This window comes from Paenirhizobium selenitireducens ATCC BAA-1503 (genome assembly GCF_000518785.1).
Lineage (GTDB): Bacteria > Pseudomonadota > Alphaproteobacteria > Rhizobiales > Rhizobiaceae > Allorhizobium > Allorhizobium selenitireducens.
Genome location: NZ_JAEG01000007.1, coordinates 112103 through 168573, shown reverse-complemented (window position 1 = coordinate 168573; position 56471 = coordinate 112103). Strand labels below are relative to the sequence as shown.

Here is a 56471-nt window from a genome sequence, read left to right as displayed (position 1 = left end):
CGAGAAGAACGCGGCACGATATGCGCGACCGATTCAGATCTTCGAGGGGCTGGTTGCCGAGTTCCAGCGCGGCATCATGTCGACGGTGCTCGAACTGACCGATGAACTGAACGTCATCGAGGATATCGTCTACGACAGCGAGCTGCGCGATGAGCGGCGGCGACTGGCGCCGGTGCGGCGGGTCGTCGTCAGGCTGCACCGGCACCTGCGCACCATGCTCGCCCTGATGCGCCGGGCGGCGGCGGCCGACGACGAGGACAAGCCCGCCGGCTTCGACGAGATCGTCGACCGCCTCGCCAATCGGTTGGAGGCGGCCGACAACGACGTCTATGCGCTGCAGGAACGGGCCCGCCTGCTGCATGAGGAAATCGACTCGAAACTGTCGTCGGAGACTAACCGCCACCTCTACATCCTGTCGCTGATGACGGCCTTCCTGCTGCCGCCCTCGCTGGTGACCGGCTTCTTCGGCATGAACACCTCGTCGCTGCCCTTCGCCGAAGGCATTGGCGGCACGGCCTATGCGCTCACCGCAATCGTGCTGTCGATCCTGGCGGCATGGTGGCTGCTGCGGCGGGCGGGCATTCTGTGAGCCCGCTACCCAAACAAAAATGCCCGGCTTTGCGCCGGGCATCCTTGATGTGAGTGGGCCTCAGCCGATCAGTAGTACGGCGAGTAGCAACGCTGACGCGGGCCGTTATACGGCTGGAACGTGTTGCTGTAGCCGTCGTAAGACCGGTAGCGATTGGCGCACCACTGGTAGTGCCTCGGATTGATGCCACCGGCGCGCGGCGGGGGCGACGAGACGATCGCGCCTCCAATGATCGCACCGGCGGCGAAGGCAGCCAGCGGGAACCAGTAGCCGTTGTGGTAGCGATAGCCCGAACGGCGGTGGTCGTAGCCACGGTATCCACGGTAGTAGTAAGGCGAACGACGGCGGTGATCGACATTGGTCACGTCGGACGGCGCGGTGATCACCGTGGTCGGCAGCGGCATCGCCTGCGACGGCACGAAGCTCGTCAGGACGACTGCGGAGGCCAAGGCAAGCGCGGCCCAGCGCTTCATCGAGGTTATCATTTCAGTTCTCCATTCCCTGCGTTTCTGTGCAAGTGTTCTGCCGAAATGCGCTTCGCACCATCGTCGCGACCGTCGGCCGACAAGCGATAGGATACGCGAAAGCTCAAACCTTCAGTAGATAAATCTGCCTGAACCGGGCATTAACGATATCGAAATGCAATCTGGCGCGGGCGTCTGTTTTTCGCCGCGCTGACTTCACGGCGAACAACGCGCCAACGCGCGTTAGGTTCCATTTCGCACCGTTTGGCGATTGTCAGGCGAGCAGCAGAAACGTTCGCTGTCAGTTACCTTGCGGAACGACCAGGCGGCCATTGCGGATGACCTCGCGCGGATACCAGCAGCCATTGTAGAGAACATAGCCGGTCTTACGGGTCTGCGAACAGGGATAGCCCTGGTAGGTGGCGCCGCGCGGCGCGGATTTGCGATAGACGGGTTTGGGCTTCGTCGTATCATTGACCAACTGCACGGCCGAGGCCGGTGCATCCACGGGCATGGTCGGCATAGCCGCCTGCGCGTGCGGCGACAGAAGCGTCATCGCCAACAGAGATGTAAGCACCCACCTGATATTCATCGCATGCTCCCGACACGTCCCGACCGGTCCACGACCAGTCCCGTTACAATCGCCGGTGGGTTTGTCAGCATGATGGCAGCGCGGCGCTCGCGCTGCCCTTTGTTTGTGTCAGGCTTCGATCTCGACATCGCCCTTCGGCCGCGAACAGCAGGCGAGGATGTAACCCTCGTCGATCTCGTCGTCGAGGATGCCGCCATTGTGGTCCATCTCGACCTCGCCGGAGAGCTTCATCACCTTGCAGGTGCCGCACAGGCCGGATTCGCAGGCAGCCCCGATGCGCACGCCGGAGGCCCGCGCCGCCTGCAGGATCGTATGGCCGGGTTCACAGAAACCCTCCTTGCCGGACATGGCGAAGGCAACCCTCGTCGCCTTGGCCTCGCCGCCGTGATCGGCAACCACCACCGGCGGCTGCGGCTTGGCGGGCTGAAACGTCTCCTCGTGATAGTTCGCCATGTCGAAGCCGGCGCTGGCGAGCGATTCCCGCACCGTCGCCATGAACGGCTCGGGCCCGCAGCAGAACACCGTGCGATCGAGGAAGTCGGGCGCGAGCAGCGCGATCTTCGCCTTGTCGATCCGGCCCTTGAGGCCCGACCAGAGCTGACCGTGCGTCAATTGCTCGATGATGAAGCCGAGGGTGAACTTCGGCATTTCCCGTGCCTTCGCCTCAAGCTCCCAGCGGAAGATGATGTCGTCGGGCGAGCGGGCGCAATGCAGGAAGGCGATGTCCGAATCCGGCTGGCGATCCGAGAGATCGCGCGTCATCGACACCATCGGCGTGATGCCCGAGCCGGCCGAGACGAACAGGTACTTGCTGCCGGGATGGCGGGCATAGGAGAAGTCGCCGAGCGGGCCGATCGCCTTCAGCTGCATGCCGGGCTTCAGGTGATCGAACATCCAACGCGTGCCGATCGAATCCTTCTGCGCCTTGACGGTGACGGCCACCGTATAGGGGCGCGAGGGGCTGGACGAGAGCGTGTAGGTGCGCATCACCGGCTCCGGCCCGACCGGGATCTCCAGCGTGACGAACTGGCCCGGCTGGTAGCGGAACCAGTGGCCCGGCCGGTCCGGGCGGAAGGTGAAGGTCATCACGTCCGGGGCTTCGGGCGTGACGGCGACGCATTCGAGCCTGTGCTCCCGGTCGGACCACGGGCGCATCTCGTCGACATGGCGGTAGCTGGGGAGAGCGATGTTCATCTCACGCCACCGCCGACAGACGGGCCTTGTCGCCCTGGAGGCGGCTCACCATGAAGTTCGCATACCATTCGACGAACTGCATTACGCCGCCCTCGTGGTCGACGGAATAGGGTCCGGGCTCGTAGGCCGGCGAGCGGATGCCGAAGGCGTTTTCCTCGACGATCGAGCGGTCCTGGTCGTTGGTCATGTTCCACACATGGGTAAGCTGGTCGACGTCGTAGTCGACACCCTCGACCGCATCCTTATGGACCAGCCAGGTGGTCGTGACCGCGGTTTCCTCGGCCGAGATCGGCAGGACGCGGAAGGAAATCGCGTGATCACCGAGGATGTGGTTCCAGGTGGTCGGATAGTGGAACAGGAGCATGGTGCCGATGTGCGAAATGTTGACGTCGCCCGAAAGCGGCTTCCTGACCGCCGGCTTGCCGTCCATGGTGTAGCTCTCGGCGTCCTGGATGAGCGGCATGCGGGCGACGCGGAACTGGCCGGACGGATCCATGGTGAACTCCGACGGCAGGCCGGCGGCTTCGCAGCGCGCCCAGTGCTCGGTGATCACCGGATCGTCCTTGGCGCCCTGCACGCCGGTGGCCGACGGCGCTTCCGGATAGGTGCGGCAGAGTTCCGGATGGTTGCCGGCGCAGTGGTAGCACTCGCGGTTGTTTTCCCAGACGAGCTTCCAATTGCCCTTCTCGATGATGGTGTTGCGGTGAGCGACCTTGGCTTCGGACAGGCGATGCGGCGCCATGAAGGGTTCGATCGTCGCCCGCACCGGGGCGAAATCGGCGGCCTCGTTGGCGAGACAGATGAAGATATAGCCGGCGACGCTTTCGCAATGCACCGGCTTCAGGCCGAATTCGGCCTTGTCGAAGGTTTCGCCCATCTGGCGGGCAAAGACGAGCGAGCCGTCAAGGTCGTAGGTCCACTGGTGGTAGGGGCAGACCAGCTTGGCCGAGGCGCCGCGATCCTGGGTGCAGACGCGGTGGCCGCGATGGCGGCAGGTGTTGTGGAAAGCGCGGATCACCTGATCCTTGCCGCGCACGATCACCACCGGGTAGTCGCCGATCTGGGCGGTGAAATAGTTGCCGGCGCGCGGGATCTCGCAATCATGGCCGACGAACAGCCAGTTGCGATACCAGATCGTCTCCATGTCGAGCTTGAAATAATCCTGGTCGATGTAGAAAGGCTGCTCGAGGCTGAAGCCTTCCCGGCGGTTCTTCAACTGCCGCAATACCGTGCTCTGCAAGTCCATTGTCGTCCTCGTATCCGTTCTGCCGTGACGGAGATCGAGAACATGCAAGGCCACGGCGTCGCATGACACCGGACAAAGCCGTCTCGGGCCGCCCGCCGCGACCGTCAATCCAATTCCTTCTCAAAGGCTGGTTTCCGGGCTCTGGAGATGATCCTTGCGGACCGCGTTCGGCACCTTCCCAGGACAGATGTCCCAGTGGTCTTTGGCCGTCACGCATTCTCCACTACCGTTGCGGGGGCAGCGCCGGAATTCGACCGGCTTCCCGATTTCCCACCCTTCCCTAGCCGGGCGGCACCTCGAGTTCGCACCTATCTAACCACAGTCGCAGATCCGCTGGTGCACTGCGAAACGACACCGACCCAAACATTTGCGACATCGGCGATCTTGCTCGCAATCAACACGACAATGCAAAATACATCGTGTTTTCAAAAGAGTAAATTTTCATTGTGGCGGGACCCTCGGCAGTGGTGGCGCAAAGAGACAAGCAAGAGGGGCTTCGCCGATTGCGACATCGCTTCCGCAAGCCTCGCGAAACCGAAGCGCGTCAGGATGCGGCAAAATGTCATTAATCTCGGTGCCGTATGATCGGCGCAACGGCCTTAGGATCAGAGCCACGACATGCAGAAGCTGAGATATTTCGCCGCCTCCAAACCCGGCGCCAAGCCCGGCCTGCCGGGCAAGGCCGTGCATACCGAATTCCTGCGCACCGGCCGCATTTCCCGCCATCGCGAGGACTGGCTGGCGGAAGAAAAACGCTACCTCACCTATGAGGAAGTGGCGGAGCGCACGGGGCGCAAGCTGGAAGCGGCAGGCGAGACCACCCACAAGCACATCAACGGCTTTCACCGCTCGATCCAGTTTCCCAAGCAGATCTTCCACAAGACGCTGGAGAACAGCCCGCATCTGGGCTATTGCCACGTGACCGCGGCGAAAACCAATTTCGCCAAATATGCCGACGTCAAATGGGCGTTCTACATCGCCAACTTCTTTGCCGAGGTGGGCGACGCGGATCAGTTCTTCAAGCACATCCGGCCGAACTATTCGCGCATGTATTTTGCCGTGGCAATCCATCCGGACAAGGAGACGCGGTCGATGGCGATCGACCGCTCGATCCGAGAAAACGGCCTTCTGTTCCGCACCCATGATCCCAAGGAAGCGTTGAAGAACGTGCTGATGCTGGGGGCCCGCGACGCGGAACTGCGCAAGATCATCGCCAAGCTCTGAACTGAACGCGCTCCCGTTGCCGCCGGGGCGGTTTTCGCACTTGGCGCTGCACAACCGTGCGCGGACCTATGGAGCCGAACGCCCTGTCCCGCCTCAGAAGCCGCCGACCGGCTGCTTCTTGTAGATCAGCCAATCCTTCGGCGCATAGTCGTTGGTGCCGTAGATGGTGACGGTATTGCCGCCGGCAGCCTTGGAGGCGGCGAGCGCCTTTTCGGTGAAATTGGTAAAGTCGAAGGCGTTCGGCGCTTGTTCCGAGAAGCAGATGCCGAAGGACATCGGCACCTGGCCGAGCGCGCGGCCGTTGCCGAAATTGACCACCGTCGTGCTGAGCTTGGAGCGGACCAGATCGACGATGCGGGTCACCTCGTCCTGTTCCGACGTATAGAGCAGAATGCCAAACCGTCCGCCGTCGAAGCGGCAGGCCAGGTCCTCGGTGCCGGCAACGGCTTCCACCACCTTGGCGACCTGCTTGAGGAATCGTTCGGCGACGGCGGGGCCCATAAGCTCGGACAGCCTGGAGAAATCATCGATCTCGCCGATCACCATGCTGCACAGTACCGGCATTTCCGGATTGGCATAGACCTTGGCAAGCGCCTTGTTGAAGGCGCGGCGGCTCGCCAGACCGGTCAGCGGGTCGACGAATTTCGTCGCCTCCGCGTCCTCCGCCTCGCGCTGCAGGTCGGCCAAGGCAACCGTCTTGTCGACCACGGCGCGCACCACATTGCTGTTCTGGCTGGCGCGCTGCTCGGTCGCGACCTTCAGCGCCTTGATCGAATGGCCAAGCTCGACGTGGTCGATGTCCTCGGTCATGATCGCCTTGGAGGCATGGCCGATCAGGCGGCCATAGTCGGTCAGCGAGACCTTTTCCTGGTTGAGAAGGCTGATAAAATTGCTCATCTCGGCACGCACCTGGCCGTTCTGCCGGCCGAGCAGGCCGTCCTCATGATGATGCGGAAGATATTTGCGGCCGAGCGCGTCGAGCGCTTCCTGGGTCTTGTTCTTGCCGAGCGCGATGAATTCGCGAACCAGTTCCGGATTGCTGCCGGCATAGGCTTCGTAGACCAGCTCGTAGTTTCGCGGCAGGCCCTCTATTCCCATCTGATGCATGGCCGTGGCGACACGGAGTGCGATGCTCGAGGCTGGGTTCTTGACTTGCTGCATGGTTCGTTTCCCGACAGAGAAGGCGAAAGGCTCGATGTGGCGGGACTATAGGCGCAAGATTTCTTTCTTTCGGTTACGCCGATGGATAAAGTTTTAGCGATGCCAAGATCAGTAGATTCAAGGGGTTTCCTTAAGCCAAAACTAAAACGCGGAACCTCCGTCAAATGAGGATTTGATCGACCCGGTGCTGTCGCGCTATGGACGGAAAACAAAGAGCAGGAAGGCTTCCATCCATGGCGCGGATCATCCCGATCGAAGGCGAAAGGCGCGAGGCCGTCGATGCCGCGATCGGCGTCCTGTCGAAGGCGCGCCCCGTGGCGATGCCGACCGAGACGGTCTACGGGCTTGCCGCCGACGCGACCGATCCGGCGGCCATTGCCAGCATCTACGAAACCAAGGGCCGGCCGCGCTTCAATCCGCTGATCTGCCACATGGCCGACCTTGAAATGGCCGAGCGCTACGCGATCTTCGACCCGATCTCGCGCAGCCTTGCGGAGCGTTTTTGGCCGGGTCCGCTGACGCTCGTCCTGCCGCTCAAACCCGACAGCGCCATCCATCCGCTGGCGACCGCCGGCCTCGACACGGTCGGCATCCGCGTGCCTAGGGGCTTTGCCGGCGAACTGATCCGTGCCTTCGGGCGGCCGCTCGCGGCACCCAGCGCCAACTCCTCGGGCAAGATCAGCCCGACCACGGCGCAGCACGTGGACGCCGATCTCGGCGACCGCATCAACCTCGTCATCGACGGAGGCCCCTGCCAGGTCGGCGTCGAATCGACCATTCTCAAGGTTGAGGACGGCCGCATCCGGCTGTTGCGGCCCGGCGGTGTGCCGGTCGAGGCGATCGAGGAAGCCACGGGGCTTGTGGTTGAGCGCCCCAAGGGCACCGGCACCGCGGCGATCGAAGCGCCGGGCATGCTCGCCTCGCACTACGCGCCAAATGCCCATGTGCGGCTCGATGCCATAAGCGTCATGCCCGGCGAGGCGCTGATCCGCTTCGGCAGCCAGCCGGTCGATGGCATGGGGCAAGCAGCCGCCGTGCTCGAACTCAGCCCCACGGGCGACCTTGGGGAGGCGGCAGCCAACCTCTTCGGTTTACTCAAGAAAGCCGACCAGACCGGCGCCGCCGGCATTGCGGTGACGCCGATCCCGGACCACGGGCTTGGCGAGGCAATCAACGACCGGCTGCAACGCGCCGCCGCCCCGAGGAATGTTTAGGAGGTTCGAGGTGACCGTGAGCGACAACCTGCCCGAGACGTTGAAAGCCTTCGTTGCGATCGTCGGCGAGGCGAATGTGCTGACGGCCGCCGCCGACATCGCGCCCTATCTGGTCGAGAGCCGGGGCCTCTATCACGGCACCTCGCCGCTGGTGCTGAAACCCGGCTCGACGCAGGAGGTTTCCGCCATCCTGAAGCTCGCCAGCGAAACCGGCACGCCGATCGTGCCGGCCGGCGGACGCACCGGCCATGTCGGCGGTCATGTGCCGCGCGAAGGCGGCTCGGACGTCGTTCTCTCGCTTGAGCGCATGAACCGCATCCGCGAGATCGACACGGTGGCCGACGTCATCGTCGCCGATGGCGGGACCATCCTTGCCGACATCCAGAAGGCGGCCGAAGAAAACGGCCGGCTCTTCCCGCTGTCGCTCGGTTCGGAGGGCTCGTGCCGGATCGGCGGCAACCTGTCGACCAATGCCGGCGGCACGGCCGTGCTCGCCTACGGCAATGTCCGCCAACTGTGCCTGGGGCTCGAAGTGGTGCTGCCGACCGGCGAGATCTGGGACGGTTTGCGGCGGCTGAAGAAGGACAATTCGGGCTATGACCTGCGCGACCTGTTCATCGGCGCGGAAGGCACGCTTGGCATCATCACCGGCGCGGTGCTGAAACTCTATCCGCAGCCGCGCGGCCGGCAGGTGGCCTTTGCCGCCGTCAGCTCGCCGCAGGACGCGCTGGCGCTGTTCGAGCGGGCGTCGCTCCTGTGCGGCACGGCGCTGACCGGCTTCGAACTGATGCCGCGCATCGGCATCGACTTCACCACGCGCCACATTCCGGGTGTGCGCGATCCGCTCTCCTCGCCCCACCCGTGGTATGCGCTGATCGACATCTCGACTTCGGATTCGGCGGCGACCGCCGAGAGGATGATCGACACGCTGCTGGAGGAGGCCTTCGAAGCGGGTCTGGTGAAGGATGCGGCGATCGCCTCATCGCTTGCCCAGCAGAAGGCCTTCTGGCACTTGCGCGAAAGCATGTCGGAGGCGCAAAAACCGGAGGGCGGGTCGATCAAGCATGACGTGTCGGTGCCGGTGTCGCGCGTGCCGCGCTTCCTCGCCGATGCCGATGCGGCGGTTCTGGCGCTCATTCCGGATGCCCGGGTCTTCGCCTTCGGCCATCTCGGCGACGGCAATATCCATTACAATATCAGCCAGCCGGTGGGCGCCGACAAGGCGGCCTTCATCGCCCGCTGGCGCGAGGTCAATGCCGTCGTGCATGCGGTCGTGCACGCCCATGGCGGCTCGATCTCCGCCGAGCACGGCGTCGGCCAGTTGAAGCGCGACGAGTTGATCGCCAGCCGCCCGGCAATCGAGACCGAGTTGATGAACCGCATCAAGCAGGCCTTCGACCCGGCCGGCATCATGAACCCCGGCAAAATGGTCGCCACCCGATGAGCGGCAAGGCGACACGGCTGACGCTGCGCATCGACCTCGCCAACGGCGTGCGGCTCGGACCCGGCAAGGTCGGGCTGCTGTCGGGCATTGCCGAACACGGTTCGATCCGGGCAGCAGGCGTCGCCATGGGCATGTCCTATCGGCGCGCCTGGCTGCTCGCCGACGAGATCAACCGGATGTTCAGGGAGCCGTCGATCTTCACCCGGCACGGCGGAAAGAGCGGCGGCGGCGCGGGACTGACCCCGTTTGGCGAGGCCTTGCTCGCCCGCTGCCGGCAGATGGAGGCAGAAGCCCGGCGGGTGCTCTCCGAAGATATCCACTGGCTGGAATCGATGGCGGACACCGGCTTCGTCGCACAGAGGGCAACGGCAAAAGCCGCTGACGAAGACTGAGCCCCCGGATCTCGGAAACGGACCGTTTCAGGTCGTGCGATAGATGCCCTCGGCACCGATCGAGACCGTCTTGAACAGCAGATTGATCGGCATGCCCTGCACCAGGCCGAGATTGGCGGCGGAGCGCCGGGTGATCTCAGCCAGCACCCTGTCGCCATTGCAGTCGATCGACACCATGATGACGCTGCCGGCGTCGCCGATCTCCTCCACCCTGCCCTTCAGCCGGTTGAGCGTCGAAATCCCGTCCGGCAGGGATGTCGCGAGCACGACCTCACTGGTCGGAACGAAGGCCCGGATATGGGCGCCGACCGGAATGTCGGTGGCGCGCAGGAAGAGCGGGCCGGCCCGGGATTCGGCGAAGGTCAGGCCCTCGTCAGAACTGTGCCCGGTGACCACAGCGTGCAGGAAACTGCCTGACTTCATCGCACCTGCGGCGGTCGGCACGACGTTCAGCACCTCGTCCGGCCGGCCGATGGCGACCGACTTGCCGGCGGCCATGACCACCACCCGCGTCGCCAGCCGCGTGACCTCCTCGATGGAATGGCTGACATAGAGGATCGGGATGCCGGCCTCGTCGCGCATGCGCTCGATATCCGGCAGGATGGCCGCCTTGAGATCGTTGTCGAGGGCGGACAAAGGCTCGTCCATCAAGAGCAGGCGCGGCTTGGCCATCAGGGCGCGGCCGAGAGCAACGCGCTGCTTCTCGCCGCCGGAGAGAAGCGCCGGGCGGCGGTCGAGCAGGTGTCCGATGCGCAGCAGTTCGACCACCCTCTCCAGCGTCTCGCCGGGCTCGCCGCGCGGGGCAAAGCGGGCGCCGTAGCGCAGGTTGCCGCGCACCGTCATGTGGGGGAAGAGCCGCGCCTCCTGGAAGACATAGCCGATCCGGCGCCGATGCGGCGGCACGAAGCGCCGACCCGAACCGTCCACCCAGGTCTCGCCGTCGAAGGCGATGCTGCCGCTGTCAGGCCGGATAAGCCCCGCCACCAGATTGACCAGCGTGGTCTTGCCCGACCCGGAGGGGCCGAACAGCGCCGTCAGGCCGCCGCCAACGGCGAGGTCGACCGTCAGGTCGAAGGCACCCAGCCTGTGCTCGACATCGATCGCCAGCGTCATGCCGCACCGACCCTTGCCGCCATGTGGCGCGACAGGACTTCCGAAGCGATGACGGCGCCAAGCGAGATGACGATCGAGATCAGCGTCAGCCGCATGGCCGCGAGATCGCCACCGGGCACCTGGGTATAGGTGTAGATGGCAGAGGCAAGCGTCTGGGTTTCGCCCGGAATATTGGAAACGAAGGTGATCGTCGCGCCGAACTCGCCCATGGCCTTGGCGAAGGCCAGCACCGAGCCGGCAGCGATGCCCGGCAGGATCAGCGGCAGGGTGACGGTGGCGAAGACCCAGGGCGGATTGGCGCCGAGGGTGGAGGCCGCCGTTTCGAGCCGGCGGTCGACGGCATCCAGCGACAGGCGGATGGACCGCACCAGCAGGGGAAAACCCATGACGGCGGCGGCGAGCGCCGCGCCGGTCCAGCGGAAGGAAAAGACCAGGCCGAACCATTCATCGAGGAAGGCGCCGACGGCACCGCGCCGGCCGAAGGTCAGCAGCAGAAGATAGCCGGTCACCACCGGCGGCATGATCAATGGAAGATAGACGAGGCCGTTGAGCAGGCTCTTGCCCCAGAAGTCGCGCCGGGACAAAGCCCAAGCGACCGCAATGCCGAAGGGCAGCGAGAAGGCCACGGCGGTTGCCGCGACCTTCAGGCTGAGCAGCATGGCCGTCAATTCTTCCGCGGTCAACGCCACGCCGGATCGATCCTAGTTGGTCTTGGCCAGCACGGTGAAGCCGGCGGCCGTGAAGATGGCGTGCGCCTTTGCTCCCTGCAGATAAGCGAGGAAGGCGGCGGCGTCATCGGCATTCTTCGCCTCCTTCAGCACGGCAGCGGGATAGACGATGGCAGGATGGCTCGATTCGGGGAAGCGGTCCACGACCTTGACGCCGGCGTCCGCCTTGGCGTCGGTCTCGTAAACGATGCCGAGCGGCGCCTCGCCCCGCGAAACGAGCAGCAGCGCGGCGCGCACGTTTTCCGCCTGGGCCACATGGTCCTTGACGCCATTCCAGACGCCGAGCGTCTGCAGCGCCGCCTTGCCATAGATGCCGGCCGGCACGGAATCGGTATTGGCCATGGCGAGATGCCCGCCAGCCAGCAGATCCGCGAGCGGAAAACCGTCGGCGATCGTCGCTGTGGTCGCCGCATCCTTCGGCGCCACCAGCACGATGCGGTTACCGAGCAGATTGACGCGGCTCTCGGCGCGGAGCAGCTCGGCCTTTTCCAGATGGTCCATCCATTTCAGGTCGGCGGAGATGAAGAGGTCGGCCGGCGCACCCTCCTCGATCTGCTTGGCCAGCGCCGAGCTCCCGGCAAACGACAGTGTCGTCTCCATGCCCGTCTCGGCCTTCCAGGCCGTGGAGATCTCGCCGAGAACGTCCTTCAGGCTGGCGGCGGCAAAGACCGTTACGCCGTCTTCGGCGAAGACAGATGTTACGGGCTGGGCGAGAAAGGCCGCGGCGACTATGGCGACCTTTGCCAGACCCCGAAGCGAGTGGAATGAAGCAAGCATGAAAACCTCCCAGGGAATCGATATATCTCAATGGATATATCGATAGCCGAAAGGAAGGCCCCCGACAAGGGACGCCCCTTGCGTCCCGCTTCAGCTCTTGAGGGTGGCGATCGACAGGAGGAGATCGGCGCTGATGCCGCCGGTGCTGCCTGACAGGATGGAAAGCGCGGAGGAGGAATAGTCGGCGTTTTCGGTGTCGTACATGGCGGTGAAGCGCTGCAGGAACTTCTTGACCTTTTCCGGATCCTGCATGTCCGACAAATTGAGGTTCTTGTCGACCAGCGCCGCCTGCATGTCGATGTCCATGTTGGAGAAGTCCTCGGTGAAGCCGAAGGCGACACGGAAGGTCTCCAGAAGGGCGTCGTCGCCGAGCAGGTCGTAGGCATCGGTGAGCGTCGGGGCGACGCGCTCGAAATAGAGCGCCAGGCGCACGCCGGCATTGCTGTTGCCCTGGTCTTCCTCGAGGATCTGATGAAGGTAGAGGTTCTGCGTTTCGAGCACCGCACCGCGCTGCTGGACGGTGCCCACTGCATCACGGGTCAGCAGGCCATCACTGTCGAAATTGAAGGATGAGAGCAGCTCGGCCCAGGATTCGTCCTCCTGCTGGTTGACGAAGCTCTTTTCGTCCGAGAGGTCGGACTGGAAGATCTGCTTGAGGAAGTCGTCGGTCACCTCCTCCGGGTCGAACCCCTTTGCGACCAGCACCACGTCGACCAGCCGGCGATCCGCCAGGAGTTCCGAGGCGCTGGTGATGCCGAGGATCGTCTCCTGGTAGTATTCCGCCTCCGCCTCCGCATCCGCCTGCGCCGTTTCGAGCTCCGTATCTTCGAGATAGCGGATCTGGTTGATGATATAGGCCTTGGCCATCGTCGTGATGGTGATCTCGTTCTGCGCCAGCAGCGGCGCTTCCGACTCGCCGTCGGAATTGAAGTTGAAGGCGCTGGCCAGATTGATCAGGCGTTCATCGCGCGTCTTGTTCGCATAGCTCTTCGAATCGGTGAGATCGCTGGTCAGTGCCTTTTTCAGCTGCGCATCGGTATATTCGCCCTCCTCGATGCCGAAGGCCTTGAACAGGATGGCGCGGATCGAGCTGTCGTCCAGCAGGTCGTCGACCGAGGTGATGTCGGCCATTGCGTCGGAATAGTAGTCGAGGAGCGTCTGCAGGTCCTCGGTGTCGGCATCGTCGTAATGGTTCTCGTAGGCCGACTGCGTGGTTGCCAGCTGATCCTCGTCCTGGGCCGGCAGACCATCCTTGACGTTGCCGTCCTCGCCGAAATTGAACATGGCGGCGATGCTGGTCCAGGCCGAGCCGCCATTGATGGCGGCGTAGTTGTTCTCGTCGTCGAGATCGCTGGTGACGATATTGTAGAATTCCGACTTCAGGAGGCCGGAATCGAGCTGGAAGGCAGCCTTGACATATTCGAACAGCCGCTCGTCGCCGGTGATTTCGTCGACCGTCGTGATCGTCGTGATCTTCGATTCGAAATAGGCCTGCTCGCGTTCCAGGGTGTATTCCGAGGCATAGGTCGCATTGGCAGCGACATAGGCGGAGACGGTAGCCTCCTTCTGCGCGTCGGTCTGGGCGCTGTCACCCGACAGCGAGCCGTCGGTGTTGAAGCTGAAAGCCTGGGCAAGCGCCAGGAAGGCCGCCGAATTGTAGTCGTTGTCGGACGCTTCGTCGGTGGCGACCAGCTGGTTGACATAGCTGTTCTCGTCATCGAGATCGCTGGTCAGCACCTTGATGAAATGTTCGTCGGTATAATAGGTGCGGTCGATCCCGTAGGCGTCGAGGATGTAGCCGAACAGCTTGTTGGTGCCGACCAGGCCCTCTGCCGAGGAGATGTTGTCGATCACCGACTCGTAATAATCGGTCGCCTCCTTGATGTCCGCCGTCTCTTCCAGCTGGGCCAGCGCATAGAGGTCGAAGACCGCCGTCTCCTGCGCATCCGACTGGGCGTCCTTGGTGGCAGCGGTGAACTGGAAGGCAGTGGCGAAGTTGCGATAGCGGTCGTCGGTCAGCTTGTTGGCGTAGCTGTCCTCGTCGGTCAGGTCGCTTTCCAGCACCTTCTTCATGAAGGCGGTGGCATAGGTCATGTCTTCCAGGCCGTAGGCCTTCATCGCGTAGGAATAGAGCCGGTAGTCGTCGAGGAACTCTTCGACCGACGTCACCTTGCCGATATTCTCTTCGTAATAGGCCGCCTCCCGCGCCACCTGCGCGTCGGATGCGGTGCGGTCAAGGCTGGCCTTTATGTCACGCGCGACGAGGTCGTAGCTCAGGTAGGTCGAGACCATGGCGGGTCCTTCACGGGAAAATGACGTTAAATATAACGACTAACATGCAACCCGAAACTTGCTCAGGGCTTAGCTGTATCCAACAGACGTCAGGGAGGCCGCAATGGCGGCCGTCAACCCGCGCGCAGCTGCGAAATCGACATCAGCAGGTCGGCATTGATGCCGACATTGCCGCCGCCCGTCAGGATCGACAGGGAGGGAGACGAGCCGCCGCCGTTTTCCAGGTCGTACATAATCGTGAAGCGCCGGACCAGCTTGGAGAGCTTCTCCGTATCGGCCAGATCGGCAAGTTTCAGGTTCTTCTCGACGATACGTGCCTGCTGGTCGATGTCCATGCTGGAGAGTTCGGCCGGCAGGCTGTAGGTGGTGCGGAAGAATTCGAGCAGCGCCGTATCGCCGAGAATGTCGTAGGCCGAGGTGATCGACCCGGCCATGCGCTCGAAATAGAGCGCGAGCCGGACGCCGGCATTGTTGTTGCCCTCCTCCGTCTCGAGGGTCTGGCGGAGGAACAGGTTGAGCTCCTCGCGCACTTCCCCCGGCGTCTGGATGCCATCGTTGGGGGTGCTGGCGACCTTGCCGTTTTCGTTGAAATTGAACGAGGCCAGAAGCTCGGCGAAGCGGCTGTCCGGCTGTTCGTGAACGAAGCTCTTCGGATCGCCGAGATCGGAGGCGAAGACCTTCTTCATGAAATCGGCGGTCACGTTCTCGGGTGCGATCCCCTTGGCGACGAGCGCCACGTCGACGAGCCGCTTGTCGCCGAGGAATTCGTCGAGCGTCTTCAGGCTGGAAATCTTGTCCTGGTAATACTCGGCCTCGGTTTCGGCATCCTTCTTGAGCTTTTCCTTCTGATCCTCGTCGGCGAAGCGGGTCTTCTGGACGATGTAGTTCTTGGCGTATTTCTTGATCGTACCTTCGTCCTGGGCCATCGCAGGCCAGCTCAGCTCGCCCTTCTCATCGAAGTTGAACAGGCGGGAGAACTTGACGTAGCGATCGTCCTTCAGCGAATTGGCAAAGCTCTTCGGATCGTCGAGGTCGCTCATCAGCACCTTTTTCATCGTCCGCTTGGAGATTTCGTCGGGATCGAGGCCGACGGCCTGCATGGCAAAGGTGTAGACGGCATTGGTATTCACCAGTTCGTCGACGGTGCGAATGCTGCCGCTGTCGGTGTTGAATCCGGCCAGCGCGTTCTTGTAAGCCTTGATCGCCCGGTCGTCGGCTTCCTCGAAGGTATCGTCATAACCCGAGAAGTAGCGGCTCGAGGTCTGCAACAGCTGCTGCGGGGTCTGCGGCGGATCACCGGCGGCAAGCGTGCCGTCCGCCTGGTAGTTGGTCGCCCGGGCCAGCGCGACGAAATTGTCGTAATTCTTGTTCGTCTTGTACTGCTGGTTGAGATAGCTCGCCGGATCGTCCGGATCGCTGGTGATGACGAATTTCAGCGTGGAGGAGACGATGGCGGCGCTGGTCAGCCCGAAAGCGGTCCTGATGTAGGATACCAGCCGGCTGTCGGCCAGAAGGTCGTCGACCGTTGCCATGCCGCCGATCTTAGACTTGTAGTATTCGTCGTTCAGCATGGCGCCGGTTCGGGTGAGCCGATCCTGGCCGAAGACATAGAGATTGGTCGTAGCCTTCTTGTTCTCGGCGGTTTGCGCCGAGCCGGCGGCCACGGTTCCGTCGCTGGCAAAGCCGAAGGCATTGGCCAGCTGTTCATAGGCGGAAAAACCCGAGACGACGCTCTGCAGCCGCTTGTTGTCTGCCTTGAGCTTGTTGACCAGCGCCGTCGTCTCCGTGCCGATCGGCGGCAGGATGGCGTTGTAGTTGTCGATGATGGTCTGCTGGGCTGAAAGAAGCGGCGGCACCTCGCTGACGTCCGTGACGCCGACGGCGGTGTACATCGCCTGGATCTGCGCCTGCAGCGTGGCGATCTGCGCATCGAGCGCCGGGATGTCGGCGGCCGGTTCGAGCTTCTGCAGTTCGAGATTGTCGATCTGCCCCTGGATCACTGGCTGCTGGTCGATGACACTCTGCATGGTCGCGGCCAGCGTCATGGCCGTCACCCGACCGTTGACTGCGGTCAGGATGGTGTTGTTGTTGGTGATCTGGGTGGAAGCACCGTTCGCCTGGGGAAGAATGACCGTATTGTAGTAGCTGGCCGGATCGCTGACATTGCTCGACATCGCGCCGCGGACCATGTCGTAATTGTAGTTCTTCCGGTCGATGCCGTAGGCCGTCAGCACGTAGTCCCGCAGCCGTTCGTCGTGCAGGAAGACATCCACATTGGTCGCACGATCGACCATGATCTCGTAGTAGCGGGTATCTTCGGCGAGCTGCTCGTCCCTGTTGACGATGGTCGCGTTGTAGAGCCCGATCACCTCGTCCGTCTGCGCCTCGGTCTGCGGGATCTTGGTCGACGACGAAAACGAAAAGGCGGCGGCGAAATTGCGGTAGCGGTCGTCGGTCAGCTTGTTGGCATAGCTGTTATCGTCGGTCAGGTCGCTTTCCAGGACCTTGCGCATGAAGGCCTTGGCATAGGTCATGTCTTCCAGGCCGTGCGCCTTCATGGCGAAGGAGTAGAGCCGGTAGTCGTCGAGGAACTCGTCGACCGACGTCACCTTGCCGATATTCTCTTCGTAATAGGCCGATTCGCGCGCGACCTGCGCGTCGCTGGCGGTACGGTTGAGGCTGGATTTGATATCGCGCACGACGAGGTCGTAGCTCAGATAGGTCGAAACCATGGGATCGGCTCTCTTGCGAACGAAGCATTACAAATTTCGCAGATACTGGCGAACGAGGCTTGTCCCGGCCTGACACGGGCCCGGCCTGTTCACGCTTTCGAAACCGTGCCCCATTCGAAAACGCTAACCATTTGAGCCGGCAAAGTTTTTTTAACCGCGATTTTTAAGCTGTCTCTCATGGGGAGACGCTACCTTCACGCCATAGAGGACGAAAAGTCCCAGTCAGATGAACGCATGAAGCGCTCTCGGGTAAAACAAGGGTAGCATGAAGATGACGAACACGGTTATGAAGCCCGCATGGGCAGGCGCAACGTTGCGGCTGGATCCGACTCGGTTTCCGCAGCAGGTCACCTACGCAGCCCGGGGTGCTTCCGGCGATGTGACGATAACCATCGACGAACGTGGTGCCGTGCTGCGCAAGATCCTGGCCTCGAGCGGCCTGCCTCTTTCATTCGCCTTGCCGGCGCGTGCCTTCAAAGGCGTGGCTGCACGGGCGATCGACCATGGAGACGGCGAAGTGACCGTTACGCTCGAACTGCATCACGAGGATCCGGAGCTCTGCATCCCGCTTCTGGTCGCCCATGACCTGTGCGACATCGCCGCCGACTGGCGCGGCTGGTCGGATGCCTTCCGCATTCCCATGCTGATGGTCGAGGCAGACGGCGTCGCCCGCCCGCTCGAAGAACATCTCGGCGACGTCCGTGCCCGCGAAACCCAGCCGCGCCGCCGCCACTCCTATTTCGCCGAGCGCCGTCCGCGCTTCCTGGTGCGCCGCACGACCGGCAAGCTCGGCGTGACGATGAAGATCTCCGGCAAGGAAATCATCGCCCGCAATTGAGGGCGGGCGGCACGGGCCGACCCGACCCGTTAATTTCAGCTGATCGAGAAACGGCCCGGATGCAAATCCGGGCCGTTTGCGTGTTCCACATCGGCACAGAATGGATCAGGCGAAGGGCACAGCCGCCAGCAGGCCGAGGAACAGGATCGCGCCGACCTTGTTGTTGAACTTGAACAGCGCCAGGCACTGGGCCGGATCGTCGATGTCGAGCACGCGGATCTGATAGGCGAACATGCCGGCGGCGATCGCCAGGCCGACATAGGCAAGGACGCCGACGCCGGCCAGCGCAAAGGCGACGAACAGCAGGAAGAGCGTCAGGCCGTAGAGGCCGACCAGCCAGCGGCGCGTGTCATCGCCGAACAGGCGCGCGGTGGAACGCACGCCGACAAGGGCGTCGTCCTCCTTGTCCTGGTGGGCGTAGATCGTGTCGTAACCGATCGTCCAGGCGATCGCCGCCCCATAAAGGAACAGGCTGGCGGGCGACAGCCAGCCGGCCAGCGCCGCCCAGCCCATCAGCGCACCCCAGGAAAAGGCAAGCCCGAGGAAGAACTGCGGCCAGTCGGTGAAGCGCTTGGCAAACGGGTAGATGGCGACGATCAGCAGCGAGGTAATGCCGAGAACCACGGCAAAGCGGTTGAGGCAGAGCAGAACCACCAGGCCGACCAGCGCCTGCGCCACGAGGAAAAGCTTGGCGTCGCGCCGCGTCACACGGCCGGACGGCAGCGGCCGCGAACGGGTGCGCGCCACGGCCATGTCGATCTCCTCATCGACGAGATCGTTATAGGTGCAGCCGGCACCGCGCATGGCGACCGAACCGGCGAAGAACAAGAAGAGATGGAAGAGGAACAGCAGGACGCTCAGCTGCCCCCTCTCGGCCAGCACATTGGCCGCCAGCGCCGACGACCAGAAGCACGGCCACATCAGCAATTGCCAGCCGATCGGCCGGTCCCAGCGGGCCAGTTGCGCATAGGGCCAGGCGGCGGGCGGCAGGACCCGGTAGACCCAGTTGTCGGATGGCGCGTCGGCAACGCGCCCGTTCTGATCGGCGGCGGTGTTCATGGGCGGATTGATAGAACAAAGTCGCGATCAAGGGAACCGGGGGATTGGCCCGGCACCCTGCAAAGGCCAGCCGGCGGCATTCAGAATATCACCTTTTCCAGCGGCGGCCGGTTGGTATCGAAGGCGGCGAGCGCCCTCTCCCGCTCGGCGATGTAGTCGCGGTTGTCGGGCACGGCGAAGTTGCTCTTCGACAGCTGCATCTGGAAGATGAAGAAGTTCTCGTGGGTGAAGGCCATTTCCGAGCCGGCGAGATAGAACTCCCACATGCGCACGAACCGCTCGTCATAAAGCGCCGCCGCCTCTGTCCGCCGGGCAAGAAAACGTTCGCGCCACAGGCGCAGCGTCCGGGCGTAGTGATGTGGCAGGATCTCGATGTCGCGCACCAGAAGGCCGGCCTTTTCGACCGCCGGAAGAACCTCGGCGAGCGAGGGAATGTAGCCGCCGGGGAAGATATAACGTTCGATGAAGGGATTGTTGAAGCGCGAGGGATAGGGCTGACCGATCGAATGCAGCACCATCACGCCGTCGTCCTTCAGCATTTCGGCGGCCTTGCGGAAGAAGGCGGCGTAGTTGCCGCGACCGACATGTTCGAACATGCCGACCGAGACGATCCGGTCATAGGGCGCCGCCTTCATGGTGCGATAGTCCTGCAGTTCGAAGCGGACGCGGTCGGTGAGCCGACGCTTGTCGACGCGCCCCCGCGAGACCCGCAACTGTTCGGTCGAAAGCGTGATGCCGTCGACCGTCACCCTCGAGGACTCCGCCAGGTACATCGCCATCCCGCCCCAGCCGGAGCCTATTTCCAGAACCCGCTGCCCCTCTTCCAGCAGCAGCTTGGCGGCGATGTGGCGCTTCTTGGCGACCTGGGCCTCGTCGAGCGAGATGCGTTCGGGACAGAAACAGCCGCAGGAATATTGCCAGTCGGCGTCGAGAAAGAGATCGAAGAGCTTGGCCGACAGGTCGTAGTGATGGGCGACGTTCTGGCGATTGCGGTTGATCGGCAGAAGCTTGCGCAGCTCGGATGCCGCATAGCGGGCAAGCCCGCGCCAGATCATGCCGAAGGTCAGGTCCTCGGACAGCGTGTTCGACTTGATCAGCGCCAGCAGCTGGTAGATGTCGCCGGCCTCGACCACCATGCGGCCGTCCATGTAGAGCTCGGCGAGCTTGAGCTGGGGGTCGGCATGGAGCTGCTGCTCGGCTTCCGCATCGGTAAACCGCAGGGTGATCATCTCACCACTGCCATCGCCGAAAACCTCGCTTCGACCATCCGCGCCGGTGATCTGGAGTGAGCCTTTGCGGACTATCCTGTTGAGCAGACTGCGTAGTGAAGAGGTCATGCATACCCCCGAAATACGACTAGCTTCCACGAATGCGGCAAAATCTAACGCGTTCTTGACCGGAGACAAGCGCCAGTTTGTTATAGAAGCTTCATATTTGTTGAGGCATGGGCCCGGGGAGAGACCAAGCGGCCGCTCCCCGGCGACCTTATTTCTTGCGCATCGCCTCGGCCAATGCAGCGCCCAAGCCACCCATCGCCGGGGTTTCCGGCTTGGCCGGGGGCTTGGCATTGGCGTGGCGCATGGCACCCGCCGAGCCACGTGCATCGCGCATCGACGGCTGGGGGGCCTCGCCGCCGTCCTTGCGCATGGTGAGCGCGATGCGCTTGCGCTTGACGTCGACCTCGACCACGCGGACCTTCACCACGTCGCCGGCCTTCACCACTTCATGCGGATCCTTGACGAAGCGGTCGGCGAGCTGGGAGACGTGCACGAGGCCGTCCTGATGCACGCCGATATCGACGAAGGCGCCGAAGGCGGCGACGTTGGTCACCGTTCCTTCGAGCATCATGCCGGGCTTCAGGTCGGTAATTTCATCGATACCGTCGGCGAAGGTGGCGGTCTTGAAGCTCGGGCGCGGGTCGCGGCCGGGCTTTTCCAGCTCGGCGATGATGTCCTTGACGGTCGGCAGGCCGAACTGCTCGTCGATGAATTTCTTCGGATCGAGGCCTTTCAGGGTCGCGCTATCGCCCATCAGGGTCCGCAGGTCGCGGCCGCAGGCGGCGACGATCTTCTTCGCCACGCCATAGGCTTCCGGGTGAACCGAGGAGGCGTCGAGCGGTTCCTTGCCGTTCGGGATGCGCAGGAAACCGGCGCACTGTTCGAAGGTGCGGGCGCCAAGCCGCGGAACCTTGAGGAGATCCTTGCGGCTCTGGAAGGGACCGGTCTCGTCGCGATGGGTGACGATGGCTTCGGCGATCGAGCTGCCGAGGCCGGAGACGCGGGCCAGAAGCGGCACGGAAGCCGTGTTGAGATCGACGCCGACGGCGTTCACCGCGTCTTCGACCACGGCATCGAGCGAACGGCCGAGTCGGCCCTGATCGACGTCGTGCTGGTACTGGCCGACACCGATCGACTTCGGCTCGATCTTGACGAGTTCAGCCAGCGGATCCTGCAGGCGGCGGGCGATGGAGACGGCGCCGCGCAGCGACACGTCGAGGCCGGGAAATTCCTTAGCGGCCGTCTCCGAGGCCGAATAGACCGAGGCGCCGGCTTCCGAGACGATGACCTTGGTCGGCTTCGGCGCGGTGGCCGGGAACTGGGCCAGCATGTCGGCGACCAGTCGTTCGGTCTCGCGGCTGCCGGTGCCGTTGCCGATGGAGATCAGCTCGACATTGTGCTTGCGGATCAGCGAGGCAAGCTCGGCCTGGGTGCCGCGAATGTCGTTCTTCGGCGGGAAGGGATAGACGGTGGTGGTCTCCAGCACCTTGCCGGTGCCGTCGACGATAGCGACCTTGACGCCGGTGCGGATGCCCGGATCGAGCCCCATGGTCGGGCGCGAGCCGGCGGGGGCGGCCAGCAACAGGTCCTTCAGGTTGCGGGCGAAGACGTGGATCGCCTCCTCTTCGGCCCGTTCGCGCAGGTCGCGCATCAGGTCGAGCGACAGCGAGACGGAGAGCTTCACACGCCAGGTCCAGCCGGCGACTTCCATCAGCCACTGATCGGCAGGTCCCTTGCCGGAGATTTCGTATGCGAGCGCGATGGTGCGCTGGGCCGGCTTGACCGGCGACGGATCGTCCTTGTCGACCTCGATCGACAGCGTCAGCATTTCCTCGTTCCAGCCACGCAGCATGGCCAGCGCCCGGTGGCCGGGTACGGTTGCCCAGCGTTCGGAATGGGCAAAATAGTCGGCGAACTTCTCGCCGGCCTGCTCCTTGCCGTCGACCACCTTGGAATAGAGGATGGCGCGGTCCTTCATGTCGTTGCGCAGCCGACCGATCAGGTCGGCGTTTTCCGAGATGGCCTCGGCGACGATGTCGCGGGCGCCCTCGAGCGCTGCCTTCACGTCCGGCACCTCAGCGGTGATGTAGGCCTCGGCGAGCCTGGCCGGATCGGCGGTCCGATCGGCCCAGATCGCATCGGCGAGCGGCTGAAGTCCCTTCTCGCGGGCGATCTCGGCGCGGGTCCGGCGCTTCGGCTTGAACGGCAGGTAGATGTCTTCGAGCTCGGCCTTGGTGGCGACCTTGAAGATCTTGCCCATCAGTTCGTCGGTCATCTTGCCCTGCGAGGTGATCGATTCCACGATCGCCTTGCGGCGGGCGCCGAGCTCGCGCAGATAGGTCAGCCTTTCGGCCAGATTGCGCAACTGCGTATCGTCGAGGCCGCCGGTCACTTCCTTGCGGTAACGGGCGATGAAGGGCACGGTCGCACCGCCGTCCAGCAGTTCCACGGCGGCGATCACCTGCTCATGGCGGGCATTGACCTCGGAGGCGATGATCGCGGCGATGGATTTGATGTCGTCGGCCATGGGTATTCTCCAGATTTGCGAGCGGCGACCATAGCGGCGGCTGCGCCGAAGGCAAGAAATCGCGCCACCGCTCCACAGGAATGCAGAGGTTCCGGGTTTTTTCTTGACCTTTCCGGCCCCTGCCCTTAACCGCGCAGCTAACCCCAAGGCATTCGGAGGTCGGGCTATGAAGGTTCTGTTGATCGGTTCGGGCGGACGCGAGCACGCACTGGCCTGGAAAATCGCCCAATCGCCCTGGCTGACGACGCTCTACGCCGCGCCGGGCAATCCGGGCATCGCCGATCATGCCGAACTCGTTCCGATCAGCGGCGACGACGACGAGGCGATCCTCGCCTTCTGCCGCGGCCACGACATCGAATTCGTCGTCGTCGGGCCGGAAGCGCCGCTCGTCGCCGGCCTCGCCGACCGGCTGCGCGCCGAGGGTTTTGCTGTGTTCGGCCCGTCGGCGGCCGCCGCCCAGCTCGAGGGATCCAAGGGCTTCACCAAGGACCTCTGCGCCCGTTACAACATCCCGACCGGTGCCTATCAGCGCTTCAACAATGCGCCGAAGGCCAAGGCCTATGTGCGGGCCCAGGGTGCGCCGATCGTCATCAAGGCCGACGGACTTGCCGCCGGCAAGGGCGTGACCGTGGCCATGACGCTGGATGAAGCCTTTGCCGCCATTGACGACTGCTTCGAGGGCGCGTTTGGCGAAGCCGGCGCCGAGGTCGTGGTCGAGGCCTTTCTCGACGGCGAGGAGGCAAGCTTCTTCTGCCTGTGCGATGGCAAGACGCTTCTGCCGCTCGCGACCGCCCAGGACCACAAGCGCGTCGGCGACGGCGACACGGGGCCGAACACCGGCGGCATGGGCGCATATTCGCCGGCCCCGGTGATGACGCCGGAACTGGTCGAAAGGACGATGAAGGAGATCATCGAGCCGACCATGCGCGGCATGGCGGACATGGGCACGCCCTTTTCCGGCGTGTTCTTCGCCGGGCTGATGATCACGCAGAAGGGTCCGGAACTGATCGAATACAATGTCCGCTTCGGCGATCCGGAATGCCAGGTGCTGATGATGCGGCTGGGAAGCGATCTGCTGGCGCTGCTGCATGCGACCGCGACCGGTACGCTGGACCGGGTTTCGGCAGAATGGCGCAATGAGACGGCGCTGACCGTGGTGCTTGCCTCGAAGGGCTATCCCGGCGCTTACGAGAAGAACACGCCGATCCGCTCGCTGCCGGACGCGACGGACAAGGCCAAGGTCTTCCATGCCGGCACGGCGCTGAAGGACCATCAGCTGGTCGCGACCGGCGGGCGCGTGCTCAACGCCACTGCGCTCGGCTCGAACGTTGCGGAAGCCCAGGCGACCGCCTATCAGTTGGTCGAACAGGTCGAATGGGACAACGGCTTTTGCCGCCGGGACATCGGCTGGCGCGCCATCGGCCGCGATTGACGGCGAAATCGTTCCGAAAACCGACAAAAAAGGCCGAGATCGGTAAAATTTGACCGATCGATCTGACCGGATCGCAAGACTCCGCGGGTAAAACTCTGCGTGTAAGCAATTCGGAGAGTTCGCGATGCGCCACCTTTTTCTCACTGCAGCATTCCTGGCCGTCACCGGTCCGGCTCTTGCCTCGTCGATCGAAATCGTCGGCCCCGCGCCCGCCAAGGGCGCCAGCATCCTCGTCGTCAACTGCACGACCTGCCCGCCTCTCAAGGCGGTCGAGGACAAGAAGGCCTACAAGGTGCCGCAGATCGCGCCCGGAACCCAGGCCGCCGAGATCGTCGAGATGGACGGCGAGGCCAAGCTGCGGCGCACGGAATCCTGGCTCGGCGGCTCGCCGGTCGTCTTCATCAGCAAGGCCGAGGGCTGGAGCACCGACGGCAGCGTGATCGCCGCAGCAGCCATTGGCCCGGACGACGGCATCGACGTCAACGCGACCACGGCCGCCGTCTCCGGCGGTGCGGCTGGCGCGCCGGTGAAGGCGATGTTGGTCGGCCCCGCCGGACCCAAGCCCCTCGACGTGACGACCTACGATCTGCGCCTCAACTGAGGACGCACGCCACTTCCCTGCCCCAACCCAGCCATACGATCCGGGCTGCGCGGGCTTTCCGCTGTAAAGCGGGACAAACGCCTCGGCCCTGCCGGGGCGTTTCGTTTGCGGGCCAAGCTTTCGGTCTAAAAATCCGGCGAGAACGCCACGTAAAGCGGCTTCAAACCGCAGTATCGCGATTGCCTTCACCAGACGAATGCAACCTGATGTTTCATTCGGAACGAACTTGTTCCTGCCGATGATTCAATTCGTATCATTTGATACTATTTTACTATAAATTGTTGGGGTTTATTTATAGTCGCCGGACCATAAATCAAATTTTACGAATTTTATCGGAATGTGACGATATAACCCGGTAGCAGCATGATGCATACGCTCGCGAGCGCACACCAACCTCGCAGGATCGGTAGGACACCGACCGGATCATTCGATTGAGCGAGGACCTATGAAAAATCTGAGAATCTCCCACCAACTCTTTCTGCTGATCGGCGCCCTGATGGTCGCGTTCGGCGTAGCCACTTACTTCCAGATCAAGACCGCATCCGACTCCATCTATGCCGAGCGCTACGACATGCTGCGCACGCAGGTGGAATCCGGCATCGCCATCATCAAGGGCTATGATGAACGGGTGAAGGCGGGCGAGATGAGCCAGGAGGAGGCCAAGGCACAGGCCTTCAAGACGCTGACCTCGATCAAGTATGAACCGAACGGCTACCTGTTCGGTCTCGACTATGACGTCACCATGATCTTCCACCCCGTGCAGAAGCAGGTCGGCCTCACGCAGAAGGGCCAGCCCGACAAGATGGGCAATCTCTTCCGCGAAGAGATGATCGAAAAGGCACGCAAGGGTGGCGGCGTCACCGAATACTATTGGGAAAAGCCCACCAATCCGGGTGGTGACGTATTCCTCAAGGCGGCCTACAGCCAGTCCTATGAACCCTGGAAGATCATGGTCGGCACCGGCGTCTACATCGACGACCTGCAGCTCAAGATCAATGCGATGATCTGGAAGGCCGTGATGATCGGCGGCGCCGTCGTCGCGCTTGGCCTGATCGCTGCCTACTTCATCATCAACGGCATCACCAAGCCGCTCACCGCCATCCACGACGCGCTTGAGGCCGTGGCCGAAGAGAACGTGTCGATCGCCATCCCGCACACCGACATGGGCAACGAAGTGGGCATGATGGCCAAGGCCACCAAGGCGCTGCAGGAAAAGGTGCGCGAGCGCCATGCCATGGCACGCCGCCAGGAAGAACAGTCCCGCGAGCTGGATTCCGAGCGCAACCAGAATGCCGAGATGCAGCAGGCCGAAGCCGCCCAGCAGGCCCGCGTCGTCTCCACCATCGGTGCGGCGCTCGAAGAACTGGCCCGGGGCGACCTGACCGTGCGTTGCGGCGAACTTGGCCCAAAATATGCCACGCTGCGCGACAACTTCAACGATGCCCTGTCCCATCTCGAGGCCGCCATGGCCAAGGTCAATGCCAAGGGCGTCGATATCTCCGGTTCGAAGGAAGAGATCCGCCGCGCCTCCAACGAACTGTCGCAGCGCACCGAGCGCCAGGCTGCAAACCTGGAAGAAACCTCGGCGGCTCTCGACGAACTGACGGTCGCGGTCCGCCAGACGGCGGAAGGCGCCCATGAAGCCGCCAAGCGCGTCACCTCGGTCAGCACCGAAGCCTCGCGTTCCGACGCTGTCGTCGCCCAGGCGATCGGCGCCATGAGCGGCATCGAGCAGTCTTCGGCCGAGATCACCAAGATCATCGGCGTGATCGACGAGATCGCCTTCCAGACCAACCTGCTGGCGCTGAACGCCGGTGTCGAGGCAGCACGTGCCGGCGAAAGCGGCAAGGGTTTTGCCGTCGTCGCCCAGGAAGTGCGCGAACTGGCCCAGCGTTCTGCCGCAGCCGCCAAGGAGATCAAGGAACAGATCTCCAAGTCGTCCTCGCAGGTGCAGAACGGCGTACAGCTGGTCGGCGAGGCCGGCGAGGCGCTGAAGCGCATCTCCGACCAGATCAAGGCGGCGAGCGACATCGTCACCAAGATCGCCCACTCGGCTTCCGAACAGGACACCACGCTGCGCTCGATCTCGTCCTCGATGAACCAGCTCGACGCCGCGACCCAGCACAATGCCGCCATGGCCGAGGAAACCACGGCTTCGGCCGAGGCGCTGGCCAGCGACACCGAAGAACTGCTGAACCTGATCCGCAGCTTCCGCGTCTCCGGCGCATCGCAGTCCGCCTCCTCGCTCGGCGGCATGGCCCAGCAGATGCGTCGCGCCAGCTAAGGCTTCACGTCCCCCAAAACTGAAAAGCCGCCGGAGGAAACTCCGGCGGCTTTTCTCATTTATTCGGCCCAATCAACTCGAAAATTTCGCATCAATATATTCAATTTTAGTATTTTCTTATGGGTTTTCATAGGATTATCAAACTCCAAATTGCGATGCAGCAATAGCCTGGGCATGAAGCGCCACTTTTCCGTCAGCGTGGCCGCGCGCCGTTCCGAGCCGGCCAAGCCCTTTATCCAGTCATGGACAAATCGATGAAGAACCTCAGGATTTCCGCACAGTTGATGGTGCTCATAGGCCTGCTTCTGGCAGCCTTCGCCATCGCCACCACGTTCCAGATCAGGGCTTCGGCCTCGGCCATCTACAAGGAGCGCTACGACATGTTGCGCACCCAGACCGAGACCGCGATCTCGGTGCTGGCCCGCTTCCACGCGCTCGAAACCAAGGGCGAGATGACCCGCGAGCAGGCCCAGACCGCCGCCTATGATGTCATCAACGACATGCGCTTCGTGCCGGACGGCTATTATTTTGGCTATGACTATGACGCCAACCGGGTCATCTATCCGGAGAAGAAAGGCGTCGGCAAGAACTTCGCCAAGGTCGCGGACAAGGCGGGCAACCTGTTTCTCGTCGAGATCATCAAGAAGGCCCGGGCCGGCGGTGGCTGGACCGAATATGAGTGGCCGAAGCCGGGCCTTGCGGAAGACCAGCTCTTTCCGAAGGCTGCCTATGCTCTAGCCTTCGAGCCTTGGGCTATGACGGTCGGAACAGGTGCCTATCTTGACGACCTCAACGCCACCATCATGGCGAATGTGATCGGCGTACTGTCGGTCGGCCTGGTGATCTTTGCCGTCGGCCTGGGGGTCGCCTGGTTCATCATCCGCGGCATCACGCAACCGCTCAAGGCCATCCACGGAGCCCTTGAAGCCGTGGCGGACGAAAATGTCAGCATTGCCATTCCGCATACCGACATGCGCAACGAAGTGGGCATGATGGCCAAGGCCACGCAATCGCTGCAGGAGAAGATCCGCGAACGCCATGCCATGGCCGAGCGCCAGGCCCTGCAGGAGGCCGCCATCGGCGCCGAGCGCCGGCAGAATGCCGAGATGCAGCAGGCCGAGGCAGCCCAGCAGGCGCGCGTCGTCTCCACCATCGGCGCCTCGCTGGAACAGCTGGCCCATGGCGACCTGACGGTCCGCTGTGCCGATCTCGGACCGAAATATGCCGGACTGCGCGACAATTTCAACGAAGCGCTGGGGCGGCTGGAAGAGGCCATGGGTCGTGTTAATCTCAAGGGCAACGACATCGCGGTGAGCAAGGAAGAAATCCGTCGCGCTTCCGGCGAACTCGCCCAGCGCACCGAGCGCCAGGCCGCGAACCTGGAAGAAACGTCGGCGGCGCTCGACGAGCTGACGGTCGCCGTTCGCCAGACCGCGGACGGTGCGCGCGAGGCGGCCGGCCAGGTCAAGTCGGTGAGCGACGAAGCGCGCCAGAGCGATGTGATCGTCGGCCACGCCATTGCGGCAATGAGCGGCATCGAGAACTCGTCGGCCGAAATCACCAAGATCATCGGCGTGATCGACGAGATCGCCTTCCAGACCAACCTGCTGGCGCTGAACGCCGGCGTCGAGGCGGCACGCGCCGGCGAAAGCGGCAAGGGCTTTGCCGTCGTCGCCCAGGAAGTGCGCGAACTGGCCCAGCGTTCTGCCAATGCGGCCAAGGAAATCAAGACGCAGATTTCCCGCTCCTCCGAGCAGGTCAGCCAGGGCGTTCAATTGGTCGCACAGACCGGCGAGGCGCTGAAGCGGATCTCCGGGCAGATCGAGCGTGCCAATGACGTCGTGTCGAAGATCGCCCATAGCGCCCAGGAGCAGGACACCACGCTCCGGAGCATCTCCAGCGCCGTCAACCTGCTCGACACCGCCACGCAGCAGAATGCCGCCATGGCCGAAGAGACGACGGCCTCGGCCGAAGTTCTGGCCAACGACACCGGCGACCTCTTGGAACTGATCCGCGGCTTCAAGGTGTCCAACGGCGCCCGTTCGGGCCAGCCCGGCGGCGTGGCCCAACCGATGCGCATGGCTGGCTGAGCCGGACGGTACCACCCTTCAACACGAGCCGCCGGGGAACACTCCGGCGGCTTTCGTCATTTGCGGGTACGGTTTCAGGACGCGACTTCCGACTCGCCGTCCAGGCGCGCCACAAGCGCGTCGATCTCGCGATCGGAATAGACCGCAATGCCGGCCCGGCGCATCAGCGCCGCCGTCACGCCAAGACCCGGATGGCGGATACCGGAAAAGCTGCCGTCATAGATGAAGCCGGAGCCGCAGGACGGGCTGCCGTCGATCAGAAGGGCAAAGGCGCAGCCATTGGCGCGGGCGAATTCGACCGCCTTGCGGCCACCCTCGACGAAAGCGGCCGACACATCGCGCCCGGTGCTCTCCACCACCCGCGCCCGGCCCTCGATGACATCCTCGCCGCCCATGCCACCCTCGATCTCCGCCGGCGGGCGCGGCGTGGGCAGGCCACCGGCCTGTTCGGGACAGTAACCGACGATCCGGCCGTCGGCCTGCCAGCGGGTGATGGCGGGATGATGTAGCGGCTTGCCCTTGCCGTCGTAACGGACCGGACGGCCGAGCAGGCAGGCGCTGATGATGATCTTTGGGGGCATGCTAATCGTCCAACTGTCGCGCGGCGTCCGCTCTCTCATGCAGCACGCGCGCTATCTCGATGACACCATCGCCAGTCAGGACGTAGAAGATCAAATGCGACCCGGCCCGACGGCGCCGGTAACCGGGGCGCAACCACCCGACATCGTGGCCGGAAGACGGATGCACGGAGATCTGCTCGATGACGTCCAGCAACTGGCCGAGATAGATTTCCGCCTGCGCCGGGGACCAATGCTCTGCGGTGTACAGCCCGATTTCGCGAAGGTCCCGTTCCGCGGTCTGCCGAAACCGGACCTTAACCACGAGATCGCCAGGCTTCGCGCATGGACTCCATGAAAGCGTCACGATCAAAATCGCGCGCCGGCCCGCAATTTTCGCTCTCGATCAACGCCTCGCGCAATCTCTCGATCTTCGCCTGCTCCTCTTCGAGCAGCCGCAATCCGGCCTCGACAACGGCCTCGGCCGAACTGAAACGGCCGCTCTCCACCTGGCTGTCGATAAAACTGTCGAAGGGCTCGCCGATCGTGACGTGAACTGGCTTGTTCATGGATTGCTCCTGGGACGGGGAAGCTGAGATCTGCAGATTATCACAGCGTCTCGAACGAGACAAAAGGTCGTCGCTGTTCCATGCCACCGCCGTGCCTCGGCCGGACGGGTGGTGGCGTAGAGACTGGATCCTCGGCTCAAGGCCGAGGATGACCGGCCTACGGGGTCGAGGATCGGCGCTCACGGCCCCTGCGTCAGCGTCCGGGCTTGCGCGGGACCGCGCCCTGCCCGGCCCTTCGCTTTGGGCTCAGGGCGTTCGGCGCTTCAATCGGGCCGCTGGATCGATTGATCCCGCTTGCGCGGGACCCGCCCTGCCCGGCCCTTCGCTTTGGGCTCAGGGCGTTCGGCGCTTCAATCGATTCGCTGGATCGATTGATCCCGCTTGCGCGGGACCGCGCCTCACCCCGTGATCTTCGAGAAGTCGGCGACGGTGCCGGTGGCTTCGCGGATGGCTTTCAGCAGGGCGAGACGGTTGGCGCGGATCGCGGCGTCGTCGTCGTTGACCAGAACGTCATCGAAGAAGGTGTCGACCGGGGCGCGCAGCTTCGACAGCGCCTGCATGGCCGAGCGGAAGTCTTCCTTCGCCACAGCGTCGGCTGCTTCGGCGCTGGCGGTCTTGATCGCGGCAAACAGCGCCTTCTCCGCATCGAGCGTCAACAGCGCTTCCGACACGCCGTCGGCGACGACAGTGCCCTTCTTTTCTTCCGCGGCCAGCAGCTGGGTGGCGCGCTTGGTGCCGGCGAGCAGGTTGATGCCATCCTCCGAGGTGATGAAGGCGGTCAGCGCCTCGGCGCGGCGGGCGACCATCAGCAGGTCGTCGGCGCTCGGGGCTCCCCCCTCACCCGGCGCTACCGCGCCACCCTCTCCCCGCTGGGGAGAGGAGACCGCCGCCGTTTCGGCCCGCTCCCTCTTCTCCCCAGCGGGGAGAAGGTGGTCCGCAGGACCGGATGAGGGGGCGGCGAGCACGGCGTCGATGATGTCATGGCGGGCGCCCTGGTCGCGCAGGTAGACTTTCAGGCGGTCGTGGAAGAAGGAGAGGAGGTCGGCAGCAGTATCATGCGCATACCTAAACGTAAGGTCGGCCAGCGCCTCAGCTCTTTCGCTGCTCACATGCCGTTCAATTTCAGCTTCTGCCGTACCAATTGGCAGGAAGCCCTCTGTCTCCAACCGGGTAGCCATAGCTAAAGGCACGGCTAGACCCCGTAGATAATTTTCCGCTAGCTGCCGACCAATCATGCGAACGAAGATCGTTGCAAGATTTAGTCGAATCCCCTTCTCAAGAATCATCCGCACCACACCCAGCGCCGCACGACGCAGAGCGTAGGGGTCCTTCGAGCCGGTCGGCTTTTCGTCGATCGCCCAGAAGCCCACCAGCGTATCCAGCTTGTCGGCCAGCGCCACGGTGAGGCCGACCTTGTCTTGCGGCAGGCGGTCGGAGGGGCCGTTCGGCTTCCAGTGATCCTCGATGGCCGCGGCGACGGCGGCGTCTTCGCCCTGCAGGAGCGCATAGCGGCGGCCCATCAGGCCCTGAAGCTCGGGGAACTCGCCGACGGCTTCGGTGCGGAGATCCGCCTTGGCCAGAACCGCGGCGCGGTCAACGAGCGCTGCGTCGGCGCCGACGATCGGCGCCAACTCCTTCGCCAAAGCACGGATGCGGGCGACACGCTCGCCTTGCGTCCCGAGCTTGGCGTGGAAGGTGACGTTCAGCGCGTCGAGCTTGGCCATGCGCTGGTCGAGCGGCTTTTTCAGGTCGAGGCCGAACCTTTCGGCCGAGGCCTTCAGCGTCTCGAGATCCGGCAGGTCGCCCTGGTCGCGGGTCCAGAAATGCTTGGCATCCGACAGGCGGGCGCGCACGACCTTGCCGTTGCCGTGCATGATCTCGCGACCGCCATCCTTCGCCTCGATGTTGGAGACGAGAACGAAATGGTTGGACAGCACACCCTCCCCTTGAGGGGGAGGGTCGGACCGAAGGGCCGGGGTGGGGTGAGCCGCAGGCGCCGAAGGGGCACCCCCACCCGCGCGTTCCGCGCGACCTCCCCCCTCAAGGGGGAGGTGGGAGCCATGCGGGCGGGTGACGAAGCACTTCTGGTTGGTCTTGATGGTCAGCCGGATGATTTCGGCCGGGATCGCCAGGTAATCCTGTTCGAAGGTGCCGAGCAGGACGTGCGGATATTCGACGAGGCCGGAGACTTCCTCCAGCAGGCCTTCGTCCTCGACAAGATCGAGACCGTTGGCGAAGGCGAGATTGGCGGCGTCCTGGGCGATGATCTGCTTGCGGCGCTCGGCATCGAGGATGACCTTGGCCTTTTCCAGGCTCGCGACATAGTCGTCGAAACGACGCACGGTGATGGCGTCGGGCGCGTGGAAACGGTGGCCGTAGGTGACATTGCCGGCGACGATGCCGTCGATCTCGAAGGGGATGACGACGGTTTCGTCGTGATCGGTGCCAAAGGTGCAGACGATCGACTGCAGCGGGCGGACCCAGCGCAGCACTTCTGGCCCCCTGCCCTCGACGCCGGCATAGGTCATGCCCTTGGGCATGGAGGCAGCGCCCGAGCGCATCGGCTTTGGCCAGGGGAAGGTGCGGATGATGCCGGGCATGACGTCGGCGACGATGTCCTGGGCCGCGCGGCCCGGCTTGTCGAGAAAGGCGACGTAAAAATCGCCCTTCTTCGGATCGGTCTTGATGATCGCCTGGTCGATCGAGGAAAGCCCCGCGCCGCGCAGGAAGCCGTCGATCGCCGCTTGAGGCGCGCTGACGCTCGGGCCCTTCTTCTCTTCGCGGATATCGGCCGACCGGGCCGAGAGGCCGCGGATGTCCAGCGTCAGGCGCCGCGGCGTCCAGTATTCCCGCGCACCCTCGTAGTGGAGGCCGGCCTCGACCAGCGCGTCGGTGACGAGCTTCTTCAGATCGCCGGCCGCCTTGCGCTGCATGCGGGCGGGAATCTCTTCGGAGCGGAGTTCGAGCAGAAGATCGGGCATGTTCTCTTTCCTCACCCTCCCCTTGAGGGGGAGGGTCGGACCGCAGGTCCGGGGTGGGGTGACAAAAAGCTAGCCCCTGCTAGCAAAATTTGCCCGGTCCGTACAATCGTGAATTTGGCATGTGGGCGGAGAGAACAGGGAAGCGAGGCGCCGGCATCACCCCCACCCGCCGCTTCGCGGCGACCTCCCCCCTCAAGGGGGAGGTGAGGGCCCCGCCGCGGATGCAGCGTCAACCACCCTCCCCTTGAGGGGGAGGGTCGGACCGCAGGTCCGGGGTGGGGTGAGCGACGGCTGAACCAGCCAGCGCGGCCTGCCGCTCTTCCACCGCCGCGAAAATTGTATCGAGCACCGCGTCGAGTTCGCTCAGCACTTCGTGATTCCAGAAACGGATGACCTTGTAGCCTGCTGCCTCAAGGACAAGGGCCCTTGCGAGATCATACCGCCGGGCGGCATCCTCGGCGTGCTGACTGCCATCCAGTTCGATCACCAGCCCGACCTGGTGGCAGGCAAAATCCGCAAAGAAGCGGCCAATCGGCACCTGCCGGCGAAAATGGGTTCCCGCGATTGGGATGCGCCACAAATGCCGCCAGAGCCTGCATTCGGCATCGGTCATGGTTGCCCGCAGACGGCGCGCATTGACGCGCTTGAAGCGATCAAGTGGAGACGGAGGCTTTGCCATAAAGCTCACCATGGGTCTGTCAACGGATCTGCGCGAAGGAAAATCTAAACCGGACGAGACAGAACAGCAACTACAGCGCGAAATCTTCCTGACGAGTCAGCCCGCTGCAAAGGTCACCCCCACCCGCCGCTTCGCGGCGACCTCCCCCCTCAAGGGGGAGGTTTGGCCTACCAGCCTCCCCCGCCGCCGCCGCCACCGCCGCCGCCCGAGGAGCCGCCGCCGGAGGAGAAGCCGGAGGACGAGCTCTTGGGCGGGGCCGGGATGGTGGAGGCGATGGTCGAGGCCATGGCGGAGGAGAACCCGCCGATCCGTCCGCCGAAATCGCCGGGATGGGAGCCGTGATACCAGGCTGGCTGATAGCTGGCGGCAGCCGCACCGGCGGCGGCCGAGGCGAGCCAGATATCGAAGGTCTCGGTCCATGGCTTTTCCACGCCGAGCGCCACGGCATAGGGAAGAAGCGTCTCGAAATGCTGCGGTGACATTTTTGGCGCCCCTTGCATGTTGAGCCGGTCCTTTTCGGCGAGCGTCAGATAGGTGCGAAGCCCCTCGATGCCGTCCATCAGCTTGCGCCCGACCGGCGTGGGTGCCCCCATCAGGAAGAAGAACAGCGCATTGAGCAGCACGATGCCGCCCACAGCAACGAGCACCGAAATCTGATGGACCTCCGAAAGGTCGATGAAGATCGCCAGCAAGGACACCAGAGACATGGCGACGGCAACGAAGCCGAGGATCGCCAGCCCGACGATGGAAATGATCCTGACGACCAGCGGCGCCCCCCGCCGTACGCCACGGCCGAGCCGCACGGCGAAACCGCCGAGGAAGGCCGAGATGACGACCGGGGCGAAGAGGAGCCCTATCGTGTCCTCGGTCAGCGAACCGAAGATCAGAAGTGCTGCGAGCGCGGCGACGCTCAGCGCCACGCCGCCGAAGATATAGCCGCCATTGCCGCGGTAGTACTTGCCGCGATGCTCCTTCTCGATCGCGTCGCGGAACTTCTTGCCGACGCTCTGAACCCGCTTGCCGTTGGCCTTGTCGATGGTGAGGCTGTCGCCCGGCCCGCCGATCGCCTCGATCAGGCTTGCCAGGCCGGCCGGCAGTTTGCCCCTGACCGGCTTGTCGGTGCGGTTGACGACGATCGAACGCTCCAGATCGTCGAGCACCACATAGCCCTTGACCGCAAGATCGAGCAGCGAGGCGGAAAGCGCCGTCCAGCCTTCGCCGGAAAAACCCTTGTTGTCGATGTAGTTGACCAGAGCGGGGGATATGCCCTCCGGCGGATCCCAGCGCGGCACCATGACGCCCGCTTCGGGATCGCGGCCGACCGCGATCCACGAGCGCAGGTAATAGAAGAAGACAAGGCCGAGGCCGCCATAGCCGATGATCGAATTGATGTTGTCGCGCAGCCACCACCAGGTGCTCTTCTCGCTCGACGGCGCAAGGACGACCCCCTTGGGCAGGCCGACGACGATCGTCAGCCCGTCACCGATACCCAGCGGCTCCGTCGTTTCGAAATACGCACCGTCGTTGGAGCGCTGATAGCGCGCATTGGTCTCCGTGGAGCCGCGATAGCCGGTGTAGTAGGCCGTCTGCGTGGGCGCCACGCCATCCGGCAGGATGACATTGGCGGACGCTTTCAGGATCGGGAACTGCCAGCCATTGCCGGTGACGTTCCAGTAGAGTTCGTCGTGATCGTCGAAATAGCGGATCTGCCGGCCGGTCGTATAGGTGATGGTATAGGTGTAGTCGCCCGGGTCGAGGAAGACGTCGGCGGAACCGGCATAGATGCGGATGCCGCCGGAAATGCTCTCGGTGTGGTAATCCTCCGGCTCGCCGTCGCGTTCGACCGAAACGAGGTCGAAATCGACCTTGATGCGGCGGCCGTCGGCATCTTCGGCATAGAGCGGAAAGTCGCGGAAGATGCCGCGCTTGATGTCCTGGCCCTCGGCGCGGACCGTGATCGTCTCGGTCACGCTGAGCGTCGCATCGGGGGCAAGCGCGATATCGGCGTGATAGTCGCGGATGACCTCGGCGGCTATAGCCTGCCCGGCCGCAGCAAGAAGGACGAGGACTGCTGTCAGGAGGCCGAGCATCTTGCTCATTATCGTTATCCTTGGCTGAACTGAACGCCGAGCGAGGCCAGCGCATCCCAGTAGCCGGGATAGGTCTTGGCGACGCAGCCGGGGTCGAGAATGGTGATGTCGCGGATCTTCAGGCCGGCGAGCGCAAAGCTCATGGCGATGCGATGATCGGCGAAGGTGTCGATGTCGGCCGGCAGGCTCTGGCCGGCAAGTGCCGGATCGGAATGAACGATCAGGTCGTCTCCCTGCTCCTCCGCAAGACCGCCGCGAATATTGTTGAGGCCGGTCGACAGGGCGCGGATGCGGTCGCATTCCTTGACCCTGAGATTGGCGATGCCGACGAAGCGCACCGGCGTCTCGTTGAAGGCAGCGAGCACGGCAATCGTCGGGATGGCGTCCTGCATCTGCGATCCGTCGATGACGGCGGGCATGCGCGGGAAGGCGGCGATCACCTCATGGGCTCTCGCATCCGGCTGGGTAAAATCGCCCGACGGCGTGCCGATGTCGATCGAACCGCCGGTGACGACCTCCGCGCCCCAGAGATAGGTGGCGGCGGAGGCGTCGGGCTCGATGTGGAAATCGGTCGCCGTGTAGCCCGTCGGCGCGATGCGCCAGGAGGCCGGGGTCGGCTGGGTGACCGCCGCGCCGAAGGCCCGCATGGCGGACAGCGTCAGGTCGATATAGCCGCGCGCGCCGATATCGGCACCGGCCAGCTCGATCTCGAAGGGTTCGGCGGCGCAGGCGGCGGCCATCAGCAGAGCCGAGACATACTGGCTCGAAAGCCCCGCGTCGATCACCACCTTGTTGCGCGCAAAGGCGCCGGTCGCGTCGATGGTCACCGGCGGGCAACCGGTCGGCGCCTCGATCGACACACCGAGCGACTGCAAGGCCTCGACCAGCGGCCGGATCGGCCGCTTGCGCATATGTTCATCGCCGTCGACCACATAGCGGCCCTTGCCGAGCGCCAGCGCTGCCGTGAGGAAGCGCGTGGCCGTTCCGGCATTGCCGAGGAAGAGCGGCGCGGCGGGGGGCTTCAACTCGCCGTTTGCGGTGACGACGAAGGTGGTGGCGTCGGGCTCGTCGACCGTGACCCCCATGGCCCGTAGGGCGTCGGCCATGTAGCGCGTGTCGTCGCTCTTCAGCGCACCCGTCAGCCGGCTCGTGCCTTTGGCAAGGCCAGCCAGCAGAAGCGCGCGATTGGTGATCGATTTCGAGCCGGGCGGGCTGACGCGCCCGGAAAGCGGACGGCCCGGCGGAATGATGGTCAGTTTGTCGGTTTTCATGCTGTGTCTCGAAGCGGCCGGAAATCGACCGCGCTTAGAATTTCACCGTGGGGACCGCACGATCGGCGTCGTTGGCGATCTCGAAATAGCCGGCCTTGGAGAATCCGAACTGGTTTGCGACGAGGTTGGACGGGAAGCTGTCGACCTTGACGTTCAGATCGCGCGCGGCACCGTTATAGTAGCGACGCGACATCTGGATCTCGCCTTCGATCGTATCGAGCGAACGATGCAGTTCCATGAAGTTCTCGTTGGCCTGGAGTTCCGGATAGGCTTCGGCCAGAGCGACGATCCTGCCAAGCGCCTGGCCGAGAAGCCCTTCGGCGGCGGCACGGCCGGCAACGTCTCCGGCCGGCACGGCCTGGGCGCGATTGCGCAGTTCGACCACTTCCTCGAAGGTCGATTTTTCGTGTGCGGCATAGCCCTTCACGGTCTCGATCAGGTTGGGGATGAGGTCGGCGCGGCGCTTCAGCTGGACATCGATGCCGGACCAGGCTTCCTCGGTCATCTGCCGGGATTTGACCAGTCCGTTGTAGATCATAACGGCATAGAGGGCGACGACAACGAGAACAGCAAGCGTGATATACATGGCAATGCTCCGGCCTATGCGAGGATAGGCGGACCTTAGGGGTTCGCTCCGGAAAAGTCATCAGCCGATCGCGAGGGGCCTGAGTCATCCGGAAGCGATGCCGTGGATACCAGCCCTTCGGCTTCGGCAAGCTCGCGCAGCGCCAGTTCCAGCCCCGGCGATACCGCGTGCATATAGGCATAGGTCAGCATCAGCAGAACCATATTGGCGATCGCGCCAAATGCGGCGACCTGCATCAGCCTCTGGCTTGCGGAGGGATCGGAGAAGCCATCGACGGGAGCGGCACTGACGATCTGCCACAGGCCATAGACAAGGATGCCCGACAGAACCATGCCGGCGGGATACCACGGCAGGACGGCGGTCGGCCGTGTCTCCTGGGCGGCGGCAAACTCTTCGATATCCACCATGGTCAGGAGCGGCATCCACAGATTGGCAATCGGCACGAAAAATCCGGCGACTGCCATCCATGGGGCATAGCGCACGCTGCTCCGGCGCACGGCACGCGAAAGCGTCACGGAGAGCCAGATCCAGCGCAGGAAGAACAGGAGTGTCAGCAACTGAAACACTGTCAGGCAGAGATCGAAGGAACCCGAAAGGTCAAGCAGGGTTTGAAAGGCCGAGCTCTCGGCGCCGGTGCGAAAGGCCGAACCGGTCTTTTCCACAACATAGCTGACGAAGGCGAGGTAGAGATAGAAGACCGCCGACAGGGCCAGCATCGCGCCCGCCACGCTGGCCGTCAGGACCCAGGCACGGCGGGCCCAGGTGAGACCGCCGGCCAGGGATTTCGCCGGAGTGATCCGGCTTTGCGTCATGCAGCCTTGCCGAGATTGACCCCGCCGGCGTCGGTCAGCAGGAAGGCTTCGCCGCAGGCCTTGGCGAGCGTGCGGACACGCAGGATGTAGCTCTGGCGCTCGGTCACCGAAATGACGCCGCGGGCGTCCAAGAGGTTGAAGACGTGAGACGCCTTGATGCACTGGTCATAGGCCGGGAAGACGCATTTGTGCAGGCGCTGGTTGTCGTTCTCGCCGGGAGCGCCGGCCGCAAGCAGCGCCTGGCATTCCTTCTCGGCATCGATGAAATGCCGGTGCAGCATCTCGGTATTGGCGAATTCGAAATTGTGCCGCGAATATTCCTGCTCGGCCTGCAGGAAGACATCGCCATAGGAGATCTTCTCGTCGCCTTCGCGGCCGTTGAAGTTCAGGTCATAGACGTTGTCGACGCCCTGCACATACATGGCGAGGCGTTCAAGACCGTATGTCAGTTCGCCGGCCACCGGCGCGCATTCGATGCCGCAGACCTGCTGGAAGTAAGTGAACTGCGAGACTTCCATGCCGTCGCACCAGCATTCCCAGCCAAGGCCCCAGGCGCCGAGCGTCGGGCTTTCCCAGTCGTCCTCGACGAAACGGATGTCGTGCAGCAGCGGGTCGAGGCCGATCGCGGCGAGCGAGCCGAGATAAAGCTCCTGCAGGTTGGACGGGTTCGGCTTCAGGATGACCTGGTACTGGTAATAATGCTGAAGACGGTTCGGGTTTTCGCCGTAGCGGCCGTCGGAGGGACGGCGGGAGGGCTGCACATAGGCGGCCTTCCACGGCTTGGGGCCAAGCGCGCGCAGCGTGGTTGCCGGGTGGAAGGTGCCGGCGCCCACTTCCATGTCATAGGGCTGGAGAACGGCGCAGCCCTTGTCGGCCCAATAGTTGTGCAGCGTCAGGATCAGGGCCTGGAACGAGCGCTTGGGGTCCATATGCGGGGCGAGGCTGGTCTCGGTCATGGGATTTGTCGTCCGGAACTTGTCTTCGAGGATGGTCCGTCTGGTGCCATGCCGGGGGCGGACGGTCAAGTCATGCGTGACGGATGCGCTTTTGCCGCGACATTGTTTGCAGCAGGGACAAATGCTATTTCTGTTCTTACTGCGGGAGAACCCCCATGACCATCAAGACCACGATCGCCCTTTCGGAAGACCATTTGCGCTACGCTGAAAAGCTGGTGGCGGAAGGACAGTATCCGTCGATCTCCAGTGTGATCGAGGCGGGCCTCGAACAGATGAAGGCCGCCGAGAGCGAACAGGATCCAGTTTCCGCGATGGCCGGCGAGATCAACCGCCGGATGGAACTGCCGCGCGACCAGTGGATTTCGATGGAAGGTGACAACGTCTTTGATGACGTCAGGCGCCGCCTGAAGGAACGCTACGGATCGCGTTGATGACACGCTTTCGGATCGACTACCACCCGTATGTCGATGGCGATCTGATGGATATCGCGACTCTGATTGCAGAATTTGCAGGCCTTGAGGCCGCGAACCGAAAACTCGAGGAAATCGAGGAAGTGGTGCGTAATCTCGAAGATTTTCCGCACATCGGCACTCTGCGCCACGACATTCGTGCAAATCTGCGCGCCATCCCCACTGCGGGCAAGGGCGTGATCTGCTTCACCGTCGACGACGAACGCCGAACCGTGCTGATCATTGCGATCACCTATGCTGGAGCCGATTGGTCGAGCCGCGTGGCGGAGCGGGATTAGGGACCACACTCACTTCTGCTCTGCGCTTCTCAGACGAACGGATTGACGACCTGCGGACCATGATCGATGGTCAAGCCATGCTGCATGTCTTCGGTGAGGAAAATTTCGCAACCGGCCTGACAGGCCGCCGCGAGCATGAGCCCGTCATAGAATGACAGTCGGTGCCGCTCGATGATATCGAGGGCAAGGCTCTGCAAGTCCCGATCCAGGGGCAACACATCCTCTGCCAAGAGACAGATATCGGAAAGTGCACCGCGCACATCGGCGACGGTCATGCCCAGCTTGCGAAGCGCAACATTGCTGAATTCGTTCAGTGCTTGCGTCGACAGGATGAACGGATTCGCCAGGCATTCCTGCGCCTTCACCGAGCGCGGGTCGTCGGAGAAGGCGTAGATCAGGATGTTCGTGTCGAGGAACGGCGGCTTCATTCGCGCCGCTCGTTGGCCGCGTCCCGATCGAATTTCCAGTCGGCAGGGAGTTTGATCTTCGACGCGCGGATGCGCTCCAGGGCCTGCTCACGGCTGTCATCGCGTTCGATGTCAAAGGTGCGGTGTTCGCTCACACGAACAGCGACCTCATCGCCGACCTTCAGATCGAGAGCCTCGGCGACAGCCGCCGGTATGCGGATGGCAAGGCTGTTACCCCATTTTGCAACCTGCATCGAAGCCTCCATGATATACGAGCCGTAATGTATATCATGGAAGAACGCCCTACAAGGCTGGCGTCATTCTCCCTCGCGCTTCACGCGATACTCGCCGGTCACCTCGTCCTTGACCAGCGTGCCCATGGCGCCGGTCTGGCGTTCCTTTTCCTCGGTCCTGGACTTGGCCTGAAGCTTCTCGGCATCGGACACGAAGCGGCGATAGAGGAAATAGGCTCCACCGATCAGAATGACGAAAAAGATGATCCGCGACATGTCCCCTCGCGCTGTCAGAGCCCGTAACGGCTCCACAATGCCTTTTCTTCCAGCGTGTCGGCAAGCCCGGATACGGCGGCTGCGGCCATCTGCTCCATGCCGGCGCCGCTGGCGCCTACTCCCGGAAGTCTGCGACCGAAGAAATCCCTGGAGCCCGAGACCAGTTCCAGCTTGGCATCCCGGCCGTAGCGCTTCTTGATCTCCTCGCGCATATCGCCCAGGCTGTCGACGAGGCCCAGTTGTAGGCCGCGGCGCCCGGTCCAGAACAGGCCGGAGAAAAGGTCCGGATCGTCGGCCAGCACACTGCCCCGGCGGGATTTGACCATGTCGATGAAGATCTCGTGGATCTCGAGCTGAAGCGATTTCAGATAGTCGATGTCGCTTTCCTTTTCCGGCTGGAAGGGATCGAGGATCACCTTGTTTTCACCGGACGTGTACACACGGCGCTCGACGCCGATCTTCTTCAGCAGTTCAGGGAAACCGAAGCCGCCGGAGACGACGCCGATCGAGCCGACGATCGAGGTGGCATCGGCAAAGATCTCGTCGCCGGCCAGCGCGATCATATAACCGCCGGAAGCCGCCACGTCCTCGACGAAGACCAGAACGCGCTTGTTCTTCTCCTCGGCAAGCGCACGGACGCGGTCGAAGATCATGCGGGACTGCACCGGCGAGCCACCGGGCGAATTGATCGACAGCACGACGGCAGGGCTGTCCTTCTTCGAGAAGGCCTTTTCGAGTGCCGGTGCGACGCTTGCGAGATTGAGCTGCTGCTTGAAACGACCGCCTCCGCTCATGATTGCGCCATGCAGCCGCACGACCGGGATCAGCAGCCCGTCATTGCGGAACCGTTTTGGCACCAGACGCTTCAACAAACCCGCCATCGATCGCTTACCTCGCATTGTCGTTCATCTCGCACCGAGATGTAAGATGCGGGGCCACAAACACAATGGCGGGCCTTCGAAAATCATCGCCCGCGGCGGGGGTAGGAAGCGCGGCCGTTGTTGAGATCATCGACGAAGGCGGAGAATTTGTGGCTTGCCGGATCGTCGTGCATGAGGAGCGGCGCGCGCAGGTTCAGCCTTGCGCGCGAGCCCTTGATCGCCGTGACCAGGATGCGCACGGCATTCTCGCCGGCCCGCGGATAGACCGGCGTCACCTCGAGCCCGCCGAAACGCCGGCCGCAGGCGTCGATGATGTCGGCAATCGATTGCGGCCGGGCGATCAGCGACAACTGGCCACCCGGCACCATGATGGCGCCTGCCGTGCGGATCCAGCTTTCGAAGAGATCCTCGGTCATCGCATGGGCTTCGGCCTTCAGCGCGTCCGGTGTCTTGCGGTCGCCGGCATCGTTGAAAGGCGGGTTCATGATGACGTGGTCGAACACGTCGTCGACGAGGCCGGCGGCGACCCGCGCCCGGCCCGTCAAGGTGACGTCGGCTTCGATCAGCGAGATGCGGTGAGCAAGCGCCGCATTCTCGGCAAGCCCCAGGCTCCGTGCCGCATAGGCGATCATTTCGGGGGATCGCTCGACCAGGGTGACCTTGGCATCCGCGAGCCGGGCGGCGACGGCCAGACCCGCAGCACCGGCGCCGGCGCCAAGGTCGGCCACGGACACGGCATCCGTGGCGTCGACCAGAGACGCTAGCAGCATGGCATCCATGCCGGCCCGATGCCCCCGGCCCTTCGGCTGGACAAGATGGAAGCGTCCGCGGTGAAAGGCGTCGATGGTTTCGGCGATCTGCTCGGAGGCGGGCACGGTTCAGTTCACCGGATCACGCAGCTCGTCGCCGAGGCCGGCATCGGTGAGGATGCGGCGCGCCTCGTCTGCCCGATCACTCTCCACCAGCAGGCGACGCGCCAACATTCCGAGCGAACCTTCGAGAATGCTCATGGATTGATCGGCGATCATGCAGGAAATTCCCGCATCTTTCATCAGACTCTCGGCAAAGGACAGGAGAACGACGTCGTTGCTGCGGATTATCTCGTGCATTGCGCCTCAAAACCCTCCCTAAAAAGGTCTATGCGGCCGATTCGGGCTTGCCCATCATGCGGCCGCTTTTTATTGTCGCGCCGAGAATGCAATAGGAGTCCGGTGCGTTGGGCGTAGTCATACCGCTTGAGGAAAACAAAAACAAACAGGCATCCATCCAGCCTCTGGTGGACCTGGCCAAGCCGGGCATGGAACGGGTGAACCAGCTCATTCTGTCGAAGGCCGGATCCGACGTTCAGATGATTCCCGAAGTGGCGAACCACCTGATCTCGTCCGGCGGCAAGCGGCTGCGGCCGATGCTGACGCTCGCCTCCGCCGCGCTGTTCGGCTACCAGGGCGATGGCGACGTGAAGCTCGCGACCAGCGTGGAATTCATGCATACCGCGACGCTGCTGCACGACGATGTGGTCGACGAGAGCGATCTTCGCCGCGGCAAGTCGACCGCCCGCATGATCTGGGGCAACCAGGCCAGCGTGCTGGTCGGCGACTTCCTGCTCGGCCAGGCCTTCCGCATGATGGTCGAGGTCGGTTCGCTGGAAGCGCTCGATGTTCTGTCGGCCGCCGCATCGGTAATCGCCGAGGGCGAGGTGCTGCAGCTTTCCGTCGCCAAGAACATGGAGACCACCGAGGACGACTATCTGTCGGTCATCCGCGCCAAGACGGCGGCGCTCTTTGCCGCCGCGGCCGAGGTCGGCCCGATCATCGCCGGCGCCGACAAGGCCGGGCGCAATGCGCTGAAATCCTACGGCATGAATCTCGGGCTGGCCTTCCAGCTGGTCGACGATGCGCTCGACTACGGCGGCAAGGCGGCCGATCTCGGCAAGAATGTCGGCGACGATTTCCGCGAGGGCAAGATCACCCTTCCGGTCATCCTCGCCTATCGGCGCGGCACCAAGGAAGAGCGCGAGTTCTGGCGGGAGGCCATTGAGCAGGGGCAGAACGACGACGCCCGGCTGGACAAGGCGCTCGGCCTCATCACCAAATACGGCGCACTGAACGACACCATTGCCCGCGCCCTGCATTACGGCACGATCGCCCGCGATGCACTGGCGCCGCTCCCCGAGAGCGAATGGAAGTCGGCACTGATGGACGTCATCGATTTCTGCATTGCCCGCGTCAACTGACGCGTCACCGGGGGTCGCCTTGCGGGGCTGCTTCAAAAAAGCCATTCTGTGCAGGAATCATTCCCGCATTCTGGGGTATCAACAGCCCGTGGCGGCTGGTCATCGATTCTTGAAAGGCTGTTTCATGCGGCAAAGTCTTGCCATCCGTCTGCTCGCCGGTACGGCGCTCGCCTTCCTGGTCGGCGTTTTCCCTTCCGGCCTCGTGCATGCCCAGGCTGCCAATGAGGTGAAGCCTGCCGAGACGCAGACGTTCGACCTCGAAAGCGTCGACACGTTTTCCGGCGCCTTCCTCGCCGGCCGCACGGCCGACGCCGACAGGGACTACGAGAACGCCATCGCGCTCTACAAGAAGGCCCTGTCGTTCTCGCCGAACGAACTCGACATTCAGGAACGGCTGATGATCGCCCTGTTCATGAACGGCGATTTCGATGAGGGCGTGGTCCTTGCCGAGGAATTGAAGAGCGACGATGCCGTCGAACGCGTCACCTCGGTCGCACGCGCGCTCGAAGCCGTTCGCAAGGGCGACTTCACCGGTGCCGAAAAGATCCTGACCTACAGCGGACCGAACGACCTCGACCGGCTGATGAACCAGCTGCTCGTTGCCTGGACCAAGGTCGGCGCCGGCCAGGGCAAGGAAGCGCTGAGCCTTGTCGAAGGGCTGAAGGGCCCGGAATGGTACGGCATCTTCCAGCACTACAATGCCGGCGCGATCGCCGCCCTGATCGGCGATGCCGACGCAGCCCGTCGCAATTTCGTCGATGCGCTCACCGACAAGTCGGGCGTCGCCACCGCGCCCGATACGTTTACCCGCACGGTCATCGCGCTTGCGACATTCGAAGCGCAGCTGGGCAACAAGCAGAAGGCGCTGGATGCCATCTCCACCGGCGACGAGCTGATCTCCAACTTCGCCCCGTTCAAGGCGTTGCGCGAGCACATCGAGGCCGGCGAGAAGCCGGAACCGCTCGCCAAGACCGCGGCCCAGGGGGCGGCCGGCGTGTTGTTCTCGATCGGCGGCGCGCTCAACCGCGACGGTGCTGAAGACACGGTGATGCTCTATCTGCAGCTCGCCCGCGCCCTCGACCCGACGAGCGCCGACACGCTGATCATGCTTGGCGGACTGGCCGAGGCCGCCAAGCAGCCGGAACGGGCCATCCGCCTCTACGGCCAGGTGCCGGCCACCTCGCCGATGCGCCGCATTTCCGAACTGCAGCTCGGCCTAACGCTTGCCGAGACCGGCAAGGTCGACGAAGCCCGCGCGCACCTCAAGTCGCTGATCGATTCCGATCCGGCCGACATCCGCAGCTATCTCGCCTATGGAAGCGTGCTGTCTGACGCCAAGGACTATCCCGCCATGGCGGCGAACTACGACAAGGCCGTCGAGATCATCGGCTCGAACCCGGCCAAGGGCTATTGGTCGATCTTCTTCCAGCGCGGCATCGCCTATGAGCGCCTGAAGAAATGGGATCAGGCGGAACCGAATTTCCGCAAGGCGCTTGAACTCAATCCGGAGCAGCCGCAGGTCCTCAACTATCTCGGCTATTCCTGGGTCGACATGAACCGCAACCTGGACGAAGGCCTCGACATGATCCGCAAGGCGGTCGAGCTTCGCCCGGACGACGGCTATATCGTCGACTCGCTCGGCTGGGCCTATTTTCGCCTCGGCCGTTTCGACGAGGCGGTGCGGGAGCTGGAGCGCGCGATCGAGCTCAAGGCCGGAGACGCGACGATCAACGACCATCTGGGCGACGCCTATTGGCGCGTTGGCCGCAAGCTGGAAGCCACCTACCAGTGGAAGCGGGCGCTGATTTCCAAGCCGGACCTGGCGGAGATCCCGAAGATCGAAGCGAAACTTCGTGACGGTCTGCCGGAGATCGCTCCGGAAGTCGCCGCCAAGGGGGGCGAGCCGGCTCAGACCGGTGCCATGGCCGACGCCGAAAAGAGCCAGGCCACGGCCGGCGAAGACGGCTACACGGTCAAGGCCGGCGACTCCCTGTGGGATATCGCCACCGAAGCCTATGGCGACGGGCAGCGATTCATCGACCTGATCAACGCCAATCCGGGCCTCAAGCGCAATCCGGACCGCATCTATCCCGGCCAGCAGCTGAAGATGCCGAAGAACGGCAACTGACGCCATGCCTGCCCATGCGACGAGCGAGGCGGCGCCGGCCAAGATCAATCTGGCGCTGCACGTTACCGGCCAGCGGGCCGACGGCTATCACCTGCTCGACAGCATCGTGACCTTCGCCAGCCATGGCGACCGGCTGAGCTTCTCGCCGGCGGAGCGCGATTCGTTCAACCTTGCCGGCCGCTTCGGCCCGCTTCTGTCGGACACGGCCGAGGGCAAGGACGGCAATCTGGTGCTCAAGGCGCGTGACCTGCTGCGGGATGCGCTGACCGCACAGGGGCGGACGACACGACCGGTGGCCATCGAACTGGAAAAGAACCTGCCGGTTGCCTCGGGGATCGGTGGCGGCTCGGCGGACGCCGCAGCGACGTTGAGAGGCCTCCTGCGGTTCTGGCAGGCCTCGCTTTCTCCCGACAGGCTTTCGGAAATCGCGCTGAAGCTTGGCGCCGACGTGCCGATGTGCCTGGAAAGCCGGCCGCTCCGGGCGCGCGGCATCGGTGAACAGATCGACATGCTGGACGCCATGCCACGCTTTGCCCTGGTGCTCGCCAATCCGCTGCAAGCGGTTTCGACGCCGGACATCTTCCGGCGCCTGACCCATAAGGACCACCCGCCGATCGACGCGCCGCCGGAAGAGGGCGACCGCGGCGAATGGATCGGCTTCCTGGCCGACCAGCGCAACGACCTCGAAGCCCCTGCCCGCGCGCTCCTGCCCGAGATCGCCGAGATTTCGGACATGCTGCGGAACGCCGGCGCGCGTCTGGTGCGCATGTCCGGTTCGGGGGCGACCTGCTTTGGCATATACGACGATCGGGCCGGCGCGGATGCTGCGGAGCAGAAACTGGGCCAATTGCGGCCGGACTGGTATTTCCAGGCGACGGAAACGACCGGAAACGCAATCGGCTAGATCACGCCGACGGCCGACGCCCTCAGACGCGGCCCTGGCGTGCCACCCAGGACGGGACGAGTTCGCTCGACAGCCGGCGCGGCTTGTGTCCCAGCGCCAGTTGCCCCAGTGCCATGCCGGACCGGGCGACGGCAATCGCCTGTCCCTTCGGCAAGAGCAAGCCGTGCTCCAGCGGCGGGGTGCTTCGGCCAATCCGCTTAAAGAATGGCTGCCTGTGATTGCGTGACTGCGAAAAGCGCGCAGGCGACTTGTTGAGCGCGACATATTCGCCGATCTCGTCGATCCAGCCATGCAGCGGGCGGGCGCCCGCCTCGACCAGCAACAGCCATTCGCCGCGCGCCGCACGCAGCACGTCCTTGATGTCCCACTGCGCATAAAACCGGCAACCCGCAGCATCCGCGACGCGTGACGAGCCGTCCGACGAACCGTGATCGAGCACGATCACGTCGCTCACCAGACCTTCAACCGCACCGGCGACAAGAACGGAAAGCGTCTGGGCGAGCTCCGGCTCCTGATCGCGGCATTCCATCATCACTGTCAACATTGCCTATGTCTATCGCATCGCACAAACGATTGCCACCGCCACTTTCGCATTTTTGTTCTTGCAATGTTCTCATTTCCGCGCTAGGAATTTAATCATCGAGACGGGGATGATGGCCCCGCGAGGAGCAAACATGAACGAGCTGTCTCTTGTGGCGCGGGCTGCCTTCCAGCCCGCCAATACGGCAGATATTGCCGACGCACTGGTCGCCTCCTCGGGTCTCAGGATCGAGGTGGACCGCCGCCGCGGTCGCGCCGCCGGCATGAACCCTTCCGGCCGTTTCGAGCCGCATGAGCGCGTCACCTTCGATGATGGCTGGGAAAGCCTCGAGGACATGCCGCCCTTCCGCACCGAGGTGCAGGTCGAGCGGCCGCGCACCATCATTACCCGCAACGATTCCCCCGACATTCCGTTCGATCGCTCGATCAATCCCTATCGCGGCTGCGAGCACGGCTGCATCTATTGTTTCGCCCGCCCGACCCATGGTTTCATGGGCCTCTCCGCCGGGCTCGACTTCGAGGCCAAGCTGTTCGCCAAGCCGGATGCGCCGAAATTACTGGAACGGGAACTCGCCAAGGCCGGCTACAAGCCGCGCACCATCGCGATCGGCACCAATACCGATCCCTACCAGCCGATCGAGCGGGAATGGCGCATCATGCGGCAGATCCTCGAAGTGCTGGACCGGGCCAATCATCCGGTGACCGTGGTCACCAAGTCGGCGCTCGTGCTGCGCGATCTCGACATCCTGTCGTCGATGGCAGCGCGCGGCCTGGCCAAGGTGGCAATCTCGGTCACCACGCTCGACCGCAAGCTTGCCCGCACCATGGAACCACGCGCCTCGACGCCGACCAAGCGGCTGGAGGCGATCAAGGCGCTGACCGAGGCCGGCGTGCCGACGGGCGTGATGATGGCCCCTGTGATCCCGGCCCTCAACGACCACGAGATCGAGCGGGTGCTGGATTCGGCCAAGGCCGCCGGCGCCAGGGAGGCGGGCTACGTGCTTTTGCGCTTGCCGCTGGAAGTGAGCCCGCTGTTCCGCGACTGGCTGCTGCAGCACTATCCCGACCGCTATCGCCACGTCATGTCGCTGGTGCGCTCCATGCGCGGCGGCAAGGACTATGACGCCGAGTTCGGCAAGCGCATGAAGGGTGCCGGTCCCTATGCCTGGCAGATCAGCCGGCGCTTCGAGATGGCGACCAAGCGGCTCGGCATGGTTCGCCGCAGCGCGCATCTGCGCGACGACCTGTTCGTGCCGCCGGACGGCAGCGGCGTTCAGCTGTCGCTGCTCTGACACAGGCGGATGCGTCCCGGAGGGCGCGTCTGGACGCATTCCAATTTCAGGCGAGCCTGTCCCTCGCCTGCCTTCCAACGGGGTCGGCTCGCCCTCCCCTACCGTTTCCGGTGCGGTCCGCCGCCTTGCGCCGGAAGATAAGTCCCTGGCTGCCGCCCCGACGGCCGCTTCCCCTGCCGGCCGTCGATGCCGGGGACTTGCAGGAGATCGGGTGCGCGTGCGATTTCTGCCGCATGAAATCTCGCACGCCACCCGATTCTCCGAGTTTTTTCGCCGACCTGCCGGCCGGCCCCGATTTCGAGTTCGAGAGGCTGGCGGCCAGGCGCGGCTTCTTTCCCGTCGCCGGCACGGATGAGGCCGGGCGGGGACCGCTTGCCGGTCCCGTCGTTGCCGCGGCAGTCATTCTCGACGAAGCGAACATCCCCGAAGGGCTCAACGATTCGAAGAAGCTGACCGCCGCGCATCGCGAGCGCCTGTTCGAGGCGATCCTCGGCACCGCCACGGTCTCCATTGCCTCCTCCTCGCCCCGCCACATCGACGCCAGCGACATCCGCAAGGCGAGCCTCGACGCCATGCGCCGGGCCGTGGCGGGGCTCGCTCTGCCGCCGCTGCATGTGCTGGCCGACGGACGCGACGTGCCGGATGGGCTGATCTGCTCGGGCAAGGCCGTGGTCAAGGGCGATTCGCGTTCGTTGTCGATCGCCGCCGCCTCGATCATAGCCAAGGTCACCCGCGATCGGATGATGGCCCGCGCCGGCCTCGTCTACCCCGCCTACGGTTTCGACAGCCATGCCGGATACGGCACCGAGCGCCACAGGGCGGCCATCGCCGTGCATGGCCCCTGCATCCTGCACCGCATGAGCTTCAGACCCCTGCGCATCGACGGCGGGGTCGGCCAGGAGTAGCGGCGCGCCGGTGAGGTGTCGGCCATCGTCGCCACTGCGCTTCGCCACACTGCCCTTGCCTTGCCTTGCCTTGCCTTGCCTTGCCTTGAAAGACACCACAGACGGCGCGGTGGGCACAGGACCGGCAAAGAAAAAGCCGGGCGTTTCGGCCCGGCTTCTCAAACACTCAAGATGATCGGCAACCTCAGTTGAGGCGGGCCTTGACCTCGCCCAGCGCGCCCTTGAACAGGCTGTCCTGCACGGCCGCATCGGTCTTCTTGGCAAGCACCGCTTCGGCGGCGGCAATCGCCAGATCGACGGCTGCCGAGCGCACGGCGTTGACGGCTTCCGTCTCGGCCTGCTTGATCTTCTGCTCGGAGAGCGCATTGCGGCGCGCCACGAACTCTTCGGTCTTCTGCTTGGCTTCCGCCGTCAGCATGGCAGCCTCGCGTTCGGCAGCGGCAACGATGCCTGCTGCTTCCGCTTCGGCTTCCTTACGTTTGCGCTGGTATTCGGCCAGAACGTGCTGGGCTTCCTCGCGCAGGCGCTTGGCTTCGGCCAGTTCGTCACGAATCTTGTCGGCGCGGGCGTCGAGCGACTTCGCCACCATGCCCGGAACCTTGAGATAGACGATCAGGGCGAAGAACAGGAGAAGGCCGACGAAGGCGAAGAATGTTGCGTCGAATTGCATGTTCAAGCCCCCTGCTTGCCGGCGACGCCGCTAACGGCGGCCTTGATGTCGGCGGCGGTTGCCTTCGTGCCGATCAGCTGCTCGACGATCGAACCGACCGTATCGACGGCGATGGTATCGACTTCGGCGAAAGCCTTTGCCTTGATCTCGGCGATGCGGGCCTCGGCTGCTGCGACCTTGCCGGCAAGTTCCGCTTCGACGGCGGTCCGCTCGGCGTCGGCCTTGGCCTTGGCGCTGTCGCGCGCGGTCGCTGCGATCTGCCCGGCTTTCGCCCTGGCAGCAGCGAGCTCGCGCTCGTATGTTTCAATGGCGGTATCGGCCTCGGACTTCAGCCGGGCGGCCTCGTCGAGGTCCTGGGCGATCCGGTCATGCCGGTTTTCCAGGATGCCACCAACGCGCGGCACGATGACCTTCTGCATGAGCACGTAGAAAAGACCGAACGTGATCACCAGCCAGAGCAGCTGGGATGCATAGGTAGACTGGTCGAACGGCGGGAAAACGCCTCCACCATGTCCTGCGTCGTGGGCGACGCCGGTCTCCGTGTGGACTTGGCCCTGTGCCGGAGCCTCTTCCGTGTGGATCTGGCCCTGTGCCGGAGCCTCTCCCGTATGGGTCTGGCCCTGCGCCGGAGTTTCCTCGGCAAAGGCGGGGGTCACAAACATGCTCACCTCCAGGTGTATTCTCAAATGCGAAGGATCACGGCCGCCTCAGGGCGAGCCGTGACCCCAGAACCCGGCCGGTATTAGACGGCGAACAGGAGGAGGAGAGCGATGAGCAGCGAGAAGATGCCCAGAGCTTCCGTAACGGCGAAGCCGAATACCAGACGGCCGAACTGGCTGTCAGCGGCAGACGGATTGCGCAGAGCGCCGGACAGGTAGTTGCCGAAGATGTTGCCGAGGCCGAGAGCCGTGCCGGCCATACCAAAGCAAGCCAGACCTGCGCCGATGTACTTTGCTGCTTCCGCTTCCATGATTGATCTCCTTAGAATGGTTGTTGCGGCGAATGACTGACGTCTTCAGACGTCAATGTCGGTGATCCTTAGTGCCCGCCAGGGTGAATTGCGTCGTTGAGGTACATGCAAGTCAGTACCGCAAAGACATAAGCCTGCAGGAAGGCGACGAGGAACTCGAGACCCGTCAGAGCGACGGTCATGATCAGGGGCAGAATGGCGCCGCCAATGCCCAGCGCACCCAGGGTTCCGAGCGAGGCGACGAAGCCTGCGAACACCTTGAGCGTAATATGTCCGGCCAGCATGTTGGCGAACAGACGAATGGAGAGCGAGATCGGACGCGACAGGAACGAGATCACTTCGATCGGCACGACGAGCAGCAGCAGGGCTCCCGGCACGCCCGAGGGCACGAACAGCTTGAGGAAGCCGAAGCCGTGCTTCATGAAACCATAAACCAGCACGGTACCGATGACGAAGATCGCCAGTGCGAAGGTGACGACGATCTGGCTGGTGATGGTGAAGAAGTAGGGCATCATGCCGAGCAGGTTCGCGGTCAGCACGAACATGAACAGCGAGAAGACCATGGGGAAGAACTTCATGCCGTGGCTGCCGGCGCCTTCGCGCAGCATCGAGGCGATGAATTCATAGGACATTTCGGCGACCGACTGGGCGCGGGTCGGGATCAGGCCGCGGCTGGAGGTCGAGAAGTAGAGGAAGGCGGAAGCGCAGGCGACCGTTGCGACCATGAACAGCGAAGCATTGGTGAACGAAAAATCAATCCCGCCGATCTCGATCGGAACAATCTTCTGGATCTGGAACTGATGAGTCGGATCGTTTGACACCGTCTGGTCTCTTTCGCTTTTAGTCCGCCCGCAAGCGGAGGTCTGCCTGTGTAGCACTTCGCGGCCCTGATCAGCCGGCGTCGCGCTTATTCTCTGCCTTCGTGCCGCGGTCCGCCGGATGGGGCGACGCCACCTTGCCCGCAGTCCTCAGCACGTTCAAAACACCGGCACAGAACCCGAGTAACAGGAGCACGATCATGCCCCAGGGCGCAGTACCGACAAAACGGTCGAAAAGATAGCCCAGGATCGCACCAACAACGACGGCGGAGATAAATTCGCTCGAGAGCTTCATGGCCTCGGCATAACCTTTCCGGTTCTGCTCGGCCCGCTCGTCGGCGGCTTTTTCACCCCTCGTCTCGACACCCTTGACCGCCAGTTCGGCAGCCAGGCGCCTGCGACGCTCTTCCAGACCCTCTTCGCGGTTATCGGTCATGGTTCCCTCCGTCCGTTCTGCGTTTCTCCGGACCGCGCTTGGCCCGACAGCAATGTAGATACGGCAGGATTTGAACCCTTCCAGCCCGTCTTGAAGTCGCGCGCACCATAATTTTGAGAGCCCCCATAGTCAAGGCATACGAAGGGCAAGTTTCACCACAAATTAACCGGGGAAAATCATAGACTTAAGTTGAAAGCGCCGAATCTTGGGGGGCACTTGGCGGGAAAACCCCGCCAATGGTCGCAGGGAGCGCGGTCATTTGGCTGGGGATCAGCTCCAGCCGCCGCCATAGGTGCGATAGAAGACGTGCAGGCCGATGCGGCCGACCTTCTTCATCGTGCGGGCCCAGCCCGGACGAACATAGACGGCATGGTAGTGCGTGGAGGAGCCGACTTCCTTCAGCCAGATCTTGCCGGCGGTGACGGCGAGCGCCACTTCGCGGGCGACTTTCCAGTGGTGCTGGGAGTTCACCCGATCCTTGATGTTGTCGCAGGCGAAGGAGAACTGGCAGCGGTTGCGCCAATCCTCGTTCTGGTAGACCACACCGCAGATCGTGTCGGGATAGGCCGGATTGCGCACGCGGTTGAGGATGACCTGGGCGACGGCCGCCTGGCCCTTGACCGATTCGCCGCGCGATTCGAAATAGATGCCCGAGGCGAGGCATTGCTGCTCGCGGGCGGAGAAGACTGACGGCGGCAGCACGCTCGCCGCCCAGGCATGGTCGTTCGGTCCGATCGTCGGGACGAAGCGGCCGGACTCGGGCTTCTTCGTCAGGACGGCATCGAATGGCGAAACGCTGGCGAAATCCGGTTCGGCCGGGGCGTAGGCGGTCGCCAGCACATCTGCCTGGCGGTTGGTGACGAGCGAAGCGAGCATGGGCGGCACGCCGATATCCGCGGCTGGTTCCGGCTTCTTGAAATAGAAGGCCGCGAGTTCGACCGGCTTGGCCCTGGAACGGACGAATGCGGTGAGTTCGGCGGGCGTCTCCTTCGGATCCATCAGCGAGGAGGTGCGCTTCAGCACCGAACCCGCCGAGAAGGCCTTGGGCGGCTGCATCGCCTCCACGGCGAGTACCCTGCCCTTCTTCAGGCTGCGGGTCACGCGGTCCTCGTCCGGCAGCGGGTCGGCTTCGGTCTTGCCGCCGTCAAGTGCGATCTTGCGGCCGTCGGGGAGCAGGATGCCGCTGTCCTTGCTGAGCGCGGACGAGGCTTCGGTGTCGGAAAAGGCGAGCTGCGCCTGATGGATGGAGCCTGCCGGAGAGGCGGTCAGCACCATGCGCCAGTTGCTGCTGCCCCGGTCGTTGCCGGTGATCAGGCCCGCGAGGTCCGCCTGGGCGGCGATGGACGGGAAGGCAAGCCATGACACGAGGCCAAAGACCACAGGCGATGTCCACTTTTCCAGACGCAAGACGGACAGCTTCAGCAGACGGCTTCTCGAACGCAAACCGGTACTCCATACGTTACAACGGCTATATTAGAGAAATATCCGGCATTAACCTTGATGCTTGGTTAATGGACCTGCTTTTCGTGGCGCGGCAGGGCACAAAAAAAAGCCGCCGGGACACGGCGGCTTTCGGGTCACCAGGACTATCCCGTTAGATAATGACGTGGGAACCCAATTCGACGACGCGGTTGGCCGGCAGGCGGAAATAGTCCGACGGGTCGGTCGCCGTGTTGGCGAGCGTGATGTAGAGGCGATCCTGCCAATAGGGCATGCCGGATTTCGCATCCGGAACCAGCTTGCGCCGGCCGAGATAGAATGAGGTCGACATGATGTCGAACTTCAGGCCGCCGCGCCGCAGATTGGCCAGCGCCTTCGAGACGTTCTGGTTCTCCATGAAGCCGAAGCGGATCTCGACGCGCGAGAAGCGCTCGGACAGCTGTTCCACCACGAAGCGCTCTGCCTCGGTCGCCCGCGGGCGGTTCACCGTCTTGATGGTGAGGATGATGTTGCGCTCGTGGATGACGTGGTTGTGCTTGAGATTGTGCAGCAGGGCGGCCGGGGCCGTTTCCGGGTCGCTGGTCAGGAAGATCGCCGTGCCGGCGACGCTCACCGGCGCGTGCTCGCTCTTCTTCTCGATCGAGGCGATGAAGGAGGCCAGCGGCACGTCGGCATGGCGGGTCTTGGCAAAGAGAATCGCGGTGCCGCGCCGCCAGGTCCACATCACCACGGTGAAGCCGCCGGCAAACAGCACGGGCACATAGCCGCCGTCATGCACCTTGAGCATATTGGCGCCGAGGAACACCAGTTCGAGCAGGAAGAGCGGCAGCAGCAGGACGATCGACGTCGTGATGCTCCAGTTCCAGCGGGTGCGGACGAAGCTGAAGGCCATGATCGTGGTGACCACCATGGCCCCGGTCACGGAGATGCCATAGGCCGTCGCCAGCGCCTCGGAGCTCTGGAACAGCAGGACGAGCGCCAGAACACCAAACAGCAGAAGGGCATTCACGGTCGGCAGGTAGATCTGCCCGGTATGGGTTTCCGAGGTGAAGAGGATTTGCATGCGCGGCAGGAAGCCGAGATGGATCGCCTGGCGCACCAGCGAGAAGGCACCGGTGATCACCGCCTGGCTGGCAATGATGGTGGCAGCCGTCGCCAGCACGACGACCGGCAGCAGCGCCCATTCCGGAAACATCAGGAAGAACGGATCGGAAGCGGCCTCGGGGTGTTGCATCACCAGCGCCCCCTGCCCCAGGTAGTTGAGCACCAGGGCGGGGAATACCAGCGCGAACCAGGCCCACTGGATCGGCCGGCGGCCGAAATGGCCAAGGTCGGCATAGAGTGCCTCGGCACCGGTCACGGTCAGGAAGACGGCGCCGAGCACGATGATGCCGAGAAAGCCCTCGCGCAGCAGGAAGCTGACGGCGTGCCACGGATTGAAGGCGGCGAGGATGCCGAAGTCGTCGGCGATATGGACGACGCCGCCAAGCGCCATAACGATGAACCATACGGCAGTGATCGGTCCGAAGAATTTCGCGACGGCGCCCGTTCCGTGCGACTGCACGGCGAAGATCCCGATCAGGATGCCGACCGAAATCGGCACGACGAAGCTTTCCAGATCGGGCGTCACGAGCTTCAGACCCTCGACCGCAGAGAGAACGGAGAGCGCCGGGGTGATCATCGAATCCCCGAGGAACAGAGCGGCGCCGATCAGTCCAAGGATCATCAGTACCGAGCCGTGGCTACCGACCTTCTTCGACAGGAGCGCCAGAAGCGAGAGCGTGCCGCCCTCCCCGTCGTTGTCGGCCCTGAGAAGGAA

53 protein-coding genes, 1 pseudogene and 1 riboswitch (2 of these 55 running past the window's edge) are annotated in these 56471 nt (G+C 63.7%); of the genes and pseudogenes, 17 read left to right on the top strand and 37 right to left on the bottom strand.

Annotated features, from left to right (window positions below; translation table 11 throughout):
- Positions 1–589: the 3' portion of a CorA family divalent cation transporter gene (locus L867_RS0110525; protein WP_028736848.1), read on the top strand. The gene continues 407 nt to the left of window position 1, outside the view; only the last 589 of its 996 coding nucleotides appear in the window; the start codon falls outside the window, past its left edge; the stop codon is at positions 587–589.
- A gap of 68 nt (positions 590–657) precedes the next feature.
- Here the strand turns inward: L867_RS0110525 and L867_RS0110520 are convergent, their stop codons facing one another.
- The 4 genes from L867_RS0110520 to L867_RS0110505 form a co-directional block, all read right to left on the bottom strand.
- Positions 658–1074 (bottom strand): BA14K family protein, encoded by a 417-nt coding sequence (locus L867_RS0110520; RefSeq protein WP_028736847.1) that lies wholly within the window; start codon positions 1072–1074, stop codon positions 658–660.
- 280 nt (positions 1075–1354) lie between these two features.
- Positions 1355–1645, bottom strand: coding sequence for a hypothetical protein (locus L867_RS0110515; RefSeq protein ID WP_146086604.1), 291 nt, complete (start codon positions 1643–1645; stop codon positions 1355–1357).
- A 108-nt stretch (positions 1646–1753) separates the two neighbouring features.
- Positions 1754–2839 carry a hybrid-cluster NAD(P)-dependent oxidoreductase gene (locus tag L867_RS0110510; protein WP_028736845.1) on the bottom strand — a complete coding sequence of 362 codons (1086 nt, stop codon included), beginning with the start codon at positions 2837–2839 and terminating at the stop codon, positions 1754–1756.
- Position 2840: 1 nt separating this feature from the next.
- Positions 2841–4085 (bottom strand): aromatic ring-hydroxylating oxygenase subunit alpha, encoded by a 1245-nt coding sequence (locus L867_RS0110505; protein WP_028736844.1) that lies wholly within the window; start codon positions 4083–4085, stop codon positions 2841–2843.
- A gap of 107 nt (positions 4086–4192) precedes the next feature.
- Positions 4193–4399: riboswitch (cobalamin riboswitch) on the bottom strand.
- A gap of 304 nt (positions 4400–4703) precedes the next feature.
- Between L867_RS0110505 and L867_RS0110500 the strand changes: the two genes are divergently transcribed.
- Positions 4704–5309: a DUF6656 family protein gene (locus L867_RS0110500; RefSeq protein WP_028736843.1), complete on the top strand. Its 606-nt coding sequence runs from the start codon at positions 4704–4706 to the stop codon at positions 5307–5309.
- Positions 5310–5402: 93 nt separating this feature from the next.
- Here the strand turns inward: L867_RS0110500 and L867_RS0110495 are convergent, their stop codons facing one another.
- Positions 5403–6470: a GGDEF domain-containing protein gene (locus tag L867_RS0110495; RefSeq protein WP_028736842.1), complete on the bottom strand. Its 1068-nt coding sequence runs from the start codon at positions 6468–6470 to the stop codon at positions 5403–5405.
- Positions 6471–6703: 233 nt separating this feature from the next.
- Between L867_RS0110495 and L867_RS0110490 the strand changes: the two genes are divergently transcribed.
- Genes L867_RS0110490 through L867_RS0110480 form a run of 3 tightly spaced genes read left to right on the top strand, consistent with a single transcriptional unit; the run spans position 6704 to position 9520 of the window.
- Positions 6704–7684, top strand: a complete 981-nt coding sequence (locus L867_RS0110490) for an L-threonylcarbamoyladenylate synthase (protein WP_028736841.1) — start codon at positions 6704–6706, stop codon at positions 7682–7684.
- A 16-nt stretch (positions 7685–7700) separates the two neighbouring features.
- Positions 7701–9128 carry an FAD-binding oxidoreductase gene (locus L867_RS0110485; RefSeq protein ID WP_408605976.1) on the top strand — a complete coding sequence of 476 codons (1428 nt, stop codon included), beginning with the start codon at positions 7701–7703 and terminating at the stop codon, positions 9126–9128.
- On the top strand, positions 9125–9520 hold the full coding sequence (locus tag L867_RS0110480; protein WP_028736839.1) for a winged helix-turn-helix domain-containing protein: 396 nt from the start codon (positions 9125–9127) through the stop codon (positions 9518–9520). The genes L867_RS0110485 and L867_RS0110480 overlap by 4 nt, the downstream gene beginning before the upstream one ends.
- Positions 9521–9547: 27 nt before the next feature.
- Here L867_RS0110480 and modC read toward each other — a convergent pair whose 3' ends face one another.
- The 5 genes from modC to L867_RS0110455 form a co-directional block, all read right to left on the bottom strand.
- A complete protein-coding gene (modC, locus tag L867_RS0110475; RefSeq protein ID WP_408605975.1) occupies positions 9548–10621 on the bottom strand; it encodes a molybdenum ABC transporter ATP-binding protein in 1074 nt (357 codons plus the stop codon).
- Between the two features lie 8 nt (positions 10622–10629).
- A complete protein-coding gene (gene modB / locus L867_RS0110470) occupies positions 10630–11322 on the bottom strand; it encodes a molybdate ABC transporter permease subunit (protein WP_028736837.1) in 693 nt (230 codons plus the stop codon).
- Between the two features lie 12 nt (positions 11323–11334).
- Complete coding sequence (gene modA, locus L867_RS0110465) at positions 11335–12138, bottom strand: molybdate ABC transporter substrate-binding protein (RefSeq protein ID WP_037173101.1); 804 nt, start codon at positions 12136–12138, stop codon at positions 11335–11337.
- Positions 12139–12228: 90 nt separating this feature from the next.
- Entirely contained in the window at positions 12229–14430 is a 2202-nt protein-coding gene (locus tag L867_RS0110460) for a DUF1217 domain-containing protein (protein ID WP_028736835.1), read from the bottom strand.
- A 113-nt stretch (positions 14431–14543) separates the two neighbouring features.
- Complete coding sequence (locus L867_RS0110455; RefSeq protein WP_028736834.1) at positions 14544–17162, bottom strand: DUF1217 domain-containing protein; 2619 nt, start codon at positions 17160–17162, stop codon at positions 14544–14546.
- Between the two features lie 271 nt (positions 17163–17433).
- On the opposite strand from L867_RS0110455, the gene L867_RS0110450 reads away from it, so the two are divergent.
- The gene (locus L867_RS0110450) at positions 17434–18000 is read left to right on the top strand and encodes a DUF6101 family protein (protein WP_028736833.1); all 567 of its coding nucleotides are present in this window, start codon (positions 17434–17436) and stop codon (positions 17998–18000) included.
- Between the two features lie 105 nt (positions 18001–18105).
- Here the strand turns inward: L867_RS0110450 and ubiA are convergent, their stop codons facing one another.
- The 3 genes from ubiA to L867_RS0110435 form a co-directional block, all read right to left on the bottom strand.
- Positions 18106–19059: a 4-hydroxybenzoate octaprenyltransferase gene (gene ubiA, locus L867_RS0110445; protein ID WP_028736832.1), complete on the bottom strand. Its 954-nt coding sequence runs from the start codon at positions 19057–19059 to the stop codon at positions 18106–18108.
- A gap of 80 nt (positions 19060–19139) precedes the next feature.
- Positions 19140–20396: an SAM-dependent methyltransferase gene (locus L867_RS0110440; RefSeq protein ID WP_028736831.1), complete on the bottom strand. Its 1257-nt coding sequence runs from the start codon at positions 20394–20396 to the stop codon at positions 19140–19142.
- A gap of 148 nt (positions 20397–20544) precedes the next feature.
- Entirely contained in the window at positions 20545–22863 is a 2319-nt protein-coding gene (locus L867_RS0110435) for a Tex family protein (protein ID WP_028736830.1), read from the bottom strand.
- Positions 22864–23029: 166 nt separating this feature from the next.
- On the opposite strand from L867_RS0110435, the gene purD reads away from it, so the two are divergent.
- The 4 genes from purD (at position 23030) to L867_RS0110415 (ending at position 29270) form a co-directional block, all read left to right on the top strand.
- A complete protein-coding gene (purD, locus tag L867_RS0110430; protein WP_028736829.1) occupies positions 23030–24295 on the top strand; it encodes a phosphoribosylamine--glycine ligase in 1266 nt (421 codons plus the stop codon).
- Positions 24296–24419: 124 nt separating this feature from the next.
- The gene (locus L867_RS0110425; protein ID WP_028736828.1) at positions 24420–24896 is read left to right on the top strand and encodes a plant virulence effector HPE1-like domain-containing protein; all 477 of its coding nucleotides are present in this window, start codon (positions 24420–24422) and stop codon (positions 24894–24896) included.
- Positions 24897–25341: 445 nt separating this feature from the next.
- A complete protein-coding gene (locus L867_RS0110420) occupies positions 25342–27180 on the top strand; it encodes a methyl-accepting chemotaxis protein (RefSeq protein ID WP_028736827.1) in 1839 nt (612 codons plus the stop codon).
- A gap of 254 nt (positions 27181–27434) precedes the next feature.
- On the top strand, positions 27435–29270 hold the full coding sequence (locus tag L867_RS0110415; protein ID WP_028736826.1) for a methyl-accepting chemotaxis protein: 1836 nt from the start codon (positions 27435–27437) through the stop codon (positions 29268–29270).
- Between the two features lie 74 nt (positions 29271–29344).
- Here the strand turns inward: L867_RS0110415 and L867_RS0110410 are convergent, their stop codons facing one another.
- From L867_RS0110410 to L867_RS0110365, 10 genes are all read right to left on the bottom strand, one after another.
- Complete coding sequence (locus L867_RS0110410; RefSeq protein ID WP_028736825.1) at positions 29345–29851, bottom strand: DUF523 domain-containing protein; 507 nt, start codon at positions 29849–29851, stop codon at positions 29345–29347.
- A 1-nt stretch (position 29852) separates the two neighbouring features.
- A complete protein-coding gene (locus L867_RS0110405) occupies positions 29853–30152 on the bottom strand; it encodes a type II toxin-antitoxin system RelE/ParE family toxin (RefSeq protein ID WP_028736824.1) in 300 nt (99 codons plus the stop codon).
- Positions 30145–30396 carry a type II toxin-antitoxin system ParD family antitoxin gene (locus tag L867_RS0110400; protein WP_028736823.1) on the bottom strand — a complete coding sequence of 84 codons (252 nt, stop codon included), beginning with the start codon at positions 30394–30396 and terminating at the stop codon, positions 30145–30147. The genes L867_RS0110405 and L867_RS0110400 overlap by 8 nt, the downstream gene beginning before the upstream one ends.
- Before the next feature lie 398 nt (positions 30397–30794).
- Positions 30795–33377 (bottom strand): glycine--tRNA ligase subunit beta, encoded by a 2583-nt coding sequence (locus L867_RS0110395; RefSeq protein WP_028736822.1) that lies wholly within the window; start codon positions 33375–33377, stop codon positions 30795–30797.
- Positions 33378–33606: 229 nt separating this feature from the next.
- On the bottom strand, positions 33607–34068 hold the full coding sequence (locus L867_RS0110390; RefSeq protein ID WP_028736821.1) for an endonuclease domain-containing protein: 462 nt from the start codon (positions 34066–34068) through the stop codon (positions 33607–33609).
- Between the two features lie 155 nt (positions 34069–34223).
- Positions 34224–36155, bottom strand: a complete 1932-nt coding sequence (locus L867_RS0110385) for a DUF2207 domain-containing protein (RefSeq protein ID WP_028736820.1) — start codon at positions 36153–36155, stop codon at positions 34224–34226.
- A gap of 5 nt (positions 36156–36160) precedes the next feature.
- Positions 36161–37417, bottom strand: coding sequence for a 3-phosphoshikimate 1-carboxyvinyltransferase (gene aroA / locus L867_RS0110380; RefSeq protein ID WP_028736819.1), 1257 nt, complete (start codon positions 37415–37417; stop codon positions 36161–36163).
- A 34-nt stretch (positions 37418–37451) separates the two neighbouring features.
- Entirely contained in the window at positions 37452–38003 is a 552-nt protein-coding gene (locus L867_RS0110375; protein WP_028736818.1) for a LemA family protein, read from the bottom strand.
- A gap of 35 nt (positions 38004–38038) precedes the next feature.
- Complete coding sequence (locus L867_RS0110370) at positions 38039–38815, bottom strand: DUF4328 domain-containing protein (protein ID WP_028736817.1); 777 nt, start codon at positions 38813–38815, stop codon at positions 38039–38041.
- Positions 38812–39744 (bottom strand): glycine--tRNA ligase subunit alpha, encoded by a 933-nt coding sequence (locus L867_RS0110365; RefSeq protein WP_028736816.1) that lies wholly within the window; start codon positions 39742–39744, stop codon positions 38812–38814. The genes L867_RS0110370 and L867_RS0110365 overlap by 4 nt, the downstream gene beginning before the upstream one ends.
- 182 nt (positions 39745–39926) lie before the next feature.
- Here L867_RS0110365 and L867_RS0110360 point away from each other — a divergent pair, with 182 nt between their 5' ends.
- Both L867_RS0110360 and L867_RS25015 read left to right on the top strand, forming a co-directional pair.
- Positions 39927–40202 carry a hypothetical protein gene (locus L867_RS0110360; protein ID WP_028736815.1) on the top strand — a complete coding sequence of 92 codons (276 nt, stop codon included), beginning with the start codon at positions 39927–39929 and terminating at the stop codon, positions 40200–40202.
- Positions 40202–40519, top strand: a complete 318-nt coding sequence (locus L867_RS25015; RefSeq protein ID WP_037173097.1) for a type II toxin-antitoxin system RelE/ParE family toxin — start codon at positions 40202–40204, stop codon at positions 40517–40519. Before L867_RS0110360 ends, L867_RS25015 begins: the two co-directional genes overlap by 1 nt.
- 29 nt (positions 40520–40548) lie before the next feature.
- Here L867_RS25015 and L867_RS0110350 read toward each other — a convergent pair whose 3' ends face one another.
- The 6 genes from L867_RS0110350 to L867_RS0110325 form a co-directional block, all read right to left on the bottom strand.
- Positions 40549–40947, bottom strand: a complete 399-nt coding sequence (locus L867_RS0110350) for a PIN domain-containing protein (RefSeq protein ID WP_028736814.1) — start codon at positions 40945–40947, stop codon at positions 40549–40551.
- The gene (locus tag L867_RS0110345) at positions 40944–41180 is read right to left on the bottom strand and encodes an AbrB/MazE/SpoVT family DNA-binding domain-containing protein (RefSeq protein ID WP_028736813.1); all 237 of its coding nucleotides are present in this window, start codon (positions 41178–41180) and stop codon (positions 40944–40946) included. The genes L867_RS0110350 and L867_RS0110345 overlap by 4 nt, the downstream gene beginning before the upstream one ends.
- Positions 41181–41243: 63 nt before the next feature.
- Positions 41244–41435, bottom strand: coding sequence for a membrane protein (locus L867_RS0110340; RefSeq protein ID WP_028736812.1), 192 nt, complete (start codon positions 41433–41435; stop codon positions 41244–41246).
- A gap of 14 nt (positions 41436–41449) precedes the next feature.
- Complete coding sequence (locus L867_RS0110335; protein WP_028736811.1) at positions 41450–42316, bottom strand: S49 family peptidase; 867 nt, start codon at positions 42314–42316, stop codon at positions 41450–41452.
- Positions 42317–42399: 83 nt separating this feature from the next.
- Positions 42400–43191: a tRNA1(Val) (adenine(37)-N6)-methyltransferase gene (locus L867_RS0110330; RefSeq protein ID WP_028736810.1), complete on the bottom strand. Its 792-nt coding sequence runs from the start codon at positions 43189–43191 to the stop codon at positions 42400–42402.
- Positions 43192–43194: 3 nt separating this feature from the next.
- On the bottom strand, positions 43195–43425 hold the full coding sequence (locus tag L867_RS0110325) for a putative signal transducing protein (protein WP_028736809.1): 231 nt from the start codon (positions 43423–43425) through the stop codon (positions 43195–43197).
- A 107-nt stretch (positions 43426–43532) separates the two neighbouring features.
- Here L867_RS0110325 and L867_RS0110320 point away from each other — a divergent pair, with 107 nt between their 5' ends.
- The 3 genes and pseudogenes from L867_RS0110320 to L867_RS0110305 all read left to right on the top strand — a co-directional run bounded on the left by L867_RS0110320 (position 43533) and on the right by L867_RS0110305 (position 47581).
- Positions 43533–44549: a polyprenyl synthetase family protein gene (locus tag L867_RS0110320; RefSeq protein ID WP_028736808.1), complete on the top strand. Its 1017-nt coding sequence runs from the start codon at positions 43533–43535 to the stop codon at positions 44547–44549.
- Positions 44550–44673: 124 nt separating this feature from the next.
- Positions 44674–46440 (top strand): annotated as a pseudogene (locus L867_RS25010) (tetratricopeptide repeat protein); the annotation flags it as partial.
- Between the two features lie 241 nt (positions 46441–46681).
- Entirely contained in the window at positions 46682–47581 is a 900-nt protein-coding gene (locus L867_RS0110305; RefSeq protein WP_028736807.1) for a 4-(cytidine 5'-diphospho)-2-C-methyl-D-erythritol kinase, read from the top strand.
- A gap of 22 nt (positions 47582–47603) precedes the next feature.
- Here the strand turns inward: L867_RS0110305 and L867_RS0110300 are convergent, their stop codons facing one another.
- Positions 47604–48125 (bottom strand): glycosyl transferase, encoded by a 522-nt coding sequence (locus L867_RS0110300; protein ID WP_028736806.1) that lies wholly within the window; start codon positions 48123–48125, stop codon positions 47604–47606.
- A gap of 130 nt (positions 48126–48255) precedes the next feature.
- On the opposite strand from L867_RS0110300, the gene L867_RS0110295 reads away from it, so the two are divergent.
- Both L867_RS0110295 and L867_RS0110290 read left to right on the top strand, forming a co-directional pair.
- Positions 48256–49413: a PA0069 family radical SAM protein gene (locus L867_RS0110295; protein WP_028736805.1), complete on the top strand. Its 1158-nt coding sequence runs from the start codon at positions 48256–48258 to the stop codon at positions 49411–49413.
- Positions 49414–49646: 233 nt separating this feature from the next.
- Positions 49647–50318, top strand: a complete 672-nt coding sequence (locus tag L867_RS0110290) for a ribonuclease HII (RefSeq protein WP_028736804.1) — start codon at positions 49647–49649, stop codon at positions 50316–50318.
- Between the two features lie 184 nt (positions 50319–50502).
- On the opposite strand, the gene L867_RS0110285 is transcribed toward L867_RS0110290, so the two are convergent.
- The 7 genes from L867_RS0110285 to L867_RS0110255 all read right to left on the bottom strand — a co-directional run.
- On the bottom strand, positions 50503–50988 hold the full coding sequence (locus L867_RS0110285) for a F0F1 ATP synthase subunit B (RefSeq protein ID WP_028736803.1): 486 nt from the start codon (positions 50986–50988) through the stop codon (positions 50503–50505).
- Between the two features lie 2 nt (positions 50989–50990).
- On the bottom strand, positions 50991–51650 hold the full coding sequence (locus L867_RS0110280) for a F0F1 ATP synthase subunit B (protein ID WP_028736802.1): 660 nt from the start codon (positions 51648–51650) through the stop codon (positions 50991–50993).
- Positions 51651–51730: 80 nt separating this feature from the next.
- Positions 51731–51958, bottom strand: coding sequence for a F0F1 ATP synthase subunit C (locus L867_RS0110275; protein ID WP_006466154.1), 228 nt, complete (start codon positions 51956–51958; stop codon positions 51731–51733).
- Positions 51959–52026: 68 nt separating this feature from the next.
- The gene (locus L867_RS0110270) at positions 52027–52779 is read right to left on the bottom strand and encodes a F0F1 ATP synthase subunit A (protein ID WP_028736801.1); all 753 of its coding nucleotides are present in this window, start codon (positions 52777–52779) and stop codon (positions 52027–52029) included.
- 70 nt (positions 52780–52849) lie between these two features.
- The gene (locus tag L867_RS0110265; protein WP_028736800.1) at positions 52850–53212 is read right to left on the bottom strand and encodes an AtpZ/AtpI family protein; all 363 of its coding nucleotides are present in this window, start codon (positions 53210–53212) and stop codon (positions 52850–52852) included.
- A gap of 270 nt (positions 53213–53482) precedes the next feature.
- Positions 53483–54655 carry a cell wall hydrolase gene (locus L867_RS0110260; RefSeq protein WP_051438918.1) on the bottom strand — a complete coding sequence of 391 codons (1173 nt, stop codon included), beginning with the start codon at positions 54653–54655 and terminating at the stop codon, positions 53483–53485.
- Positions 54656–54806: 151 nt separating this feature from the next.
- A protein-coding gene (locus L867_RS0110255) for a potassium transporter Kup (protein ID WP_028736798.1) crosses the window boundary here: on the bottom strand, positions 54807–56471 show its 3' portion. It continues 237 nt past the right edge of the window; the window shows 1665 of its 1902 coding nt (coding positions 238–1902); its start codon lies off the right edge, out of view; the stop codon is at positions 54807–54809.

Bases quoted from the DNA above. Each gene is read 5' to 3' on its own strand.
- L867_RS0110520 (WP_028736847.1), bottom strand. From the start codon at position 1,074: ATGATAACCTCGATGAAGCGCTGGGCCGCGCTTGCCTTGGCCTCCGCA.
- L867_RS0110515 (WP_146086604.1), bottom strand. From the start codon at position 1,645: ATGAATATCAGGTGGGTGCTTACATCTCTGTTGGCGATGACGCTTCTG.
- L867_RS0110510 (WP_028736845.1), bottom strand. From the start codon at position 2,839: ATGAACATCGCTCTCCCCAGCTACCGCCATGTCGACGAGATGCGCCCG.
- L867_RS0110505 (WP_028736844.1), bottom strand. From the start codon at position 4,085: ATGGACTTGCAGAGCACGGTATTGCGGCAGTTGAAGAACCGCCGGGAA.
- L867_RS0110500 (WP_028736843.1), top strand. From the start codon at position 4,704: ATGCAGAAGCTGAGATATTTCGCCGCCTCCAAACCCGGCGCCAAGCCC.
- L867_RS0110495 (WP_028736842.1), bottom strand. From the start codon at position 6,470: ATGCAGCAAGTCAAGAACCCAGCCTCGAGCATCGCACTCCGTGTCGCC.
- L867_RS0110490 (WP_028736841.1), top strand. From the start codon at position 6,704: ATGGCGCGGATCATCCCGATCGAAGGCGAAAGGCGCGAGGCCGTCGAT.
- L867_RS0110480 (WP_028736839.1), top strand. From the start codon at position 9,125: ATGAGCGGCAAGGCGACACGGCTGACGCTGCGCATCGACCTCGCCAAC.
- modA (WP_037173101.1), bottom strand. From the start codon at position 12,138: ATGCTTGCTTCATTCCACTCGCTTCGGGGTCTGGCAAAGGTCGCCATA.
- L867_RS0110460 (WP_028736835.1), bottom strand. From the start codon at position 14,430: ATGGTCTCGACCTACCTGAGCTACGACCTCGTCGCGCGTGACATAAAG.
- L867_RS0110455 (WP_028736834.1), bottom strand. From the start codon at position 17,162: ATGGTTTCGACCTATCTGAGCTACGACCTCGTCGTGCGCGATATCAAA.
- L867_RS0110450 (WP_028736833.1), top strand. From the start codon at position 17,434: ATGACGAACACGGTTATGAAGCCCGCATGGGCAGGCGCAACGTTGCGG.
- ubiA (WP_028736832.1), bottom strand. From the start codon at position 19,059: ATGAACACCGCCGCCGATCAGAACGGGCGCGTTGCCGACGCGCCATCC.
- L867_RS0110440 (WP_028736831.1), bottom strand. From the start codon at position 20,396: ATGACCTCTTCACTACGCAGTCTGCTCAACAGGATAGTCCGCAAAGGC.
- L867_RS0110435 (WP_028736830.1), bottom strand. From the start codon at position 22,863: ATGGCCGACGACATCAAATCCATCGCCGCGATCATCGCCTCCGAGGTC.
- purD (WP_028736829.1), top strand. From the start codon at position 23,030: ATGAAGGTTCTGTTGATCGGTTCGGGCGGACGCGAGCACGCACTGGCC.
- L867_RS0110425 (WP_028736828.1), top strand. From the start codon at position 24,420: ATGCGCCACCTTTTTCTCACTGCAGCATTCCTGGCCGTCACCGGTCCG.
- L867_RS0110420 (WP_028736827.1), top strand. From the start codon at position 25,342: ATGAAAAATCTGAGAATCTCCCACCAACTCTTTCTGCTGATCGGCGCC.
- L867_RS0110415 (WP_028736826.1), top strand. From the start codon at position 27,435: ATGAAGAACCTCAGGATTTCCGCACAGTTGATGGTGCTCATAGGCCTG.
- L867_RS0110410 (WP_028736825.1), bottom strand. From the start codon at position 29,851: ATGCCCCCAAAGATCATCATCAGCGCCTGCCTGCTCGGCCGTCCGGTC.
- L867_RS0110400 (WP_028736823.1), bottom strand. From the start codon at position 30,396: ATGAACAAGCCAGTTCACGTCACGATCGGCGAGCCCTTCGACAGTTTT.
- L867_RS0110395 (WP_028736822.1), bottom strand. From the start codon at position 33,377: ATGCCCGATCTTCTGCTCGAACTCCGCTCCGAAGAGATTCCCGCCCGC.
- L867_RS0110390 (WP_028736821.1), bottom strand. From the start codon at position 34,068: ATGGTGAGCTTTATGGCAAAGCCTCCGTCTCCACTTGATCGCTTCAAG.
- L867_RS0110385 (WP_028736820.1), bottom strand. From the start codon at position 36,155: ATGAGCAAGATGCTCGGCCTCCTGACAGCAGTCCTCGTCCTTCTTGCT.
- aroA (WP_028736819.1), bottom strand. From the start codon at position 37,417: ATGAAAACCGACAAACTGACCATCATTCCGCCGGGCCGTCCGCTTTCC.
- L867_RS0110375 (WP_028736818.1), bottom strand. From the start codon at position 38,003: ATGTATATCACGCTTGCTGTTCTCGTTGTCGTCGCCCTCTATGCCGTT.
- L867_RS0110370 (WP_028736817.1), bottom strand. From the start codon at position 38,815: ATGACGCAAAGCCGGATCACTCCGGCGAAATCCCTGGCCGGCGGTCTC.
- L867_RS0110365 (WP_028736816.1), bottom strand. From the start codon at position 39,744: ATGGACCCCAAGCGCTCGTTCCAGGCCCTGATCCTGACGCTGCACAAC.
- L867_RS0110360 (WP_028736815.1), top strand. From the start codon at position 39,927: ATGACCATCAAGACCACGATCGCCCTTTCGGAAGACCATTTGCGCTAC.
- L867_RS25015 (WP_037173097.1), top strand. From the start codon at position 40,202: ATGACACGCTTTCGGATCGACTACCACCCGTATGTCGATGGCGATCTG.
- L867_RS0110350 (WP_028736814.1), bottom strand. From the start codon at position 40,947: ATGAAGCCGCCGTTCCTCGACACGAACATCCTGATCTACGCCTTCTCC.
- L867_RS0110345 (WP_028736813.1), bottom strand. From the start codon at position 41,180: ATGCAGGTTGCAAAATGGGGTAACAGCCTTGCCATCCGCATACCGGCG.
- L867_RS0110340 (WP_028736812.1), bottom strand. From the start codon at position 41,435: ATGTCGCGGATCATCTTTTTCGTCATTCTGATCGGTGGAGCCTATTTC.
- L867_RS0110335 (WP_028736811.1), bottom strand. From the start codon at position 42,316: ATGGCGGGTTTGTTGAAGCGTCTGGTGCCAAAACGGTTCCGCAATGAC.
- L867_RS0110325 (WP_028736809.1), bottom strand. From the start codon at position 43,425: ATGCACGAGATAATCCGCAGCAACGACGTCGTTCTCCTGTCCTTTGCC.
- L867_RS0110305 (WP_028736807.1), top strand. From the start codon at position 46,682: ATGCCTGCCCATGCGACGAGCGAGGCGGCGCCGGCCAAGATCAATCTG.
- L867_RS0110300 (WP_028736806.1), bottom strand. From the start codon at position 48,125: ATGTTGACAGTGATGATGGAATGCCGCGATCAGGAGCCGGAGCTCGCC.
- L867_RS0110295 (WP_028736805.1), top strand. From the start codon at position 48,256: ATGAACGAGCTGTCTCTTGTGGCGCGGGCTGCCTTCCAGCCCGCCAAT.
- L867_RS0110290 (WP_028736804.1), top strand. From the start codon at position 49,647: ATGAAATCTCGCACGCCACCCGATTCTCCGAGTTTTTTCGCCGACCTG.
- L867_RS0110285 (WP_028736803.1), bottom strand. From the start codon at position 50,988: ATGCAATTCGACGCAACATTCTTCGCCTTCGTCGGCCTTCTCCTGTTC.
- L867_RS0110280 (WP_028736802.1), bottom strand. From the start codon at position 51,650: ATGTTTGTGACCCCCGCCTTTGCCGAGGAAACTCCGGCGCAGGGCCAG.
- L867_RS0110275 (WP_006466154.1), bottom strand. From the start codon at position 51,958: ATGGAAGCGGAAGCAGCAAAGTACATCGGCGCAGGTCTGGCTTGCTTT.
- L867_RS0110265 (WP_028736800.1), bottom strand. From the start codon at position 53,212: ATGACCGATAACCGCGAAGAGGGTCTGGAAGAGCGTCGCAGGCGCCTG.